Source organism: Serratia sp. CY71090 (assembly GCF_052166845.1).
In the GTDB taxonomy this organism is placed as follows: Bacteria; Pseudomonadota; Gammaproteobacteria; order Enterobacterales; family Enterobacteriaceae; genus Serratia; species Serratia nematodiphila.
The window spans coordinates 172,169-227,790 of the sequence record NZ_JBJNOA010000009.1; the positions used below are offsets into that span (position 1 = coordinate 172,169).

Annotated in this window: 57 protein-coding genes and 1 other RNA gene (1 of these 58 cut by a window edge); 22 read left to right on the plus strand and 36 right to left on the minus strand. The window is 61.5% G+C overall.

Going from position 1 to position 55,622, the window contains the following annotated elements; genetic code table 11:
• Window positions 1-157: 157 nt before the first annotated feature.
• Genes recJ through xerD form a run of 3 tightly spaced genes read right to left on the minus strand, consistent with a single transcriptional unit; the run spans window position 158 to window position 3,540 of the window.
• A complete protein-coding gene (gene recJ / locus ACJ8OK_RS17555) occupies window positions 158-1,891 on the minus strand; it encodes a single-stranded-DNA-specific exonuclease RecJ (protein WP_033632176.1) in 1,734 nt (577 codons plus the stop codon).
• 6 nt (window positions 1,892-1,897) lie between these two features.
• Window positions 1,898-2,614: a bifunctional protein-disulfide isomerase/oxidoreductase DsbC gene (dsbC, locus tag ACJ8OK_RS17560; protein WP_004931688.1), complete on the minus strand. Its 717-nt coding sequence runs from the start codon at window positions 2,612-2,614 to the stop codon at window positions 1,898-1,900.
• Between the two features lie 26 nt (window positions 2,615-2,640).
• Window positions 2,641-3,540 carry a site-specific tyrosine recombinase XerD gene (gene xerD, locus ACJ8OK_RS17565; protein WP_004931685.1) on the minus strand — a complete coding sequence of 300 codons (900 nt, stop codon included), beginning with the start codon at window positions 3,538-3,540 and terminating at the stop codon, window positions 2,641-2,643.
• A 106-nt stretch (window positions 3,541-3,646) separates the two neighbouring features.
• Here xerD and fldB point away from each other — a divergent pair, with 106 nt between their 5' ends.
• Window positions 3,647-4,165, plus strand: a complete 519-nt coding sequence (fldB, locus tag ACJ8OK_RS17570; RefSeq protein WP_004931683.1) for a flavodoxin FldB — start codon at window positions 3,647-3,649, stop codon at window positions 4,163-4,165.
• Window positions 4,166-4,199: 34 nt separating this feature from the next.
• Here fldB and creD read toward each other — a convergent pair whose 3' ends face one another.
• The 5 genes from creD to sdhE all read right to left on the minus strand — a co-directional run bounded on the left by creD (window position 4,200) and on the right by sdhE (window position 8,424).
• The gene (gene creD / locus ACJ8OK_RS17575) at window positions 4,200-5,564 is read right to left on the minus strand and encodes a cell envelope integrity protein CreD (protein WP_213929358.1); all 1,365 of its coding nucleotides are present in this window, start codon (window positions 5,562-5,564) and stop codon (window positions 4,200-4,202) included.
• 80 nt (window positions 5,565-5,644) lie between these two features.
• Window positions 5,645-7,063 (minus strand): two-component system sensor histidine kinase CreC, encoded by a 1,419-nt coding sequence (gene creC, locus ACJ8OK_RS17580; RefSeq protein ID WP_033632173.1) that lies wholly within the window; start codon window positions 7,061-7,063, stop codon window positions 5,645-5,647.
• A complete protein-coding gene (creB, locus tag ACJ8OK_RS17585; RefSeq protein ID WP_033632172.1) occupies window positions 7,060-7,755 on the minus strand; it encodes a two-component system response regulator CreB in 696 nt (231 codons plus the stop codon). The genes creC and creB overlap by 4 nt, the downstream gene beginning before the upstream one ends.
• Window positions 7,755-8,177 carry a protein YgfX gene (locus ACJ8OK_RS17590; protein WP_033632171.1) on the minus strand — a complete coding sequence of 141 codons (423 nt, stop codon included), beginning with the start codon at window positions 8,175-8,177 and terminating at the stop codon, window positions 7,755-7,757. Before ACJ8OK_RS17590 ends, creB begins: the two co-directional genes overlap by 1 nt.
• On the minus strand, window positions 8,158-8,424 hold the full coding sequence (sdhE, locus tag ACJ8OK_RS17595) for an FAD assembly factor SdhE (protein ID WP_004931679.1): 267 nt from the start codon (window positions 8,422-8,424) through the stop codon (window positions 8,158-8,160). The genes ACJ8OK_RS17590 and sdhE overlap by 20 nt, the downstream gene beginning before the upstream one ends.
• Window positions 8,425-8,745: 321 nt before the next feature.
• Between sdhE and ygfZ the strand changes: the two genes are divergently transcribed.
• Window positions 8,746-9,738 (plus strand): tRNA-modifying protein YgfZ, encoded by a 993-nt coding sequence (gene ygfZ / locus ACJ8OK_RS17600; RefSeq protein ID WP_103086252.1) that lies wholly within the window; start codon window positions 8,746-8,748, stop codon window positions 9,736-9,738.
• Window positions 9,739-9,776: 38 nt separating this feature from the next.
• Here ygfZ and ACJ8OK_RS17605 read toward each other — a convergent pair whose 3' ends face one another.
• Both ACJ8OK_RS17605 and trhA read right to left on the minus strand, forming a co-directional pair.
• The gene (locus ACJ8OK_RS17605) at window positions 9,777-10,274 is read right to left on the minus strand and encodes a DUF2165 family protein (RefSeq protein ID WP_004931675.1); all 498 of its coding nucleotides are present in this window, start codon (window positions 10,272-10,274) and stop codon (window positions 9,777-9,779) included.
• Between the two features lie 150 nt (window positions 10,275-10,424).
• Window positions 10,425-11,099, minus strand: a complete 675-nt coding sequence (gene trhA / locus ACJ8OK_RS17610) for a PAQR family membrane homeostasis protein TrhA (protein WP_033632168.1) — start codon at window positions 11,097-11,099, stop codon at window positions 10,425-10,427.
• 183 nt (window positions 11,100-11,282) lie between these two features.
• Between trhA and ACJ8OK_RS17615 the strand changes: the two genes are divergently transcribed.
• Window positions 11,283-11,891, plus strand: coding sequence for an HD domain-containing protein (locus tag ACJ8OK_RS17615; protein ID WP_033632167.1), 609 nt, complete (start codon window positions 11,283-11,285; stop codon window positions 11,889-11,891).
• 40 nt (window positions 11,892-11,931) lie between these two features.
• On the opposite strand, the gene rbsK is transcribed toward ACJ8OK_RS17615, so the two are convergent.
• The 12 genes from rbsK to ACJ8OK_RS17675 all read right to left on the minus strand — a co-directional run bounded on the left by rbsK (window position 11,932) and on the right by ACJ8OK_RS17675 (window position 22,009).
• Window positions 11,932-12,858 carry a ribokinase gene (gene rbsK / locus ACJ8OK_RS17620; protein WP_015378971.1) on the minus strand — a complete coding sequence of 309 codons (927 nt, stop codon included), beginning with the start codon at window positions 12,856-12,858 and terminating at the stop codon, window positions 11,932-11,934.
• Complete coding sequence (alsK, locus tag ACJ8OK_RS17625; RefSeq protein ID WP_033632166.1) at window positions 12,855-13,763, minus strand: allose kinase; 909 nt, start codon at window positions 13,761-13,763, stop codon at window positions 12,855-12,857. The genes rbsK and alsK overlap by 4 nt, the downstream gene beginning before the upstream one ends.
• 10 nt (window positions 13,764-13,773) lie before the next feature.
• Window positions 13,774-14,445 carry a D-allulose 6-phosphate 3-epimerase gene (gene alsE / locus ACJ8OK_RS17630; protein WP_033632165.1) on the minus strand — a complete coding sequence of 224 codons (672 nt, stop codon included), beginning with the start codon at window positions 14,443-14,445 and terminating at the stop codon, window positions 13,774-13,776.
• A gap of 31 nt (window positions 14,446-14,476) precedes the next feature.
• Window positions 14,477-15,511, minus strand: a complete 1,035-nt coding sequence (locus ACJ8OK_RS17635) for an ABC transporter permease (RefSeq protein WP_004931662.1) — start codon at window positions 15,509-15,511, stop codon at window positions 14,477-14,479.
• A 10-nt stretch (window positions 15,512-15,521) separates the two neighbouring features.
• On the minus strand, window positions 15,522-16,508 hold the full coding sequence (locus ACJ8OK_RS17640; protein WP_004931660.1) for an ABC transporter permease: 987 nt from the start codon (window positions 16,506-16,508) through the stop codon (window positions 15,522-15,524).
• Window positions 16,501-18,018, minus strand: coding sequence for a sugar ABC transporter ATP-binding protein (locus tag ACJ8OK_RS17645; RefSeq protein WP_442530761.1), 1,518 nt, complete (start codon window positions 18,016-18,018; stop codon window positions 16,501-16,503). The genes ACJ8OK_RS17640 and ACJ8OK_RS17645 overlap by 8 nt, the downstream gene beginning before the upstream one ends.
• 2 nt (window positions 18,019-18,020) lie before the next feature.
• Window positions 18,021-19,004: a substrate-binding domain-containing protein gene (locus ACJ8OK_RS17650; RefSeq protein ID WP_033632162.1), complete on the minus strand. Its 984-nt coding sequence runs from the start codon at window positions 19,002-19,004 to the stop codon at window positions 18,021-18,023.
• A gap of 47 nt (window positions 19,005-19,051) precedes the next feature.
• Window positions 19,052-19,870, minus strand: a complete 819-nt coding sequence (locus ACJ8OK_RS17655) for a DeoR/GlpR family DNA-binding transcription regulator (RefSeq protein WP_442530763.1) — start codon at window positions 19,868-19,870, stop codon at window positions 19,052-19,054.
• Window positions 19,871-20,251: 381 nt separating this feature from the next.
• The gene (locus ACJ8OK_RS17660; RefSeq protein ID WP_004931651.1) at window positions 20,252-20,569 is read right to left on the minus strand and encodes a BrnA antitoxin family protein; all 318 of its coding nucleotides are present in this window, start codon (window positions 20,567-20,569) and stop codon (window positions 20,252-20,254) included.
• The gene (locus tag ACJ8OK_RS17665; protein ID WP_072062332.1) at window positions 20,532-20,855 is read right to left on the minus strand and encodes a BrnT family toxin; all 324 of its coding nucleotides are present in this window, start codon (window positions 20,853-20,855) and stop codon (window positions 20,532-20,534) included. The genes ACJ8OK_RS17660 and ACJ8OK_RS17665 overlap by 38 nt, the downstream gene beginning before the upstream one ends.
• A gap of 77 nt (window positions 20,856-20,932) precedes the next feature.
• Entirely contained in the window at window positions 20,933-21,679 is a 747-nt protein-coding gene (locus tag ACJ8OK_RS17670) for an SDR family oxidoreductase (protein ID WP_250602255.1), read from the minus strand.
• Between the two features lie 96 nt (window positions 21,680-21,775).
• Window positions 21,776-22,009: a hypothetical protein gene (locus ACJ8OK_RS17675; protein ID WP_033632158.1), complete on the minus strand. Its 234-nt coding sequence runs from the start codon at window positions 22,007-22,009 to the stop codon at window positions 21,776-21,778.
• Between the two features lie 189 nt (window positions 22,010-22,198).
• On the opposite strand from ACJ8OK_RS17675, the gene ACJ8OK_RS17680 reads away from it, so the two are divergent.
• Genes ACJ8OK_RS17680 through ACJ8OK_RS17690 form a run of 3 tightly spaced genes read left to right on the plus strand, consistent with a single transcriptional unit; the run spans window position 22,199 to window position 24,808 of the window.
• Window positions 22,199-22,858, plus strand: a complete 660-nt coding sequence (locus ACJ8OK_RS17680; RefSeq protein ID WP_004931642.1) for a response regulator — start codon at window positions 22,199-22,201, stop codon at window positions 22,856-22,858.
• A gap of 4 nt (window positions 22,859-22,862) precedes the next feature.
• A complete protein-coding gene (locus ACJ8OK_RS17685) occupies window positions 22,863-24,269 on the plus strand; it encodes an ATP-binding protein (protein WP_082997435.1) in 1,407 nt (468 codons plus the stop codon).
• A gap of 11 nt (window positions 24,270-24,280) precedes the next feature.
• The gene (locus tag ACJ8OK_RS17690; RefSeq protein ID WP_049240107.1) at window positions 24,281-24,808 is read left to right on the plus strand and encodes a GNAT family N-acetyltransferase; all 528 of its coding nucleotides are present in this window, start codon (window positions 24,281-24,283) and stop codon (window positions 24,806-24,808) included.
• 10 nt (window positions 24,809-24,818) lie between these two features.
• Here the strand turns inward: ACJ8OK_RS17690 and ACJ8OK_RS17695 are convergent, their stop codons facing one another.
• From ACJ8OK_RS17695 to ACJ8OK_RS17730, 8 genes are all read right to left on the minus strand, one after another.
• Window positions 24,819-25,784 carry a quinone oxidoreductase family protein gene (locus tag ACJ8OK_RS17695; protein WP_021505720.1) on the minus strand — a complete coding sequence of 322 codons (966 nt, stop codon included), beginning with the start codon at window positions 25,782-25,784 and terminating at the stop codon, window positions 24,819-24,821.
• 108 nt (window positions 25,785-25,892) lie between these two features.
• Complete coding sequence (gene gcvP / locus ACJ8OK_RS17700; protein WP_442530765.1) at window positions 25,893-28,772, minus strand: aminomethyl-transferring glycine dehydrogenase; 2,880 nt, start codon at window positions 28,770-28,772, stop codon at window positions 25,893-25,895.
• Between the two features lie 92 nt (window positions 28,773-28,864).
• The gene (gene gcvH, locus ACJ8OK_RS17705; protein WP_033632154.1) at window positions 28,865-29,251 is read right to left on the minus strand and encodes a glycine cleavage system protein GcvH; all 387 of its coding nucleotides are present in this window, start codon (window positions 29,249-29,251) and stop codon (window positions 28,865-28,867) included.
• Between the two features lie 46 nt (window positions 29,252-29,297).
• A complete protein-coding gene (gene gcvT / locus ACJ8OK_RS17710) occupies window positions 29,298-30,395 on the minus strand; it encodes a glycine cleavage system aminomethyltransferase GcvT (RefSeq protein ID WP_442530767.1) in 1,098 nt (365 codons plus the stop codon).
• Between the two features lie 506 nt (window positions 30,396-30,901).
• Window positions 30,902-32,104, minus strand: a complete 1,203-nt coding sequence (ubiI, locus tag ACJ8OK_RS17715; RefSeq protein WP_033632153.1) for an FAD-dependent 2-octaprenylphenol hydroxylase — start codon at window positions 32,102-32,104, stop codon at window positions 30,902-30,904.
• An 81-nt stretch (window positions 32,105-32,185) separates the two neighbouring features.
• The gene (gene ubiH / locus ACJ8OK_RS17720; RefSeq protein WP_442530768.1) at window positions 32,186-33,364 is read right to left on the minus strand and encodes a 2-octaprenyl-6-methoxyphenyl hydroxylase; all 1,179 of its coding nucleotides are present in this window, start codon (window positions 33,362-33,364) and stop codon (window positions 32,186-32,188) included.
• A 1-nt stretch (window position 33,365) separates the two neighbouring features.
• Window positions 33,366-34,682 (minus strand): Xaa-Pro aminopeptidase, encoded by a 1,317-nt coding sequence (pepP, locus tag ACJ8OK_RS17725; protein WP_004931624.1) that lies wholly within the window; start codon window positions 34,680-34,682, stop codon window positions 33,366-33,368.
• Window positions 34,683-34,737: 55 nt separating this feature from the next.
• Entirely contained in the window at window positions 34,738-35,316 is a 579-nt protein-coding gene (locus tag ACJ8OK_RS17730) for a YecA/YgfB family protein (protein ID WP_004931622.1), read from the minus strand.
• 319 nt (window positions 35,317-35,635) lie between these two features.
• Between ACJ8OK_RS17730 and zapA the strand changes: the two genes are divergently transcribed.
• The 3 genes from zapA to ACJ8OK_RS17745 all read left to right on the plus strand — a co-directional run bounded on the left by zapA (window position 35,636) and on the right by ACJ8OK_RS17745 (window position 36,849).
• On the plus strand, window positions 35,636-35,965 hold the full coding sequence (zapA, locus tag ACJ8OK_RS17735) for a cell division protein ZapA (RefSeq protein ID WP_004931621.1): 330 nt from the start codon (window positions 35,636-35,638) through the stop codon (window positions 35,963-35,965).
• Between the two features lie 40 nt (window positions 35,966-36,005).
• Window positions 36,006-36,188, plus strand: a non-coding RNA gene (gene ssrS, locus ACJ8OK_RS17740) — 6S RNA.
• 52 nt (window positions 36,189-36,240) lie between these two features.
• On the plus strand, window positions 36,241-36,849 hold the full coding sequence (locus ACJ8OK_RS17745) for a 5-formyltetrahydrofolate cyclo-ligase (RefSeq protein WP_033632150.1): 609 nt from the start codon (window positions 36,241-36,243) through the stop codon (window positions 36,847-36,849).
• A 48-nt stretch (window positions 36,850-36,897) separates the two neighbouring features.
• Here ACJ8OK_RS17745 and serA read toward each other — a convergent pair whose 3' ends face one another.
• Together serA and rpiA are read right to left on the minus strand one after the other, a co-directional pair.
• The gene (serA, locus tag ACJ8OK_RS17750; RefSeq protein ID WP_004931617.1) at window positions 36,898-38,136 is read right to left on the minus strand and encodes a phosphoglycerate dehydrogenase; all 1,239 of its coding nucleotides are present in this window, start codon (window positions 38,134-38,136) and stop codon (window positions 36,898-36,900) included.
• A 292-nt stretch (window positions 38,137-38,428) separates the two neighbouring features.
• Entirely contained in the window at window positions 38,429-39,085 is a 657-nt protein-coding gene (gene rpiA, locus ACJ8OK_RS17755) for a ribose-5-phosphate isomerase RpiA (RefSeq protein ID WP_033632149.1), read from the minus strand.
• Window positions 39,086-39,289: 204 nt separating this feature from the next.
• Here rpiA and ACJ8OK_RS17760 point away from each other — a divergent pair, with 204 nt between their 5' ends.
• Window positions 39,290-40,183 (plus strand): LysR family transcriptional regulator ArgP, encoded by an 894-nt coding sequence (locus ACJ8OK_RS17760; protein ID WP_004931613.1) that lies wholly within the window; start codon window positions 39,290-39,292, stop codon window positions 40,181-40,183.
• A gap of 48 nt (window positions 40,184-40,231) precedes the next feature.
• Here the strand turns inward: ACJ8OK_RS17760 and ACJ8OK_RS17765 are convergent, their stop codons facing one another.
• The 3 genes from ACJ8OK_RS17765 to ACJ8OK_RS17775 all read right to left on the minus strand — a co-directional run bounded on the left by ACJ8OK_RS17765 (window position 40,232) and on the right by ACJ8OK_RS17775 (window position 42,646).
• Complete coding sequence (locus tag ACJ8OK_RS17765; RefSeq protein ID WP_004931607.1) at window positions 40,232-40,963, minus strand: oxidative stress defense protein; 732 nt, start codon at window positions 40,961-40,963, stop codon at window positions 40,232-40,234.
• Window positions 40,964-41,084: 121 nt separating this feature from the next.
• Window positions 41,085-41,702 (minus strand): arginine exporter ArgO, encoded by a 618-nt coding sequence (gene argO / locus ACJ8OK_RS17770; RefSeq protein ID WP_033632147.1) that lies wholly within the window; start codon window positions 41,700-41,702, stop codon window positions 41,085-41,087.
• Between the two features lie 125 nt (window positions 41,703-41,827).
• Window positions 41,828-42,646: an IclR family transcriptional regulator gene (locus ACJ8OK_RS17775; RefSeq protein WP_033632146.1), complete on the minus strand. Its 819-nt coding sequence runs from the start codon at window positions 42,644-42,646 to the stop codon at window positions 41,828-41,830.
• A 374-nt stretch (window positions 42,647-43,020) separates the two neighbouring features.
• Here ACJ8OK_RS17775 and ACJ8OK_RS17780 point away from each other — a divergent pair, with 374 nt between their 5' ends.
• The 12 genes from ACJ8OK_RS17780 to ACJ8OK_RS17835 all read left to right on the plus strand — a co-directional run bounded on the left by ACJ8OK_RS17780 (window position 43,021) and on the right by ACJ8OK_RS17835 (window position 55,329).
• Window positions 43,021-44,574, plus strand: coding sequence for a sugar ABC transporter ATP-binding protein (locus tag ACJ8OK_RS17780; protein ID WP_099982736.1), 1,554 nt, complete (start codon window positions 43,021-43,023; stop codon window positions 44,572-44,574).
• Window positions 44,567-45,649 carry an ABC transporter permease gene (locus tag ACJ8OK_RS17785; protein WP_016930014.1) on the plus strand — a complete coding sequence of 361 codons (1,083 nt, stop codon included), beginning with the start codon at window positions 44,567-44,569 and terminating at the stop codon, window positions 45,647-45,649. Before ACJ8OK_RS17780 ends, ACJ8OK_RS17785 begins: the two co-directional genes overlap by 8 nt.
• A gap of 14 nt (window positions 45,650-45,663) precedes the next feature.
• Window positions 45,664-46,764: an ABC transporter substrate-binding protein gene (locus ACJ8OK_RS17790; RefSeq protein WP_033632144.1), complete on the plus strand. Its 1,101-nt coding sequence runs from the start codon at window positions 45,664-45,666 to the stop codon at window positions 46,762-46,764.
• Window positions 46,761-47,636 (plus strand): SMP-30/gluconolactonase/LRE family protein, encoded by an 876-nt coding sequence (locus ACJ8OK_RS17795; protein ID WP_235362915.1) that lies wholly within the window; start codon window positions 46,761-46,763, stop codon window positions 47,634-47,636. Before ACJ8OK_RS17790 ends, ACJ8OK_RS17795 begins: the two co-directional genes overlap by 4 nt.
• Window positions 47,637-47,892: 256 nt before the next feature.
• Window positions 47,893-48,891, plus strand: a complete 999-nt coding sequence (yiaK, locus tag ACJ8OK_RS17800) for a 3-dehydro-L-gulonate 2-dehydrogenase (protein WP_033632143.1) — start codon at window positions 47,893-47,895, stop codon at window positions 48,889-48,891.
• A gap of 13 nt (window positions 48,892-48,904) precedes the next feature.
• Window positions 48,905-49,375, plus strand: coding sequence for a YhcH/YjgK/YiaL family protein (locus ACJ8OK_RS17805; protein WP_033632142.1), 471 nt, complete (start codon window positions 48,905-48,907; stop codon window positions 49,373-49,375).
• Between the two features lie 123 nt (window positions 49,376-49,498).
• On the plus strand, window positions 49,499-50,794 hold the full coding sequence (locus tag ACJ8OK_RS17810; protein WP_442530772.1) for an MFS transporter: 1,296 nt from the start codon (window positions 49,499-49,501) through the stop codon (window positions 50,792-50,794).
• Entirely contained in the window at window positions 50,794-52,284 is a 1,491-nt protein-coding gene (locus ACJ8OK_RS17815) for an FGGY-family carbohydrate kinase (protein WP_082997446.1), read from the plus strand. Before ACJ8OK_RS17810 ends, ACJ8OK_RS17815 begins: the two co-directional genes overlap by 1 nt.
• The gene (gene ulaD, locus ACJ8OK_RS17820; protein ID WP_099982740.1) at window positions 52,281-52,937 is read left to right on the plus strand and encodes a 3-keto-L-gulonate-6-phosphate decarboxylase UlaD; all 657 of its coding nucleotides are present in this window, start codon (window positions 52,281-52,283) and stop codon (window positions 52,935-52,937) included. Before ACJ8OK_RS17815 ends, ulaD begins: the two co-directional genes overlap by 4 nt.
• A 1-nt stretch (window position 52,938) precedes the next feature.
• Window positions 52,939-53,799, plus strand: a complete 861-nt coding sequence (locus ACJ8OK_RS17825) for an L-ribulose-5-phosphate 3-epimerase (RefSeq protein WP_033632138.1) — start codon at window positions 52,939-52,941, stop codon at window positions 53,797-53,799.
• Entirely contained in the window at window positions 53,793-54,488 is a 696-nt protein-coding gene (gene araD / locus ACJ8OK_RS17830; protein ID WP_033632137.1) for an L-ribulose-5-phosphate 4-epimerase, read from the plus strand. Before ACJ8OK_RS17825 ends, araD begins: the two co-directional genes overlap by 7 nt.
• Before the next feature lie 142 nt (window positions 54,489-54,630).
• The gene (locus ACJ8OK_RS17835) at window positions 54,631-55,329 is read left to right on the plus strand and encodes an RluA family pseudouridine synthase (protein ID WP_033632136.1); all 699 of its coding nucleotides are present in this window, start codon (window positions 54,631-54,633) and stop codon (window positions 55,327-55,329) included.
• A 7-nt stretch (window positions 55,330-55,336) separates the two neighbouring features.
• Here the strand turns inward: ACJ8OK_RS17835 and ACJ8OK_RS17840 are convergent, their stop codons facing one another.
• Window positions 55,337-55,622, minus strand: the 3' portion of a protein-coding gene (locus tag ACJ8OK_RS17840; protein ID WP_004931599.1) for a DUF2058 domain-containing protein. Its footprint extends 254 nt past the window's final position; the window shows 286 of its 540 coding nt (coding positions 255-540); its start codon lies off the right edge, out of view — the gene reads right to left on this strand; the stop codon is at window positions 55,337-55,339.

The window sequence follows — 55,622 nt, forward strand, 5'->3', positions numbered from 1 at the left end:
CTTTTACGTTGATGTCGTCGATGGCGGAATGCCATTGGAACCGCTAATTCTAACGGATCCGGGCGGCAGTTTATAGCGAGTTGGTCAGTTTTTGTGGCGATCGGGAAGGATGCAGGGGATTGGAGAGTCCAATCCCCGAGTTGTGTTCAATTTCGCCTCAGCGCGGCCAAAGGTGCTGGATCAGCAGTTGCACGTTGCGGTTGCCGCGAAACTCGTTGACGTCGAGTTTGTAGGCCAGTTCCACTTCACGCACGCTGCTGTCCGGCCACAGCGTGGTGTCCACGTTGAACGCGATGCCGTCGAGCAACGGGCCGCCGCCAAGCGGTTCCACCATCAGCTTCAGGTGTTTCTCACCCACCAGCCGCTGCTGCAGGATGCGGAACTTGCCGTCGAAGGTCGGTTCCGGGAACGCCTGGCCCCACGGGCCGCCCTCGCGCAGCAGCTCCGCCGTGGTCAACGACAGCTCCTGCATCGCCAGTTCGCCATCGGACCAGATCACCCCTTCCAACATCGCCGGATCGAGCCATTCGCCCACCAGCTCGCCGAAACGCTGGCGGAACTCGTCGAATTTGGCCTCTTCCAGCGACAGCCCGGCCGCCATCGCGTGGCCGCCGAACTTCATCATCAGCCCGGGGTTCAGCATATCCAGCCGCTCCAGCGCGTCGCGCATGTGCAGGCCGGGCACCGAACGGCCGGAGCCCTTCAGAATGCCTTCGCCCGCCGGCGCGAACGCGATCACCGGGCGGTGGAAACGCTCTTTGATGCGCGAAGCGAGGATGCCCACCACGCCCTGGTGCCATTCCGGGTGATACATCGCCAACCCGTAAGGCAGCTCGGTGCTGGTGCGCTCCAGCTGATCGCACAGCTGCAGGGCTTCAACCTGCATGCCCTGCTCGATCTCGCGTCGCGTCTGGTTCAGCGCATCGAGATCGTTGGCCAGCATGCGCGCCTGCGCGATGTCGTCGCTCAGCAGCAGCGCCACGCCAATCGACATGTCGTCCAGCCGGCCGGCGGCGTTGAGCCGCGGGCCGAGGGCGAAACCGAGATCGTTGGCCGCCAGCTGGCGGGCATCGCGGTTGGCCACTTCAAGCAGCGCGCGGATGCCCGGGCGGCATTTGCCGGCGCGAATACGGTTTAACCCCTGATACACCAGAATGCGGTTGTTGGCGTCCAGCGGCACCACGTCAGCCACGGTGCCGAGCGCCACCAGATCCAGCAGTTCCGCCAGATTCGGCATCGCCAGCGCGCGCTGCTCGAACCAGCCACTGTCCCGCAGGCGGGCGCGCAGCGCCAGCATCAGGTAGAACGCCACGCCTACCCCCGCCAGCGATTTGGACGGGAAGGCGCAGCCGCGCAGGTTGGGATTGACGATCGCTTCGGCCGCCGGCAGGGTCTCACCCGGCAGGTGGTGATCGGTCACCAGCACCTGCATGCCCTTGGCGTGCGCCACATCGACGCCGGCGTGGGAGGAGATGCCGTTATCGACGGTAACAATGAGTTCTGCGCCGCGCGCCGCCGCCTGCTCCACCACTTCGGGGCTCAGGCCGTAGCCGTCTTCGAAGCGGTTTGGCACCAGATAATCGACGGCTGCGCCGCCCATGCTGCGCAGCGCCAACACCGTCAGCGCGGTGCTGGTGGCGCCATCGGCGTCGAAATCGCCCACCACCATGATGCGGCGGCCGTCGGCCAGCGCCTGTTGCAGCAGGCTGACGGCGTCGTCGATACCGTCCAGCTGTTGCCAGGGCAGCATGCCCTTGACGCTGCGTTCCAGCTCTTGCTCAGCCTGCACGCCGCGCAGGGCGTAAAGCCGGCGCAGCAGCGGCGGCAAACTGGCGGGCAGATGCGTGTCGTCCGCCGCCGGGCGGCGGCGTAGTTGCGTTTTGATACTCACCGGCGATTAACCACCGGCTTTGGTGGCGGCCTGGTGCGCATCCAGCATGGCGGCCATCTCTTTCGGCCCCTGATAGCCCGGGATCATCATGCCGTTTTCCAGGATGATGGCCGGCGTGCCCTGAATGCCGAACTGCACGCCCAGCTCGTAATGCTTGCTGATGTCGGTTTTACAGGTCGCCGGAGAAACGGCGTCGCCCTTCATGGCGGCGTCGAACGCCTTGGCCTTGTCGGCGGTGCACCAGATCGACTGCATGTCTTTTTCAGCCTGGGATGCCAGCCCCTGGCGCGGGAATGCCAGGTAACGCACGGTAATGCCCAGATCGTTGTACTCTTTCATCTGCTGATGCAGCTTGTGACAGTAACCGCAGGTGATGTCGGTGAACACGGTGATCACGTGTTTCTCTTTCGGCGCCTTGTACACGATCATCTGATCTTTCAGCGCGTCCATCTTGCTGCTCAGCAGTTGGTTGGTCACGTTGACCGGCTCTTTGCCGCTGACGTCGAACAGCGGGCCCTGCAGGATGTGCTTGCCGTCTTCGGAGGCGTACAGCACGCCGCTGTCGGTCAGCACGGTTTTCAGGCCGTTGACCGGTGAAGGCTGCACGTCCGCCTGCTGGATGCCCAGGCTGGCGAGCGCTTTTTTGATCGCCGCGTCATCGGCATGGGCGGCGCCGGCCACCGAGGCCACCAGCAGTGAAAGCAGCATTAAACCTTTTTTCATTATTCCAATCCTTTCGAACCCGCCGCTCAGGCGCGCGGGTGATGCTGTTGATGTAGCTGTTTCAGTCGTTCGGTCGCTACATGTGTATAAATTTGCGTGGTCGAGAGATCGCTGTGCCCTAACAACATCTGTACGACACGGAGATCGGCCCCATGGTTCAGCAAATGGGTAGCGAACGCGTGCCGCAACACGTGCGGCGACAGACGCTCGCTGTCGATGCCCGCAAGGATGGCATAGTGTTTGATGCGATGCCAGAACGTCTGTCGGGTCATTTGCTGGCAGCGGGTGCTGGGGAACAGCACATCCAGCGTCTGGCCGTTGACCAGCCATGGGCGGCCGTGCTCCAGATAGTTTTCGATCCAGTAGACCGCCTCTTCGCCCAGCGGCACCAGCCGCTCCTTGTTGCCCTTGCCGATCACCCGCACCACGCCCTGACGCAGGCTGACGTCGCTGATGTTCAGCCCCACCAGCTCGGAAACCCGCAGCCCGGTGGCGTACAACACTTCGAGCATCGCCTTGTCACGCAGCTCCAGCGGCTGATCGACGCAGGGCGCCTGCAGCAATGCATCGACCTGCGCCTCGCTCAGATCCTTCGGCAAGCGCTGCGGCAATTTGGGAGACGCCAGCTGCGCGGTGGGATCGTCGGCGCGCAGCTTTTCGCGGTACAGATATTGAAACAGGCGCCTCATGGCGCTCAACAAACGCGCGGAGCTGGTGGCCTTGTAACCGCCATCCACCCGCTCGGCGAGAAACGCCTGCAGATCCAACGCCTGCGCCTGCAGCAAATCGGTCTTCTGCTGGCCAAGCCAGGCGCCCAGGGCCTGCAAATCCAGCCGATAGGAGGCCAGCGTATTTTCCGCCAGATTGCGCTCAAGCCACAGCGCATCCAGGAATTGTTCAATCAGCGCATTGTCTTGCTGTTGCACGCGGTCCTCTCTTTGTTGCATTTCCACCCGCGCCATTATGCCTTAAGCCGGGGCAAATCAGGTATACTCGCTGCAATTCTCTAAACAGCAACGTAACGGTTTACACATGAAGATTGGTCTGTTTTACGGCTCCAGCACCTGCTACACCGAAATGGCGGCAGAAAAAATCCGTGAGATTCTGGGTGAAGACCTGGTCGACCTGCACAACCTGAAAGACGTCTCGCCCAAGCTGATGGAGGACTATTCCATTCTGATCCTCGGCATCCCGACCTGGGATTTCGGCGAACTGCAGGAAGACTGGGAAGCGATCTGGCCGCAGCTGGCGGCGCTGGATCTGAAAGGCAAGATCGTCGCCATGTACGGCATGGGCGATCAACTCGGTTACGGTGAGTGGTTCCTCGACGCGCTGGGCATGCTGCACGATCACATCGCGCCGCTGGGCGTACAGTTCATCGGCTTCTGGCCCACTGAGGGTTTCGAGTTCACCAGCCCCAAACCGCTGAGCGCCGACGGCAAACACTTCGTCGGCCTGGCGCTCGATGAGGTCAACCAATACGATCTGAGCGAAGAGCGCCTGCAGCAATGGTGCGAACAGATCCTGTTGGAGATGGAGCCGCTGCTGTAGCCGCTATCGGGCGCGTAGCGCCCGATTTCCCTCACTATTTCCACAGCCGGAAGCGTGGCTCGTCTTCCCCGGCCGGCGTTTCCTTGGTCAAACGCGCCGGATCGGCCACCTGATACCAGTCCAGCTTGCGCGTCAACAGCATAATGCCCGCCAGAATGGCGAACAGCAGCCCAGCCCCCAGCACCAACGCATTGTCCTCCGACTGCAACAGCAAATAGAGCACGCCGTACAACAGCAATAGGCTCGCGGCGAACAGCGTACCGCGCAGCTTGCCGCGCAGTACGGCGCACAGATAGAAGCCAGTCAGGCCGCTGCAGGCGATGCTGGCCGCCAGGTAAGCGAGAGCGAATCCCAGGTGTTCGGAGAAAGCCAGCAGAATCAGGTAGAACAACACCAGCGCCGCGCCGACCAGCAGGTACTGAATCGGATGCACCCGCAGCCCGGTCAGGGTTTCGAACAGGAAAAACGCCATAAACGTCAGCCCGATAAACAACAGCGCGTATTTGACCGCGCGCTCGGTCAGCTGATAGTGATCGACCGGTTCGACCAGGCTGGCGCTGAAGGCAGGCAGTTTGTCCTCGTCGATAATGCCATCGTCGTAATGAAACGCACTGTTGATGTTGTTGGCGAACCAGGTGCTGCGCCAGCGAGCGCTAAACCCTTGCTCCGTCACCTTACGTTCATCCGGCAGGAAGTTGCCGAGGAAATTCGGGTGTGGCCAGTTGCTTTGCAGTTGCAGCTCGCTGCTGCGCCCCAGCGGCACCAGCGACAGGCTGCTGGTGCCCGCCAGCGTCAGGGTAAAGTCGGCGTTCAGCCCCTCTTTTTGTTGCAGAGCCGCCAGCGTCAGCGGTGCGTGGATCCCCTGACGCAACGACCCCACGCCGGTGCCCGGTTCAAACGCCACCGGCTGCGGTGTTGCCAGCGGGGAAATGCGCTTGATGCCGCGAGAGTCGCTCAGCGCCACCAGCAGGAACGGCTGGCCGACGGTCACGTTGGCGCGTTGCAAATCCGACAGCTCCGGCTGGCCGAAACGCACCTTGAAGTTTAGCGGCCCCTGGTAAACCTGTGTCTGATAAATGCCCAGCTTGCGCACCTCCACATTCGGCGCGCCCTGTACCTGAAGCGACTCCGGCAGCACATAGCGGTAATGCTGCACTCGCTGCACCACCGTTTGCCCTTTCTCGTCTTTCTTCTCTTCTTGTTCGACGTAGGGAATGACAATCAACGGACCGAGTATGCGCTGAGCCCCGCTGGTGCTTTCGCTCACCTGCCCGACCACGCTTTGCCGATAGCCGCTGCGTTCGTCGATCACGCTCATCAGTTGGGTGATGGGGATCAACATCACCACCATCAATCCCAGCAGCGTGGTTATTTTCCAGAAAAGTACCGATTTCATCATGCTCACTCCTCGTAGGTAATGAGGCCACGATAAAACCCGCTGGTGAAATCAGAATGTGGTTATGTGAAGGGAAGGTGAAGTCACAGCGATAAAATGAAAGTCGCTTCCACCCCGTGCGGCCGGCGGTTGCGCAGGTGAATGCCGCCATGATGCAGACGCGCGACCTCCTGCACGAAGTTCAGGCCCAGCCCGCTGCTTTTCGGCCGTTCGGCGCGCGGCAGCGAATAAAAACGCTCAAACACCTTATCGAGCGCATAGTCCGGAATGCCGCTGCCGTCATCGCAAACGCTGATGCAATAACGCTGTTCCCGCCGTTCGCCTCGCACGCTGACGCAACCGCCCGGCGGGGTAAAGTCGATCGCGTTGTCCAGCAGGTTGGTCAGCGCCTGGCTGATCAGCAACGCATCGCCGTTCAGCGTCACCTCCGCCAACGCCTCCAGTTGCAATCTGACGCCGCGCTGCGTCGCCTGCGCCTCTTTGCCCGCCACCGTCTGGCCGATCAGCGCCGCGATCGCGAGGGGCGCGGTCTCCATTTCTGGCCGGCTCTCCAGCCGCGCCTGCACCAGCAGTTTGTCCACCAGTTGCTGGATGCGTGCGCTTTGCTGCTCAATATTGGTGAGAAAGCGCCGGGCTGTCTCCGGCGGTGGCAGCTCCTGCAACAGCTCCGCCGCCCCCCGGATCGCCGCCAGCGGGCTTTTCAGCTCATGCGTCAGGGTATGTGCATACTGTTCGATATAAGCTTTGCCTTCCAGCTTCAGACGCATGCTCTCCAACGCCTGCGCCAGCTGCGTCAATTCCCGGCCGCCCACTTTGGGCAACGGCGCGGTTTCCCCTTGCGCCACCCCGTCGGCATAACGCACCAGCCGGCCTATGGAACGGTTGATCCACCAGACGAACGCCGCCCCGATCAGCAGCGCGATCCCCAGCAGCAATGCGCCGGCCCACAAAATGCGCCGTTCGCTGCGTTTGATCACCGGCGCCATGGTGCTGTTGGGCTTGCCCACGGTAAGCACGCCGATAATATGCCCTTGTTCTATCACCGGCGCGGCCACATACATCACCGAACTGTTTTCATCCTGCGGGTCGCTGCGGGTGCTGCGGGCGCCGTATTGGCCGCGCAGCGTCCGATAAACGTCATTCCAGCGGGAATAATCCTGCCCCTGAGCGCGGCCGGCGGAATCGAAGATGACCTTGCCTCGCGCATCGGTAAGATAGACGTGGTATTCGCTGCGATCCTTGCGGATGCCGGAGATATTGGCGCCGATCGGCCGCTGGTTCAGCTGCGTAAACGCCTGCGCCAGTTGGCCATGCGCCGCATCGCCGCGCTGCATGTCCTGACGGGCGATCTGCGCCAGCAGATTGGCGGTATCCACCAGCGTGCCTTCGGTGGCGCGCCGCACGCCGGGCTTCACTTCCTGGACGAAAATGCTCAGCACGAAGTACCCGGCCACCGCCACAATCAGGAAATATCCCAGCAGCAGGCGCAGGCCAATTTTCATGGCTGGCGGCTCACGCTGTAGCCCAATCCGCGGTGGGTGTGGATCGGCGGCTCACCGGGTTCAACCGCACGCAGCTTGGCGCGCAGGGTTTTTATGTGGGTATCGACGGTGCGCTCCAGGCTTTCTTCCGCCTGCGCCCAAACGCTTTCCATCAGTTGCTGCCGCGAGAACACCCGTCCAGGCGCCAACAACAGTGTCTTCAGCAACAGGTATTCATAACGGGTCAGCGGCAGCGGCCGCTGATGGTAGGAGATGGTGGCCGCATCTTCGTCGAGGACGAAAGCGCCGAAATGGTAGCGCGCGCTCTGTTGCAGGCGCTGCTGCTTATGCAGGCGGCGCAAAATGGTGCGCACCCGTGCGCTGACCTCGCGCGGGGAGAACGGCTTGGCGACATAGTCGTCGGCGCCGATCTCCAGCCCGATCAGGCGATCCACTTCATCACTGCGGGCGGTAAGAAACAGAATCGGCAGGTCGGCCGCCTGAGCCAGCAGGCGGCGACACAATTCAAAGCCGTTGATATCCGGCAAACCAACATCGAGGATAGCGAGCGCGGGCGCCCCCTGCGCCAGTGCCTGCAACGCCGGCTCCGCGCGTTCGAACCAACGTACCTCGAAGCCTTCGCTCTCCAGCGTGTAAACCAGCGTATCGGCAATGCTGGGTTCATCCTCCACCAACCAGAGTACGGGTTTCATCAGGATTCCTCGCCGTCACCCGCCGGCGGATACAGCAACAGCTGCCGCAGGTGGCGCCATTCCTCTTTGCTCATGCAGTCGGAAGCCAGCCACAGCCGGCGGCGCTTTTTGCCTTCCATCGGCTGCAGCGTCAACAGCATGCCGTAACCCGGCATCCACGGTTTTTTCGCCAGTCGCCACTCGCGGCCGTGCCAGCTGAAACGCCGATCCGCCAGCAGCCGCAGCTCGCCCTGCACCGCGGCGATGCGCTTCTGGCTGCGAATGCACTGAAACACCACCAGCGTCAGCAGCACCAGCCAGAGCGGGCCAAAGCCTTCCGGCCAGGGCGAAATCAGGATCAGCAGGATCAGAACGCCGTGGGTTAACAGTGAAAACAGCTGGGTGCGCCAGGAAATGCGGATATCACATCGCCACTGGGCCACGGTCTTTATTTCGCGTTTGGATCAGGGTCACCATTCTCTGCAGCTCGCCGTCCTGCGGCGCGCCATGATTCATCAGCCAGTTGAACAAATCGGGATCGTCGCACTCCAGCAGGCGGATAAACAGCGCCTTGTCCGCGTCATTCAGGCTGTCGTATTCGTATTCGAAGAACGGCATGATGGAAATGTCCAGCTCGCGCATGCCACGGCGGCAAGCCCAGTGAATACGTGCTTTGTTGTTAATATCCATGTTGTTATGACTCACCTCTTTTCAGCGCGGCAGCGCCAGCGCAGGGTTCAAATGACACACTGTATGGCAACGCCGTCGCAATATAATTCCATCAGCCGGGGGGTCTGTGTGCAAGGGTGCCCTGGCCACAAGTCTATAGAGTAACAATTTGACATACACGCCGGGAAGGCGCTTTGTGGCGGAAAACGCAATAAAGCGCAAAATGCCAAAAAAAGCGCCCCCCGGCGCCGCGGCGCGAATAACAGTTTGCAAAGCCCGCCGCCTCTTTTACCATGGATCCAATACCCTTCAGGTAAGCTAAACGTTGAGCAGGAACTTACTATGGCGCATAACATTCCATTCCCACCCCGTCAGCCCTCCGCTTCCACCCATCTGCCCCTGACGCTGATCTCGCTGGAAGATTGGGCGCTGGTGACGCTGAACGGGCCGGACACGGTGAAATATCTCCAGGGCCAGGTGACGGCGGACATCGACGCGCTGGCGGCCGATCAACACGTGCTGTGCGCCCACTGCGACGCCAAGGGCAAAATGTGGAGCAACCTGCGTCTGTTCCGCCGCGGCGAAGGCTTCGCCTATCTGGAACGCCGCAGCGTGCTGGACAGCCAACTGGCGGAAATCAAAAAATATGCGGTGTTCTCCAAAGTCACCATCGCCGCCGATAATGACGCGGTATTGCTGGGCGTCGCCGGTTTCCAGGCGCGCGCCGCGCTGGCGGGCCTGTTCGCCACGCTGCCGAGCGCTGAGCACCCGGTGGTGCAGGACGGCGAGACCACGATTCTGCACTTCAATGCGCCGGCAGAACGTTTTCTGCTGGTGACCCGCCCCGCCGTGGCCGAACAGCTGATCGGCAAACTGCATGACCAGGCGGAACGGAATGACAGCAACCAGTGGCTGGCGCTGGAGATCGAAGCCGGTTATCCGGTTATCGACGCCGCCAACAGCGCGCAGCTGATCCCGCAGGCCACCAACCTCCAGGCGCTGGAAGGCATCAGTTTCAGCAAGGGCTGCTATACCGGTCAGGAGATGGTGGCACGCGCCAAGTTCCGCGGCGCCAACAAACGTGCGCTCTACTGGCTGGAAGGTAAAGCGGCCCGCGCCCCGCAGGCGGCGGAAGATCTGGAGCTGCAGCTGGGGGAAAACTGGCGTCGCACCGGCACCGTACTGGCGTCGAGTCAGTTAGCCGACGGTACGCTGTGGGTGCAGGTGGTGATGAACAACGATCTGGATGCCGACAGCAAGCTGCGGGTGCGCGACGATGCCGCCAGCCAGCTGACGATCAAACCGTTGCCCTACTCGCTGGCCGAAGAGAAATAATCCGTCGGCCGCAGGCCCCCTGCCTGCGGCCATCTTCGTTACTCGTCCAACTCCCCGTCGCGCTGCACCAGATAGATCAGCACCAAGATGATGGTGACGAAGAAGCGAAACGCGCTCGGCACGCCGTTCCATTGCTGCGACATCCACATGCCGAACCACTCCCCCCCAATCGACATAAAACCGACCTGCCAGGTAAGGAAGCCCAGCGTCAGCCCCGCTACCGCCCATTTTTTTCGGCCGTTGAAAGCGTTGGCGGGCAGTTTCAGGCCGCCCAGCAGGCGCAGGCCACCAATCCAGCACAGCAGCGCGGTCAGACTCTCCAACGCAATGATGAAAATATAACCGGCGTGATGCAGCCACGGCGTCTGTATCGAGCGGTAGCCGATGGTGGCGTCGGGGAAAAGGGTATCCATCATAAAGACGTGGCGCACGAAGGCGAAATTGGAGCCGTAGTCGGTGAGGTTACCGAAGGCCACCAGCGAAGCGAACAAGGCGATAGCGCAGACCAGCAGCGCTTTGGATAAGCGAACGATCATCTTGATGAGTCCTGAACAGAAGTGAGAGAAACGGTATGCGGGCTCAGAAATGAAAGACAGGGCTTGCTGGATACCCGAAAGAAGCAAGCGCCTCTTTTTTAAAACAAAAGAGGCGCCTGTTCAATACGCATTCAGATGTAGCGGCAACGCTTAGACGTACAGGTAGATCGCCATGAAGTGGCAGGCGCTGCCGCCGAGCACGAAGCCGTGCCAGATGGCGTGGCCAAAGCGAATGCGCTTGGAGGCATAGAAAATCACGCCCAGGGTATAGACCACCCCGCCGATCGCCAGCAGCGTGACGCCGCCGGCCTCCAGCCGCGTAACCAGCTGATAAATCACGATCAGCGACAGCCAGCCCATCGTCAGGTAGGTCACCAGTGACAGGGCTTCAAAACGGTGGGCGAAGGCCAGCTTGAACAGCACGCCGAGCAGCGCCAACCCCCAGATTACCGCCATCAGGCCCTTCGCCAGCGGCGAATCCAGCCCCACCAGCAAAAACGGCGTGTAAGTGCCGGCAATCAGGAGATAAATGGCGCAGTGATCGAACTTTTTCAGCCAATGCTTGGCCTTCTGATGCGGGATCGCATGGTACAGCGTGGAAGCGAGAAACAGCAGGATCATGCTGCCGCCGTACAGGCTGTAACTGGTGATGGCCGTCGCATCGGCGCCGGTATTCACCGCCTGCACCAACAGCAACACCAGGCCGACGATGCCGAACACCAGCCCGATGCCGTGGCTGATGCTGTTGGCGATCTCTTCCGCCCACGGATAAGCCGCGGCGACAATCTTATTGCTCCCGGCTTTCACTACGTCCGTTTTCCCCATAACGCGCAACCCCTCAAAATGCCCTGCTTTGTTCGAAATTAACGCAAAGCAGCTTAACTGAGAATAATTCCAGTGTACACGTGTACGCTAAAATAAAAATGTGAACGCGTGTAACCATCGAAATCCCCCGCCCGCTGGTCTACAATCGTCAGGCTTCAACCCACCCACCTTGAGGTTTACACCATGTCATCCGCTGTACCCGCGTTAGATTTCGGTTCAATGACCCAGGCCATCCAGTTCCTGATGGAAATCGATAAGTTAAAAGGCGTACAACGCCGCACCAAGGTACTGGGCACCCAGCGCCAGGAAAACTCCGCCGAACACAGCTGGCATTTCGCCATCGCCGCCATGAGCCTGGCGCCCTACGCCGGTGATGACGTAGACATTCAGCGCGTGATCCAGATGGCGCTGCTGCATGACATCGTGGAAATCGACGCCGGCGACGTGCTGGTCTACGATCTGGCGGCCCGCGCGGCGATCCACGATCAGGAAGTGGCGGCGGCGCGCCGTCTGTTCGGCATGTTGCCGGAGGCTCAGCGCGAGTATTTCACCGCTTTATGGCAGGAATATGAAGACGGCGAAAGCGCCGATGCGCGCTTTGCCTTGCTGCTGGATCGCACCATGCCGATGCTGATGAATCTGCACAATGAAGGCCAGAGCTGGGTAGAAAACGGCATCAGCCTGGAGCAGGTACTGGCGCGCAATGCGTCGATCGCCGACGTACACCCCGAGCTGTGGCACCATATGGAGCAACATCTGCGGGACGCGCAGCGCAAAGGCTGGTTGAAGTAAGGGAGCCGGGCTGCCGCCTCTGCGCCGCAGCCCGTCAACGTCAAGCGAACGCCTGCTGGCGTTCCAACGCCTCCTCATAACTCGGCATCGATCCCGCCGCCCCGGCGCGTTCCACGCAGACCGCCGCGTAGGCGGCGGCGAAGCGCGCCGCATCGGCTAACGGCACCTGATTCGCCAGCTGCGCCGCCAGAGCGCCGTTAAACGCATCCCCCGCGCCGGTGGTGTCTTTCGGCTGCGCCGGAAACGCCGGGATCAGCTCGCTGTTTTCCCCGTCCGAGAACAACGCCCCCTGCGTGCCCAAGGTCACGATCAGCAAACGAATGCCCTTGGCGTGCAGCACCTGCGCCGCCTGACGCGCCGAAGCCACATCCCGCACCGGCACGCCGGTCAGCAACGTGCATTCGGTGGCGTTGGGCGTCAGCAGATCGACCTGCGCCAGCAGGCTGTCCGGCACCGGCTGAAACGGCGCCGGGTTGAGAATGATGAACGTCCGCGCCTCGCGGGCGATGGCGATCACTTGTTCGATCGCCGGCAGGTTGTTCTCCAGCTGGGTCAACAGAATATCCGCCGCGGCGATCGCCGGGCGGCACTGGCGCACCTCGTCCTCGCTGACCGTCAGGTTGGCGCCGGGATCGACGGCGATCATGTTCTCCGCATCCTCGCCGGCAACGTAGATAAGCGCATTGCCGGTCGGGCAATCGCCGGTCGAGAACAGCGTCACCGCATCGAAGCCGGCGGCAGCGAGATGACGCCGGGCGAAGGTGCCGAAGTCGTCGCGCCCCACCTTGCCGATATAATGCACCCGCGCCCCGGCGCGCAGCGCGGCGGTGGCCTGGTTGGCGCCCTTGCCGCCCGCCCCCATCATACTGTTACGGGCGATCAGCGACTCGCCGGGCTGCGGAAACCGCGCCATGCCGGCAACGATATCCAGGTTGAACGAACCGAACACGCAGACTTTGCCTTTCATTGCTGGTACTCCCTGCTCAATTGGAGGTGGCGCCGGGCGGCCAGACAGGCGCCTTTGCTGCCGGTTTCATCGGTCAGGCGGCTGATGGAGATCGCCAATCCCTGTGCCGGCTGCGGCCCGCGCAGATGACGGCGGATCTCTTGCTCCAGCCGCGCCAACGGAAAACCGCGCATGGCGATCACGCCGCCGCCCAGGATCAGCCGTTGGGGGTCGATCACATTCATTTCGATGGCGATGGTCTGCGCCAATCGTTCAACGAAACGCTGCAAATCCGGATGATCGCCATGGCGTTCGAACAGCCGGTCGAACGGCGTTTGCGCCGCGTTGGCGCGCGCCCAGCCGGTCAGCCAATGGCCGGAGGTCAAACTCTCGACGCAGCCCCGTTTGCCGCACGGGCACTCGCCCAGATGGCCCGGCCAGGGAATGTGCCCCAACTCGCCGGCGGCGCCATGCGCCCCGTGGTAAAAATCGCCGTTCAGCCACAGGCTGTTGCCCATGCCGGTGCCCAGATACAGCCCTACCGCCACCTGCGGCAGCGCCGGCAGCTGCTGCAAGTCCCACCACAACAGATGGTTGACGTCCTTGTCCATTCGCACCGGCAGCGCCAGCAAGTCGGCCAACAGCGCCGCCACCGGCTGGGCATCCAGCGCCGGAATGAACGGCAGCGACAGCACCCGCGAGCGATCGCGGCTGAGGATCCCCGGCAACCCGAGCATCACCTGCGCCACCTGACGATCCTGGCTATGCCCGGCGATCAGGCGGCCCAACGCCGCCAGCGGATCGGCCTGCCGTGCCCAGTCGGCGGTCGCTATCTTGCGGTAAGCGCTAAACTCGCCGTCATCATCCATCAACAGCAGGCGGGTATTGGTGCCGCCGACGTCAACGCCAAGAAAATGCCGCATCATGTCCCCCGCCTCAGGCCGCCTGCCGCATCTGATCCAGCATTTTTTCCCATGCCGCCTCCAGATCCGGATCGAGATTGAACAACCCGGAGCTGCCGACGATCAACACTTCCGCGCCGGCGCCCATCAGATCGCGATAAGTACGCTGGTTGCAGGATCCGTCGATCTCGATCAGATAGCGCAGATTTTGTTGGCTTTTCAGATCGCGCAACTGGCGGATCTTGTCCAGCATTTCGGGAATGAACGGCTGCCCGGCATAGCCCGGATCGACGGTCATGACGGTGACCTTGTCCAGCAGGTGAAGGTAGTGGCGAATAAACTCCACCGGCGTGGCCGGGTTCAGCACCACCCCCACTTTTTTGCCCAGCGCGCGGATTTGATTGATCACGCGGAACGCGTCGCGGTTGATGGTTTCGGCATGCGGGCAGATAAAGTCCGCCCCGGCGCGGGCGATCGGCTCGATAAAATCGGTCGGGTTCTCCACCATCAAATGCACGTCCAGCAACAACGAGGTATGCGGGCGGATCTGTTCGATAAAGAACGGCGACAGCGTGATGTTTTTAACGTAGTGCCCGTCCATGATGTCGATATGCAGCATATCGGCGCGGCGATTCAGCACCGCCAATTGCTGCCGGATATCCATCAGGTTCATGCACATCAGTGAAGGTGAAATCTGGTATTTCATTAGCGTTATCCTGCGCAAAAGGGAAAAGGGATCAGTGGCCCGCCGCGATTCTGGCCTGGGCCGCGCTGCGGCGCATCGCCCGCCGCTGCCGATAGCGATGGCGGAAAAACTTCAGCGCCAGCACCGCGATCAGCACCGCGCCCCACATCGCCAGACTGAAATGCGGGCTGACGTTCATCAGGTTCAAACCGGTCGCGATCACCTGCAGCACGATCAGCGCCAACACCACGCCGCTGACCCGGCCAAAACCGCCGAACGGATCGGTGCCGCCCAGAATGATCGCCAGCACCGTGAGCAGCAGGTAGGAGTCGCCGTAACCCATGCGCGCCGAGTTGAAGCGCGCCATCATCACCAGCCCGGCAATGACGCACAGCAGGCTGGAGAGGGTGTAAATGGCGATCAACACCCGATGGGTATTCACGCCGCTGAAGTGGGTGGCGTTGATGTTGCTGCCGCTCATGTAGATGCATTTGCCGAGCCGGGTTTTCTGCAAGAACAGCGCCAGCAAGGCGGCGACCACCAGGAAAATCCACAGCGGTACCGGCACGCCCAGCACGCGCTCAGCGCCGATAAACCGCACGATCTCCGGCATGCCGCTCAGGGCCGCGCCGCGCGTCAGGTAGATGCCGATGCCGTTGACCGTGGTCATGGTGGCCAGCGTCACCAGAATCGGATGCGCGCCGACGTAAGCCACCAGCGCGCCGGTCGCCGCGCCGATAAGCCCGGCCAACAGCATCGCCGCCGCCAGCGCCAACGCCAGCCACAGCGCCTGCAAACCCAGCCCGGCATCCGCCGGCAGGTAGCTGATGAACAGCCAGGCCATCAGCAGGCTGGTCAGGTTGGCGCTGGCGATAATGCACAGGTTCAGGCCACCGCTGAGGATCGGGATGAACATCGCCAGCGTCAGCAGGCCCAGCTCCGGCAGCTGGAAGGCCACGCTGGTGAAGGTGGCGCCGCTGAAGAAGCGCCCCGGCATCAGCAGGCTAAAGGCCAGCACCACCGCCAGCAGCAATGCCAGCAGACCGACGGCGACCCCGTCCGGACGAAATTTCAGGTTGTTGCCCATCAGGCGCTCCTCAGGCGAAACCGACGTCGGTTTCTTTACGTTTCTTGTAGTGGGTGACGGTGATCGCCGCGACGATCACCAGACCGATCACCACGTTCATGAAGTAGCTGGACACGCCGATCAGGTTGAGGCCGTTTTTCAGCACGCCGATCAGGAAGACGCCCATCAGCGTGCCGACCACGCTGCCCTTGCCGCCGTTCAGGCTGGCGCCGCCCAGCACCGCCGCCGCCAGCACGTCGAGCTCCCCGCCCACCAGCGCGTTGGGCACCACTTCCCCCATGCGATACACCTGCACCAGGCCGCCGATCGCCGCCATCGCGCCCAGATAGCCATAGGCGAACAAATGCAGCAGGCCAACGCGGATGCCGATGCGCCGCGCCGATTCCGCATCCCCGCCCACGGCAAACAGCTGGCGCCCGAGGTGCGTTTTGTTCAGCAGCAGCCAGGTCAACAGCGCCACCGCCAGCATCACCAGCGTCGGCAAACCGAGCTGATAGCTCTGTTCACCCAGCTGGAACGGCAGCACGCTGCGCGGCAGCGTCCACCAGTCCGGCAATGCGTACAGGCTGCGGCCGTTGGTCAGCCACATCAGCATGCCGAACAACAACGCCTGCATGCTGATGGTGACGATGATCGAGACGATGCGCAGGCAGTAGATCAACAGCGCGTTGACCATGCCCAGCGCGGCGCCGATCGCCAACGCCAGCAAAATGCTGCCCGCCGGGCTGGCCAGGCCGTAGTGGGTCGCCAGCGTGGCGATCAGGTACTGCACCACCGAGGCGACTGCGGCGAAGGAGATATCGATGCCACCGGTCACCAGCACCACAAACAGGCCGAGGGCGAATATGCCGCTCACCGCGTAGCTTTCGCTGAGATCGAGCAGGTTTTGCACCGTTAAAAACCGATCGCTAAGCAGTGAAAAGACCATGACCGTCAGCAGCAACACCCAGGCCAGATAGCCTTCGTTGCCGCGCGGTTTCAAACTGAACCTACGCATTGACCGCCTCCGCCAGCTGCTGCTGGCTCACCTGCCCCGGCAGGTATTCGCCGATCACGCTGCCGCCGCTGAAGTACAGCACCCGATCGCAGTTGTAATACACCTCCGGCACCTCGTCGGAGATCAGCAAAATGGCGATCCCCTCCTGCGCCAGCAGATGGATCAGTTGGTAGATGCTGGCCTTGGCGCCGACGTCGACGCCGACGGTCGGCGAGTCTAGGATCAAGATCCGCGGCTGGGTCAGCACCCACTTGGCCAGCACGATCTTTTGCTGATTGCCGCCGGACAGCGTCGAAACCGCCTGATCCGGATCCGCCACCCGCACGCCGAGCTTGGCGATCCACTCCGCCACGATGCGATTCTTGCGGTAATCGTCGATCAGGCGAAAGCGCCCGCGCAGCTTATCGAGAATGGTCAGCACCGCGTTATCCGCCACCGACTGTTGCTGCACCAGCCCCAGCGTCAGGCGATCCTCCGAGACGTAGCCGATGCCGGCCTTGATCGCGTCCTCATGGCCGCGAAAGCGCACCGGTTTGCTGTCGAGGTAGAGTTTGCCGCTGTCCGGCCGGGTCATGCCGAACAGGCTCAGCGCCAGCTCGGTACGCCCGGAGCCGAGCAGCCCGCACAGACCGAGCACCTCCCCCTGATGCAGGCGGAAGCTCACATCCTGATACTGCCCAGCGCGGCTCAGGCGATCCGCCTCCAGCATCACCCGATCCTTATTCAGGCTGGGCGCTTTCAGGCGATAGTCCAGCTTCAGACCGGTCATCAGCTCGGTCAGACGATCGCCGGTGATCTCCGCCGCCGGCCAGGTACCGACTTTGTTGCCGTCGCGGATCACCGTGACGCGATCCGAGATCTCCAGCACCTCGTCCAGCCGGTGGCTGACGAACACCACGCAGATGCCCTGCGCTTTCAGATAGTCCACCGTGCGCAGCAGTTGGTTGACCTCGGTGCGGGTCAGCGAAGCGGTCGGTTCGTCCATGATCACCAGCCGCGCCTGCGCCACCAGCGCGCGGCAGATCGCCACCTGTTGGCGCTGCGCGATCGGCAGCTCCGCCACCCGTTTGTCGAGATCCAGATTGAAACTCAGCGATTGCAGCTGGCGTTCGGCGGCGCGCCGCAGCCGCGCCGGGCGATGCCAACCCAGCAACCCGCGCAGGTTGTGTTCGAAGGCGATGTTTTCCGCCACCGTCAGGTTGGGAAACAGCGACAGATCCTGATAGATCACCTGAATGCCGAAGGCGCGCGCCTGATCCGGCGACAGCCGGCCGAAGGTTTGTCCATCGAGGGTAATGCGGCTGCCGTCGTCCGGTTGATAGACACCGGCAATCGCCTTGATCAACGTGCTCTTGCCGCAGCCGTTGGTGCCGGCCAGACAGTGCACCTCCCCCGGCATCAGCGCCAATGAAATATCGTTCAGCGCACGCTGCCCGCCAAAGGTCATCGACAGCTGTTGCAGTTCGATAAGCGGCGCGCCCTGCGTTGCCGTATTGCCGGAAATCGCCATGATTACAGCCCCATCTTCACCAGTTTCGGCAGGTTTTGCTTATCCAGGCTTTCGGTGGCGTTGCCGAGAATGGTGTGCTGCTGCGCATCCACCTGCACCTTGCCCATGCCTTCGATGGCCATGCCGTCGGTGATTTTCTCCCCCTTGTGCATCATGTCGGCGATGCGCACGAACACTTCGCCGGCCACCATCGGATTCCAGATGTAACCGCCCTTGATGGCGCCGCGATTGACCAGCGAAGCGCCCTGGCCCGGGCTGAACGGCCCGATGACGCAGATATCGTTGCTTTTGCCGCGGTTGAGCACCGCGCGCCCGGCGCCGATCGGCCCCTGCGAACCGAACGCCAGCACGCCTTTCAGATCGGGATACTTGGCCATCAGATCGTTGGTGGTGCGCACGCTGTCATCCAGCGACTCCCCCACGCCGAACTTGTCGCCCACCAATTGCATGTTCGGGTAGTGCTGCTTCTGGTAGTTGATGGCCGAGTCCGACCAGGTGATGTGCAGCGGCACCGTCAGGCTGCCGACGTATACCGCGTACTTGCCCTGCTCTTTCATGCAGGCGGCCAGTGCTTTCATGTGGTTGACCCCGTGCTGCGAGGCGTCCACCAGCTCAAAATCCCAGTCGGCGTACTTCTGGCCGGGGGATTCGTGCACAATCACCTTGATGCCCGCTTCCTGCGCGCGCTTGAGCACCGGCTCCAGCACCCGGGCGTCGTTCGGCACCACGCCGATGATGTCCACCTTCTGCGCGATCAGATCCTCGATGGCGCGCACCTGCAGCGCCGGATCCGCCGCCGTCGGCCCGACCATCCAGGCGTCGATGCCGCGTTTGGCGCTCTCACTTTTGATGCCGGCCTCCATGGCGTTGAACCAGGGAATGCCGCCGATCTTCACCACCACGCCCATTTTCAGCTTGTCCGCCGCCTGCGCGGAGACCGACAGCAGCAGCGAGGCAAACAGACCGACCAGTACGGATTTTTTCATTGTTCTCTCTCCACAAGTGTTGGCTGTAATAAGGGTTTTCGTTGTTGTTATCGCGCCGCCCTTTTCGCGGCGGGTGAAACTTCAATCACGTCGACGTTGTTCCAGGCCAGTTTCTGACGAAATTCGTCGTCGCTGAGCCTATCGGTGATCAGCGTGTCTATTTCCCGGTAATGACAAATGCGGGCGAACGAGCGGCGGCCGAACTTGTTGCTGTCCACCAGCAGGAACTTGCGTTCCGACGCCAGCAGCATCTGCTGCTTCAGCCGCGCATGGTGCTCATTGCTCTCGCGGATGCCGCCGTCCTGGCAGATGCCGTGGCAGGAGAAAAACAGCTTGTTGATCACGAACTCCTTCAGCATCTGCTCCGCCAGCACGCCGATAAAATCCTCGTACTTGGCGGAATACTCGCCCCCCAGGCCGATGGTGCGCACATTGGCCTTGCAGGCCAGCGTCTGGATGATGTGCAGCGAGTTGGTCAGCACCACCAGCGAGATATCCGGCAGTTGGCGCGCCAAAAACCAACTGGTGGAACTGCTGTCCAGCAGCAGGCAGTCCCCCGGCGCGATAAATTCCAGCGCGCGTTTGGCAATGCGCGTCTTGTGTTCCGGCGCCTCGTTGCTGCGCTGGCGGAAAGATTCCCCCTGGTCTATCTCGGCGGGCACATAGGTTTTCTCCACCGCCGGCGGCTCGACGAACACCGCGCCACCGTGGCTGCGCAGCAGCAGGCCGCGCCGTTCAAGCAAGGCCAGATCACGCCGCGCCGTCTCGATAGAGATGTGGCACAGCTGCGCCACCTCCTGCACCATCACGCGGCCGCGCTGGCTCAAGACTTCGGTGATAAAGCGATGACGTTCTACAGGCAGCATGTTTCTTTTCTCCTCCACAACGTTGATTACGATATCGATTTGCCGCGCCGCGTTTTGCGCGCGGACGCAAAGCGCATCGCCCTGCGATCGGTCAACGATCGCGATGTGATAGTTGTCAAAAAAATCGGGAAGGAAATGAAATGAATAATTACGAAAGTGTGGAGTAACAGGCAGTTATGATGCGCGTACGCCTAAGGTAAACAGGAGAGAAACGGTAAACGGTCACAATTCCACGCTCCGCAGCATGACCGTTAATGACCGTTTGTGTGGTTTTGACCGAGCGCCGCAATTAGACCGCCGGCGTTGATAACGCATTACCTGAAAAAACAGCAAAAAAAATCCGGTGAGAACCTCACCGGATCGTTAGCCGCCTGGCACACATTATTCCCCGTGTTCATGCTCTTTCAACATCGCCTCACGCAACACGGCGTTCAGGCGTTTCTGATAGCCTTTGCCTGGCCGCTGAAGCCAGGCCAACACATCCGCATCGATGCGGATGGTTTTCGATACTTTCATCGGTTTATAAAAACGCCCCTGAACCGCAGCCTGCCACTTTTCCTCATCCAGTGCCGGCGCATCGGCATAATCGATGTCCTCGTCCGGCAACGCACTCAGTGAAGCAATTTGCGCTTTCTGCTCCTCCGTCAACGGCGGGAGTACGCTATGGGCCAGATTTTTGGCGGAATTTTTGCGCTTCATATCTTCCCCTCTCTTTGGCATCGGCCTTGCGTGCTGAAATGATACGCACGATCTCTACTGTATCGCCTTCGACATCCGTTTCGATCGTCGTATGCGCCACCAGCAACAGCAAGCAGGATCCGACCATGCCGATCGTTTGCCAACGTTCTTCTCCACCCTCGATCCTTTCCAACACAGCCAAATGGTTGGGATCCAGAAAAACCCGTTGCGCAATCTCAAAACTGACACGGTGTTTGTGCTGGTTACTGTGATTTTTATCCTGATTCCATTCAAAATAAACATACATTTTTGTAACTACATTTTGATTGTTATTTAATCAAAATACCTCGCATCCGGAGGGATGTCAAAACCCTACGGATGCGTTCAACGCCCGCCTGCGGCCTCGATAAAGGTGCCGGTCACGTAAGATGCGGCGTCAGACAGCAACCAGGCGATCGCCTCCGCCACTTCCTGCGGCTGGCCGCCGCGCTGCATCGGCAAACTGTCCTTCACGCGATCCACCCGCCCAGGCTCGCCGCCGCTGGCGTGCATCTCGGTATAGATGAATCCGGGCCGCACGCCGTTGACGCGAATGCCCTGCGCCGCCACTTCCCGCGATAACCCGATGGTCAGCGTATCGACGGCGCCTTTCGAGGCGGCATAGTCGACGTACTCTCCCGGCGCGCCTAAACGAGAAGCGGCGGAAGACACATTGACGATAGCGCCGCCCTGCCCGCCATGACGCTGCGCCATGCGCTTCACCGCCTCGCGGCAACACAGGAAGTAACCGGTAACGTTGGTGCTGAGCACCTGATTGATGCGCTCGGCGGTCAACTGTTCAATGTTCGCCTGCTGGAACAGAATGCCGGCGTTGTTGACCAGCGCGCTGAGCGTGCCCAGCCCGGCATCCAGTGCGCTGAACATTGCCATCACCTGCGCTTCGTCGGCCACGTCAGCCTGCAATGCCAGCGCCTTACCGCCCTGCGTCTCAATCTCCGCCACCACCTGGCGCGCCGCACTTTCGTCACGCAGGTAATTCACGCCCACCGCATAGCCCTGCCGGGCCAGCAGCAAAGCGGTCGCGCGGCCAATTCCCCGGCTTGCGCCGGTTACCAATGCCACTTTCGTCATCGTATTTTTTCTCTGGTTGGCGATATAAAAATAACGGCCTGCGCACAGGCTCCCCGTTTGCCAGTCAGAGTATAGAGCGGCGCTCTAGAAAACGCTTCAGAGCTGAGCCAGGCGACGCAGCAGCTTTTTAATCCGATATTTCGCGCAGCCGGAGGCGTCCGTTACCGCCACCTGATGGCCCCGCTGCAAACCGGAAGCATGCAGGCCTTTGTGAGCAGGGCTGTGCACATCGCCGCGAAACGACAGCATCAACAGAATGAGCAGCATCGCCACGCCTGAATACATCAGCCGCCGCGAGGCGCCCGCGAGCGGGGAACCGTCAGTCTGCATGTTTCGCTCCCTCAGCCATGATTTCGAATGGCAGCAAAATAACTGAAATCCCCCCTCGTTCCCTTAACGCGAGATTAAAGCCAGATTAAGGTTTGCTTAAGAACGTGCAGGCAGCGCAGGTTTCCCCGTTGTCTTCCCGTCAGCGTTATAGTTAGATAAGCGCGACTCAAGGATCTCAGCGGAAATAACGTGAACATACTGTTGGTGGAAGACGACCTGCAATTAGGCAAGGCGCTGTGCCGAGCATTGGAGCTGGCCGGCTTTAATTTGTGCTGGGTGCGCCTGCTCGTCGACGCGGAAAATAAACTTTCATCCGGCGGGTTCGATTTGATGCTGCTGGATCTCACGCTGCCGGACGGTGACGGTTTGCAGAGGCTGATCGCCTGGCGCGCCGCCGGGCAAAATATCCCGATCATCATCCTGACCGCCCGCGACCGCATTGAAAGCCTGGTGAACAGCCTGGATTCCGGCGCGGACGACTTTCTGGCCAAACCCTTTGCGCTGCCCGAACTCATCTCGCGCGTCAAGGCGGTCAACCGGCGCATGGCGGGCTTCGCGTCACAAACCTGGAGCCTCGGCGCGCTGTATCTCGATCCGGTCAACCATCAGGTCATGCTGGATAACGAACTGCTGATGCTGTCGAAAAAAGAGTATCACCTGCTGCACGAACTGATGCGTTGCGCCGGCACCGTGGTGCGCAAAGCGGTGTTGGAACAGCGGCTGTTCGGCCACGGCGACAGCGTGGAAAGCAACTCGCTGGAAGTGCACATGCATAATTTACGGCGCAAGATCGGTAAAGAAAGAATTATTACCGTACGCGGCATTGGTTATTTGCTGAAGAAAGAGTAGCGGAATGATCGGTTTCAAATCCTTCTTTATGCGCACCATTATTTTCCAGGTGCTGGCCATTTTATTATTGTGGGGGCTCCTCGTCGCCTGGGTGAAATATTGGTATTACCCCGACATGGAGAAATATTTCGATAATCAGCAACGCATCGTCGCTGCAGGCATCGCCAATATTCTCGACGAAACCGGCACTGACCATATCGATTACCGCGGCATCATCAAGACCATTGAAGGCATGTACATTGATTCCATCAATAACGGCATGCAGGACGAAATCGACTATCACCCGCTGTTTGTGGTTTACGATCGAGACAACCGGGTGCTTTACAGTTCGCAAACGCAGGGAGAGCCGCTGCGCCTGCCGCCTTCGGTGCTGTCCGGCTCGGTCAATTACGCCGGCGCCAATTGGCATCTCGCCGGCAGCTGGAGCGAGAATCGCCAGTACCGGGCGATCGTCGGCGAATCGTTCAACGATCGCACCACGCTGTTCGGCAACCCGGCGGAGAGCACCGCCGTACCGCTGCTGGGCATTCTGGCGGCCATCATCATCACCTTGCTGTTTACCGCCTATTTCAGCCTGCGGCCGCTGCGCCAGATCGCCCGCACCATTTCCGATCGTCAGCCCGGCAATCTGTCGCCGATCAACGTCAGCGAACAGTATCAGGAAATCCGGCCGGTGGTGATGGAGGTCAACAAACTGATGGCGCGCATCGACGCCGCCAATCAGCGCGAGAAACGATTTATGGCCGACGCCGCGCATGAGCTGCGCACGCCGATCGCCGCCGTGCTGGCGCAGCTGCATTTGCTGACCCAGGTCAGCGAGCAGCAGGAGCGCCGGGAAATCATCGGCGACATGCAACAAGGGCTGGATCGGGCGGCGTCGCTGTCGCGCCAGCTGATCAACCTGGCCAAGCTGGAGGCGGAAGATTTTCCGCTGAAGATTGAGGCGGTGGATATCTATGCGGAGATCGGCAAATGCATCGCGCAGCACGTCCCCTATGCGCTGGAAAAAGATGTCGAACTGTCGCTCGACGGCAGCGAGGAGGTGGTGGTGAGTACCGACCGCCATGCGCTGATCGCCATCTTCACCAACCTGCTGGACAATGCGCTCAAGTATGCGCCGCCCGGCAGCCGCATAGAAGCCAATATCCGCTCGCTGGCGCCGCTCGGCTGCTATATTACGTTGCGCGACAACGGCCCCGGGGTGAGCGAAGAGCACCTTCCGCGCCTGTTTGAGCGCTTTTACCGCGTGCCCGGCACGCAACAGACCGGCAGCGGGCTGGGATTGGCCATCGCCCGCAACCTGGCCGACAAAATCGGCGCGCAGCTGCGCGTCACCGAAGGCCTCGACGATCGCGGCATCGGCTTTATCATCGATTTGCCGGAAAGTTACCGGCCACAGATTGAGAGTTAACCACGAGCATGATCGCCCCTGTACTGCTGCAACGGCAGCAACTCGACCGGCTGTGGGATATCGACCGCAGCGAAATTATCGACACCCTGTATCGCCTGCAGGATGGCAAGCTGCACCCCTACCCGGACTACTACGATGTGCGCGGCTGGGATCCGCACGATCGGGAAACCTATACGCCGATCCACGAAGCGTGCTTCGATCGCGGCGGCGCGTTCTTCGCGCTGTTCGAAGGCGAGGAGATCGTGGCAGCGGCGGCGCTGGACACCGAACCGCGTGGCCCGCGGCAAGATCTGCGCCAGCTGCTGTTCTTTTACGTCAGCGCGCACCAACGCGGCCAGGGGTTAGGCAAGCAGCTGTTCCAGCTCTGCCTGCGGCAGGCGGCGCAAGAAGGCGCCGCCGGGCTGTACGTCTCCTCCATTCCCAACAAAAGTACCGTAGACTTCTATCTGGCGCAGGGCTGCCGGCTCATCGAACATCCGGATACCGAATTGTTCGCCCGTGAGCCGGAGGACATTCACCTGGTCTGCCTCTGCCGCTAGCGGCCGGGGATTAACGGGCGATGCGTATCACCGAACGCACGTCGCTTTTCTTGTTCAGATCCCACACCTCGGCGATCTCCGCCAACGCGTGCTCCTGCGTCTCGATAGTGAGCGCTCCGGTCGCCGCCAGCGCCAAAATCTCGGTCGCGTAGCGCTGCATCTCCGGGATCGGCGGGAAGTTGCCGGTGCCGCTGCCGAGGATCTGCAGCTGATTGCTGCGCAGCACCGCCGCCGGCAGCCGGATGTCCGGCGCGGCCATCGAGCCGACGTTGACCAAGCGAATGCCGCGCCCCCCGGCGTAAGACGAGAGATCGTGATTATTGAGCGTCGCCAGCAGCGCTTCGGTCGCCGGGCCCCAGATGTAATCGACAATCACCTGATAACCACCCGGCCCCGCCGCCGCCGCGAAGGCCTGCGCCAGCGCCTCGCCCTGCAGGCTCAGATCCACCGTGGCGTCCACACCCAACGCCTCCAGCACGCTCAGGCGCCGACCGGCGGCAACGATGCGCCCGGCCCCCGCCTGACGCGCCGCTGCAACCGCCAGTTTGCCCGAGGTGCCGGTAGCGCCGATGATCAGCACCGTTTCTCCGGGCTGCAGATCCGCTCGCCAGCGCAGCGGCAGCCAGGCGGCGAAGGCCGGATTGATCAGCGCCGCCGCCGTGGCGTCGTCCACCGCCTCCGGCACCGGCACCGTCCAGGACGCGACGCTACGCTCTGCCATCGCGCCGTAAGGGCGACGGAAAGAGGCGAAGTACACCCGTTGCCCGTCCGCCGTGCGGCCCACGCCGTCGGTGCCAGGCACGATCGGCAATTGCTTCGGGCTGGAATAATGAGTGCCGGCGACGGTGGCGCGATCCAGCTGCTTGATGCCGGCCGCCAGAACGTCGATCGGCACTTCATTCGCCTGCGCCTGAGGCTCCTCAAAGGTGCCGAAAACCGGGGGTTGCCCCAGCGCTGTTACGATTGCCGCTTGCATGATGACTCCTCAAATCGTGGGAACGTACCGGAAAGAATAGGCCGCGATAAAATAAAAAGGGACACCGCATCATGCGGTGTCCCCCAAACACAAACTTTGCCGAACGTGTTATTCGTAATCGCTCATCGGCACGCAAGAGCAGAACAGGTTACGGTCGCCATACACGTCGTCCAGACGCTTAACGCTCGGCCAGTACTTGTTCTCGCGTACGCCGGCCACCGGGAACACCGCCAGCTCGCGGCTGTACGGGTGCTGCCAGTCGTTGACCAGCTCCGCCTGCACGTGCGGCGCATTCACCAGCGGGTTGTCTTCCAGCGGCCATTCGCCTTTGGCGACGCGGTCGATCTCGCTGCGGATCGCCAGCATCGCATCAATAAAGCGATCCAGCTCCACTTTGCTTTCCGACTCGGTCGGCTCGACCATCAGCGTGCCCGCTACCGGGAACGACATGGTCGGCGCGTGGAAGCCGAAGTCGATCAGGCGCTTGGCGATGTCCATTTCGCTGATGCCGGTCTCTTCCTTCAGCGGACGAATGTCGAGGATACATTCGTGCGCCACGCGGTGATCGCGGCCGGTATACAGAATCGGGTATGCGTCTTTCAGACGGGTAGCGATGTAGTTGGCGTTCAGGATCGCCATCTGGCTGGCCTGCTTCAGGCCTTCCGCGCCCATCATGCGGATGTACATCCAACTGATAGGCAGGATGGAGGCGCTGCCGAACGGCGCCGCGGAGACCGCGCCCTGCTGGGTGGTTACGCCGTCGATCTGCACCACGCTGTGGCCCGGTACAAACGGCGCCAGGTGCGCTTTCACGCCGATAGGGCCCATGCCCGGGCCGCCGCCGCCGTGCGGGATGCAGAAGGTTTTATGCAGGTTGAGGTGCGAAACGTCTGCGCCGATGTAGCCCGGCGTGGTGATGCCCACCTGGGCATTCATGTTGGCGCCGTCCAGATACACCTGACCGCCGAACTGGTGCACGATCTGGCACACTTCACGGATGGTTTCTTCATACACGCCGTGGGTCGACGGGTAGGTCACCATGATGCAAGAGAGTTCTTCGCCTGCCTGCTCCGCCTTGACGCGCAGATCGTGCAGATCGATGTTGCCGTTCTTGTCGCAGGCCACCACGACCACGCTCATGCCCGCCATCTGGGCGGAGGCCGGGTTGGTGCCATGCGCCGAGCTCGGGATCAGGCAGACGTGACGGCCCGCTTCGTTGCGGCTTTCGTGGTAGCGGCGGATCGCCAGCAGGCCGGCGTATTCGCCCTGCGCGCCGGAGTTCGGCTGCATGCACACCGCGTCATAGCCGGTCAGCTGCACCAGCCACTGAGACAGTTGGCCGATCATCTGCTGGTAACCGGCAGCCTGCTCCGGCGGGCAGAACGGGTGCAGTTCGGAGAATTCAGGCCAGGTGATCGGGATCATTTCCGCCGCGGCGTTCAATTTCATGGTGCAGGAACCCAGCGGGATCATCGCCTGGTTCAGCGCCAGATCCTTACGCTCCAAGCGATGCATGTAACGCATCATCTCGGTTTCGCTGTGATAGCGGTTGAATACCGGGTGGGTCAGGATCGGATCCTGGCGCAGCATGGCGGCCGGGATCGATTGACTGTTTTTGCTCACCGCCGCGTCCAGCGCGTCGATGTCCAGACCGTGATTGTCGCCCGCCAGCAGTGCGAACAGCGTTTGCACGTCTTCACGCGAGGTAGCTTCATCCAACGTGATGCCCACGGCGCCGTGGATGTCGGTACGCAGGTTGATGCCGAAGCTCAGCGCACGTTCCAGCACGGCGGCCTTGTCTTTCACTTCAACGGTCAGGGTGTCGAACCAGGTGTTGTGGCGCAGCGTCAGGCCGGCCTTCTGCAGCCCGGCGGCCAGGATGTCGGTCAGGCGGTGGATGCGCCCGGCGATGCGCTGCAGCCCTTGCGGGCCGTGATACACCGCATACAGACTGGCGATGTTGGCCAGCAGCACCTGCGAAGTACAGATATTCGAGTTGGCCTTCTCGCGGCGGATATGCTGCTCGCGGGTCTGCATCGCCATGCGCAGCGCGGTGTTGCCGGCGGCATCGCGGGAAACGCCGATGATGCGGCCCGGCATCGAGCGCTTGAACTCGTCGCGGCAGACGAAGAAGGCGGCGTGCGGGCCGCCGTAGCCCATCGGCACGCCGAAGCGCTGCGCGGAGCCGAACACCACGTCGGCGCCCTGCTTGCCCGGCGCGGTCAGCAGCACCAGGGCCATGATGTCGGCGGCCACGCTGGTGATGATTTTGCGCGATTTCAGTTCAGCCAGCAGCGCGCTGTAGTCGTGCAGTTCACCGGTGGAGCCCACCTGTTGCAGCAGCACGCCGAACACGCCGTCCAGCTCCAGCACTTTTTCCGCTTTATCGACGATGACGTCGAAGCCGAAGGTTTCGGCGCGGGTGCGCACCACGTCCAGCGTCTGCGGATGCACGTCGTCAGCCACGAAGAAGCGGTTGGCGTCTTTCAGCTTGCTGGCGCGTTTGGCCAACGCCATCGCCTCGGCGGCGGCGGTGGCTTCATCCAGCAGCGATGCGGAGGCCAGATCCAGGCCGGTCAGATCGAGGGTCACGGTCTGGAAGTTCAGCAGCGCTTCCAGACGGCCCTGCGACACTTCCGGCTGATAAGGGGTGTAGGCTGTGTACCAGCCCGGGTTTTCCAGCATATTGCGCAGGATCACCGGCGGCGTCAGCACGGCGCTGTAGCCCATGCCGATATAGGATTTGTAGCGCTGATTCTGCGAGGCGATCGCCTTCAGCTCAGCCAGCGCCTGGTGTTCGGTCGCCGCGTCGCCAACCGGCGGCGGCCCCGGCAGCTGAATGTCCGCCGGCACGATCTGTTGGATCAGCGCGCTGAGCGAGCGAGCGCCCACCGCTGCCAGCAACTCCTGGCGTTGTTCCGCAGAAGAGCCGATGTGGCGTTCGATGAACGCTTCGCTGTGTTCGAGTTGGCTGAGTGTCTGAGTCATTGCTACAAATTCCTGAATGCTTGCGTGATACGGGATATAGCTTGAACGGTAACTAAAACGCCCCGGCCGAAAGGCCTGGGGCGTGGGCACGATTACTCGTCGATCGAGGCCTGATAAGCCGCGGCGTCCAGCAGGTTCGCCAGCTCGCCTTCGTCGGAGGCTTTAATCTGGAACAGGAAGCCGTCACCGTAAGGTTCGCTGTTCACCAGCTCCGGGGAGCTTTCCAGCTCGGCGTTCACCGCCACGATTTCGCCGCTGATTGGCGCGTAAATGTCCGACGCCGCCTTGACGGATTCCGCCACGGCGCAGTCTTCACCGGCGGCGACGCTGCGGCCCACTTCCGGCAGATCGACAAACACCATATCGCCCAGCAGTTCCTGCGCGTGTTCGGTGATGCCTACGGTGTAAACGCCGTTACCTTCTGCGCGAACCCACTCGTGAGAGGATGCGTATTTCAATTCTGTTGGCACATTGCTCATCGCCGGTTACTCCTTAGAAGAAATAAAAGAATCAATCAATAAAAAATCAATTTGTCAGCGGCTTGCCGGCGCGAACGAAACCGGGCTTGGTCACTTTGACCGGCATCTCGCGGTTGCGAATCTGCACGATGGCCTGCTCGCCGATGCCCGCCGGCACGCGCGCCAGCGCGATGCTGAAGCCCAGCGTCGGGGAGAACGAACCGCTGGTGATCACGCCTTCGTGGGTTTGCCCCGCCGCGTCGGTGAAACGCACCGGCAGCTCATTACGTAATACGCCTTTTTCCGTCATGATCAAGCCGACCAGTTGCTCGGTGCCCTGCTCGCGCTGTTGTTCCAGCGCTTCGCGGCCGATGAAACGGCGATCTTCCGGTTGCCAGGCGATGGTCCAGCCCATGTTGGCGGCCAGCGGCGAAGCGCCCTCGTCCATCTCTTGCCCGTAGAGGTTCATGCCCGCTTCCAGGCGCAGGGTGTCGCGCGCGCCCAGACCGGCCGGCTTGACGCCCGCGGCCAGCAATTTTTGCCAGAAATCCGCCGCCTGCTCTTTCGGCAGCGCGATCTCATAGCCGGCCTCGCCGGTGTAACCGGTGGTGGCGATGAACAGCTCGCCGGCCTGCACGCCGAAGAATGGCTTCATGCCTTCGACCGCGCTTTTTTGTTCCGGAGTGAACAGGGTGCCGGCGCGCTCTTTGGCCTGCGGGCCCTGCACCGCGATCAGCGCCAGATCGTCGCGCACCGTCAGCGCGACGCCATACGGCGCGGCGTGCTCTTCAATCCAGGCCAGGTCTTTGTCGCGGGTGGCGGAGTTCACCACCAGGCGGAAATAGTCTTCAGTGAGGAAATAAACGATCAGGTCATCGATCACGCCGCCGGAGGCATTCAGCATGCCGGTGTACAGCGCCTTGCCGGGTTGGGTCAGTTTGGCGACGTCGTTCGCCAGCAGGTAGCGCAGGAACTCGCGGGTGCGAGCGCCGTGCAGATCCACGATGGTCATGTGAGACACGTCGAACATGCCGGCATCCTGACGCACCGCGTGGTGCTCATCGAGCTGCGAGCCGTAGTGCAGCGGCATCATCCAGCCGTGAAAGTCTACCATGCGCGCACCGCACGCCACGTGCTGGTCGTACAGTGGGGTTTGCTTTGCCATCTTTTCCCTCTTTCCACTCGTCGCTAGAAGTTAGGGTGCTGCCACGCAATGCGGCGGAGCCTGGCTCGCGGCCCGATCGCCATGGCGCACTGACTGCTCAACACAAATGCTGCGCCGGGACGGGCGAAAACTGCGTGCAACCGCCGTGACGCAAACGATACCTTTCCCCCGAACTTATCACCGAACGACCACATTAACCATAAGTTAAAATAGGCTCATCGCCGTTCCGGGGCGGTAAAATGCCGGGCTAGTGTGCAGAGTTTTTCACTGGAAAAATGCGCCTTAAGGCACAAAATTAACAATTAAAGCGGCAAAATGCCGAACTTATATAACAAACCTATGGCCGCACATGGGATCCGGACTTTTGATAACCGAACATGGAATTAGAAAAAGTAATGATAAAAAGCGGCTGAAATTAGATTATTTCAAATGAAGGGTTATATAAGGAAACGCGGTGGCATAAGGCGAGAAGCGCGAGCCCGCTGCGGGCTCGCAGAAGGCAGGTGTCAGGCAAGCCACTCGGGCAGATCGTTCAGGCCCATCGCCTGACGCACCAGCTTAGGCTTGACGCCAGGCAGGCTGTCCGCCAGCCGCAGCCCCACGTCGCGCAGCAGCTTTTTGGCCGGGTGGTTGCCGTCGAACAGTTCGCGGAAACCCTGCATGCTGGCCAACATCACCGCCGCGCCATGTTTGCGGCGGCGCTCATAGCGGCGCAGATAGAGGTGCTGGCCAATATCCTTGCCCTGCCGCTGCAGGCGGCGCAGTTCGGAAATCAGCTCGGCGGCGTCCATAAAGCCCAGGTTCACGCCCTGTCCGGCCAGCGGGTGCACGGTATGCGCCGCATCGCCCACCAGCGCCAGGCGGTGCGCCGCGAAGCTGCGCGCATAGCGGCCGGTCAGCGGGAACGCCAGCCGTTCGCTTTCCAGGCTGCAGGCGCCCAGCCGCATATCGAAGGCCATCGCCAGTTCGCGGTTGAATTGTTCCGGCTCCAGCTGCTTGAGACGCTCAGCGTCTTCCGGCGCGACCGACCAGACGATGGAGCTCAAATGCGGATCGCTGAACGGCAGGAACGCCAGAATGCCGTCGCCGTGGAAAATTTGCCGCGCCGTGGCCTGATGCGGCTCTTCGGTGCGGATGGTGGCCACCAACGCGTGGTGGCGATAGTCCCAGAAGGTAAGCGGGATATCGGCATGCTGGCGCAGCCACGACTGGGCGCCGTCGGCGCCAATCACCAACCGGGCGGTCAGCATACGGCCGTCCTCCAGCGTGATGAAGGCGTCATTCTCGCCCCACGCCACCTGCTTGAGCGCGGCCGGGGTAATCAGCGTGATGTCCGACAGGCTTTCGGCGCGCTTCCACAGCGCCTGCTGGATCACCGAATTTTCGATGATGTGGCCGAGATGGCTGAAACCGCACTCGTCGCCGCGGAAGGCGATTTTGCCGAAGCTATCGCGATCCCACACTTCCATCGCGTTGTAGGCGCTGGCGCGCTGCTGGAGGATGTCGTTCCACACGCCGATATGCTGCAGCAAACGCTCGCTGGCGGCATTGATGGCGGAAACGCGCAGCGCGGGCTGCTCCGACGGCGGCGCCATATCCGGCTGGCGCTGCTCCAGCACCGCCACGCGCAGCCCGCTGCCCTGCAGGCCGCAGGCCAACGCCAGCCCCACCATACCGCCACCGGCGATAATCACGTCAAATGATTGCATGCTGCTCGATTTCCTTAAATAACGCGCGACGCCTTGCCACGCCGCGTTTTTGGGTGCGCCACAGGGCGCCCGATTCTGTGTCTAACGTTCCACCCAGCCCAATGTGCGCTTGGCAAAGGTGTCGCGCACCGCCGGCAAACGCGCCATCGCCATCAGCCCCAGATTGCGGCCGACCACCAGCGGGGCATAACGGTTGGCGAACAGGCGAATCAATCCGTCGGTCACGCCGATCGTCGCCTGCTGATCGTTTTGCCGCCGCTGCTGATAGCGGCTCAGCAGCGCATAACCGCCGGCGTCTTCGCCGTTGTTCATCGCTTCCGCCAGCGTTTCCGCCAGCGACATCACATCGCGCAGACCAAGGTTGAACCCCTGCCCGGCGATCGGATGCAGCGTCTGCGCCGCGTTGCCCACCAGCGCCAGCCGGTGGCTGACATGACGATCGGCGGTCAGCAGGCCAAGTGGATAACTGTGCCGCTTACCGGCCTTGAGGATGCGACCCAGCCGCCAGCCGAAGGCCTGTTGCAGCTCGGCGATAAAACGCGCGTCGTCCCAGGCATCCACTTGGGCGCGATCTTCGCGCGCATGGCACCACACCAGTGAACTGCGCCCCTGCGACATCGGCAGCAGCGCCAGCGGCCCATAGCGGGTAAAGCGCTCGAAAGCTCGCCCCTGCGGATCTTCCGCCGTGGTGACGTTGGCGATGGTGGCGAACTGCGGATAGTCCTCCTGCCGCCACTGCACGTTGCAGGCCTGCGCCAGCGCCGAACGCGAGCCGTCGGCCGCCACCAGCAGCTGCCCGCGCAGACGCTGGCCGTTGTCCAGCCGCACTTCCGCCCGCTCCGCGGTGCGGATCACGTCCACCACCCGCGCGGGGCAGTGCAGCGTGACGCCCGGCGCCTTCGCCAGCAGCGCAAACAGCCGCTTCCCGGCGTCGTGCAGTTCGATCACCTGGCCGAGCGCATCGACCTGATAATCCTGCGCCTGCAGATTAACGAAACCGGCGTGACCGCGATCGCTGACGTGCACCTGAGTGATCGGCGTGGCGCAGTCGCGCAGCGCCGGCCAAACGCCGATGCGCGCCAGCTGTTGGCAGGTGCCCTGTGCCAAAGCGATGGCGCGGGCGTCAAAGCCAGGATGGCTGCGGTCGTCCGGCCGGGTCGCCTCGACCAGATCCACCGCCATTCTTCCCTGAGTGAGCGACGAAATGGCCAGCGCCAACGTCGCGCCCGCCATACCGCCACCAACGATAATGACGCTCATGCTATGACCTTGCCGCCGCCATCAACGCTTCGATGGCATCGGCGTCTTTCACCACGGTGGCGGTCAGGTTTTCATTGCCGTCGGCGGTGATCACGATGTCGTCCTCGATGCGGATGCCGATGCCGCGGTATTCCTCCGGCACGTCCGCATCCGGCGCGATATACAGCCCCGGTTCCACGGTCAGCACCATGCCCGGCTCCAGCAGCCGATCGCGGCTCGGCGTGCCATAGTGGCCAACGTCGTGCACGTCGAGACCCAACCAGTGGCTCAACCCATGCATAAAGAACTGACGGTGAGCCTGCTCGGCGATCAATTGATCGACTTCACCTTTCAATACGCCCAGCTCCACCAGCCCGACCACCATGATGCGCACCACTTCGTCGTTGACTTCGCGGATGCTGGTGCCGGGCTTAAACAGCTCCAGCGCACGCTGCAGCGACGCCAGCACGATATCGTACACTGCGCGCTGCGGCCGGCTGAACTTGCCGTTGACCGGGAAGGTGCGGGTGATGTCGCCGGCATACCCCTGGAACTCGCAACCGGCGTCGATCAGCACCAGATCGCCGTCGCGCATCTGGCTCTCGTTCTCGGTGTAGTGCAGGATGCAGCCGTTTTCGCCGCTGCCGACGATGGTGTTGTAAGACGGGTAGCGAGCGCCGAGGCGGGTGAACTCATGATGAATTTCCGCTTCCAGCTGATATTCGAACATGCCCGGGCGGCATTTTTCCATCGCGCGGGTATGCGCCAACGCGCTGATCTCACCGGCGCGGCGCATCACCGCCAGCTCTTCCGGCGATTTGAACAGGCGCATGTCGTGCAGCCACGGCCGCCAGTCGGTCACGGTGGCAGGCGCCTGCAGATTCTGGCGGAACCCCTTGCGCAGCTTGTCCAGCGCGCCGAACAGGATCTGATCGGCATAGGCGTATTCGCCCTGCGCGTGGTAGACCGCATCCAGGCCGTTGAGCAGCAGGTGCAGTTGGTCATTGATTTCATCGAACGGCAGCGCGCGATCCACGCCCAGCTTTGCCGGTGCGGCGTCTTGCCCCAGGCGGCGGCCAAACCAGATTTCCGCCGTCAAATCGCGCACCCGGTTGAACAACACGCTGTGGTTGTGCGTTTCGTCGCTTTTAATCAGCACCAGCACCGCTTCCGGCTCATTGAAGCCGGTCAGGTACCAAAAATCGCTGTTCTGCCGGTAGGGATAGTCTGAATCTGCACTGCGCGTCGTTTCCGGCGCAGAGAAAATAACCGCCGCGCTGGCCGGCGCCATTTTCGCCAACAGCGCCTGGCGGCGGTTGTTGAATTCCTGCTGAGTCATTACCTTCTCCTGAAATCATGCCATCCGCACCGCCGGCGGAGGGGCGATAGAACGTTTAGTGCAGCGTCGGTTTGATATTTTCCGGCGCCGTCGGTTTGTGACGGGTGAATTCGCCGTGGCACATGATGGCGGCGACCCGCACATACTCCGCCACTTCTTCCAACGACTGTTCCAATTCTTCCTGATCTTCGTCTTCGTCGTAGCCCAGTTGCGCGATGTTGCGCAGATCGTCGATCGCTTCACCGACCTCGTCTTTTACCTGGGCCAGCTTCGGCTGCATCATGCCCAGACCGAGCAGGAAGTGGTTGACCCAACCGGCCAGCGCGTCGGCGCGATCGAACACGCTGACGATCTCCCCTTCAGGCAGCATCAGTTGGAACAGGAATTCGTCATCTTCCAGCGTGTCACGCGTCGCTTCATACAGCTGCTGCAACGGTTGGCTGAGCGCCTGTGGGAAGGCCACGCCTTCGTTGGTCAGATCGTGCACCAGCGCCTGCCAGCCGGCGTCACGGCTGCCGCCACACAGCAGGCCGCTGATCAGGCCGTGCATTTCTGCCGCGGTCAACGCCACCGACTGCTGGTTGAGGGCCACGGTTAAAGATTGGTAACTTGGAAATGTATTCTGTATAGACATGCGCATTCGTCATCGTTGGCAGGATAAGTTCGTGTTATGCTACCACCAAGGTCCGTCGCTATACCAGATAAGCGCGACACCTCAGTGGCTAGTTATAATCGCGATGTGGCAGGTTTCACACTGCGCCGGCGGGTGACGAAAGTGCGGTAAATACGCATTTTGAAACCCTTTTTTGACTGGCAATGTGCGCCACAGTAGATTACAACCAGGTACTGAAAAAGGGGTTGTATCTTGGTACCGAGGTATATATAGTGGCGCCCGCTTTGACAGCCCGGCCAGGGCGGACAAGGCTGGCGCGAAATTTAGGCAGGAAGGTGGCATGTCTGCACAACCGGTAGATATTCAAATTTTTGGCCGCTCGTTAAGAGTCAATTGCCCGCCAGAACAACAAGATGCGTTGAATATGGCGGCGGACGATCTTAACCAACGGTTGCAAGATCTTAAAGTTCGCACTAGAGTCTCCAATACTGAGCAACTGGTTTTCATCGCGGCATTGAACGTCTGTCACGAACTTGCTCAAGAACGGTTGAAAACCCGTGACTACGCGTCCAATATGGAACAACGCATACGGATGCTGCAGCAGACCATTGAACAAGCGCTGCTTGAACAAGGTCGCATCTCTGAACGTCAGGATGCACAATTCGAATAACTTAAGTTGTTGAAATTAAAGTTTCGGCAACGAGTACAAAATTTCTCTGAGATGTTCGCCAGCGGGCCAGTCCCCTGAGCCGATATTTAGTACAAACAGAATGTGTTGCTCCGCGATCGGTGAGCACGCTCGGTGCGCCGAGAAGCCTTAAGATTGCGACGGCACGTTCACCTTGAACCATGGGTTCAAGGGTTACAGCCTGCGACGGCATCTCGGAGATTCCCCTTCTCAGCGGTTTATGTGTGCTGAACACCACACAGAGCAAGCCTGATACGATGCCTTTTCAACCCCAATTCGCGCAGCAGCGCCAAACCATTCGTCAACTCATTCGCCAACGTCGGCGCGAGCTTACGCCGGGCCAGCAACGCTTTGCCGCAGAAAAGATAGCCGAACGCCTCGTCACGCATGAACGCATTCAGGCGGCGCACAGCATCGCGGTGTTTTTGTCGTTTGACGGCGAACTCGATACCGGGCCGCTGATCGAGCGGCTGTGGACGCTCGGCAAACGGGTTTACCTACCGGTGCTGCATCCGTTCAGCCCGGGCCACCTGCTGTTCCTGCGCTATGCGCCGGAAACGCCGCTGGTGCGCAATCGCTTCAATATTCTCGAACCGCGCCTCGATGTGCGCAAGGTGTTGCCGCTGGGTGAACTGGAAGTGGTGCTGACACCGCTGGTGGCGTTCGATCATACCGGGCAGCGTCTGGGCATGGGCGGCGGCTTTTACGATCGCACCCTGCAAAACTGGCGCAGCGGCGGCCCCTATCCCATCGGCCTGGCTCATGATTGCCAGCAGGTGGAACATCTGCCGACCGAACACTGGGATATCCCGCTGCCGGAAATCCTCACCCCGCTCTGCAGCTGGGCATGGCATGAGCCAAAATAGCAAAAGGCCGGATCGCTCCGGCCTTTTTCGTTGCGGCATGCCGCCGAATCAGAACAGCAGGCGGGCGCGGATGGTGCCGTCGATGGCTTTCATACGCTGCAGCGCGGCGTCGGCGCGCGCGGTTTCCGCTTCGATGTCGATCACCACATAGCCGATTTCCGGCCCGGTTTGCAAATACTGTGCGGCGATGTTAACCCCCTCTTCGGCAAAGATCTGGTTAATCTGCGTCAGCACGCCCGGACGGTTTTCGTGGATGTGCAGCAGGCGGCTGGCGTTCGGGCCATGCGCCGGCAGCGACACTTCCGGGAAGTTGACGGCGGACAGAGTCGATCCGTTGTCGGAGTATTTCGCCAGCTTGCCGGCCACTTCGTCGCCGATGTTCTCCTGCGCTTCCTGAGTGGAACCGCCGATGTGCGGCGTCAGCAGCACGTTGTCGAACTCACACAGCGGCGAATTGAACGGATCGCTGTTGGTCGCAGGCTCTTCCGGGAAGACGTCGATCGCCGCGCCTGCCAGGTGATTGCTGGCCAGCGCGTCGCACAGCGCGGGAATATCCACCACGGTGCCGCGCGAGGCGTTGATCAGAATGGCGCCCGGTTTCATCAGCGCCAGCTCTTCCGCCCCCATCATATTTTTGGTCGATGGCGTTTCCGGCACGTGCAGCGTCACCACGTCGCTCATATTGAGCAGATCGGACAGATGGCGCACCTGCTGCGCATTGCCCAGCGGCAGCTTGTTCTCGATGTCATAGAAGAACACCTTCATGCCCAACCCTTCGGCCAGAATACCCAGTTGGGTACCGATATGGCCGTAGCCGATGATGCCCAGCTTTTTGCCGCGCGCCTCATAGGAGCCCACGGCCAGTTTGTGCCACACGCCGCGGTGCGCCTTGGCGTTGGCGGCCGGAATGCCGCGCAGCATCAACAGCAGCTCGCCCAGCACCATTTCGGCCACGGATCGGGTATTGGAGAAGGGGGCGTTGAAGACCGGAATACCGCGTTTGGTCGCCGCTTTCAGATCAACCTGGTTGGTGCCGATGCAGAAGCAGCCCACCGCCACCAGTTTTTCTGCGGCGGCGAACACCTCTTCAGTCAGATGCGTACGCGATCGGATGCCGACGAAGTGTGCATCGCGGATGGATGCCTTCAACGATTCGGTGTCTAACGCACCCTTGTGGTATTCGATGTTGGTATAACCGGCGGCACGCAAATTATCGACCGTGCTCTGATGAACCCCTTCCACCAACAGGAATTTAATCCTGTCTTTCTCCAATGATACTTTTGCCATTTACCCGACCCTATGTTCAGACTTCAGAAGCGGCTGTGACGACACAGCTCCCATCCAACATAACAAAAATAACGCGGGCGGCAATACAAACGATTGCCTGCTTGGCAGGACAAGGCGCAGCGTCGATGGCGGTTTACGGCAGAAAATGCCATAGGGAAAGTTTTCGGCAGAAGCTTTGGGGAGTCAGTTTTCACAATGTGACATAAGTCACCAAATTTGCCGTTTTTCAGAAAAGATATTTTAACCGAAGAATTATGCGGCCCGGCACCGCCGGGCCACAAACGGCAGAAGCTTATTTGACCACTTTCACGCCTTCCGGGGTGCCGACCAGCGCCACGTCCGCGCCACGGTTGGCGAACAGCCCCACGGTCACCACGCCGGCGATGCCGTTGATCCTGTTCTCCAGCGCCACGGCGTCGGTAATGCTCAGGTTATGCACATCGAGGATCACGTTGCCGTTGTCGGTCACCACGTTCTGGCGATACTCCGGCAGGCCGCCGAGTTTCACCAGCTCACGCGCCACGTAAGAGCGAGCCATCGGGATCACTTCCACCGGCAGCGGGAATTTGCCCAGCACGTCCACCTGCTTGCTGGCGTCGACGATGCAGATAAATTTCTTGGCGATGGCGGCAATGATCTTCTCGCGCGTCAGCGCCGCGCCGCCGCCCTTGATCATCTGCATATGGCCGTTGATTTCGTCCGCGCCGTCCACGTAGATATCGAGCGAGTCCACTTCGTTGCTGTCGAACACGTGGATGCCGAGGCTTTTCAGCTTGGCGGTGGAGGCATCGGAGCTGGACACCGCGCCTTCGATCTGGTGCTTGATAGAGCCCAGCGCGTCAATAAAGTGGGCGGCGGTAGAGCCGGTGCCGACCCCGACGATGGTGCCCGGCGTCACGTATTCCAGCGCCGCCCAGCCCACCGCTTTTTTCAGTTCATCCTGCGTCATAATATGTCCCTTGCCTCTGTACGAAAACGTGTGCGTATTATAGGGTAAAACGCTGTTTTTCACGCCGGCAGGATCACACTTATTTACCGCAGCCCGCATTTTTACCCGCTTGGCGGCGAGCTGGGGGCGTGATTTTTCCACCTGCGCCATGCGTAAAATGTGGCATAGTGCCGGTATCATTCTAATTTAAGGGATATCTTTCCGATGAAACGCCCAGACTATCGTACGCTGCAAGCGCTGGACGCGGTGATCCGTGAGCGCGGCTTCGAGCGCGCCGCGCAAAAACTCTGTATCACGCAATCGGCGGTATCCCAACGCATCAAACAGCTGGAAAACCTGTTCGGCCAACCGCTGCTGGTTCGTACCGTGCCGCCGCGCCCGACCGAACAGGGGCAAAAGCTGCTGGCGCTGCTGCATCAGGTGGAGCTGCTGGAAGAAGAGTGGCTGGGCAACGACACCGGCGTCGATACGCCGCTGCTGCTGTCGCTGGCGGTCAACGCCGACAGTCTGGCTACCTGGCTGCTGCCGGCGCTGAAGCCGGTGCTGGCGGACTCCCCCATTCGCCTGAATCTGCAGGTGGAAGATGAAACCCGCACCCAGGAGCGGCTGCGCCGCGGTGAAGTGGTGGGCGCGGTGAGTATTCAGCCGCAGCCGCTGCCGAGCTGCCTGGTGGATCGGCTGGGGGCGCTGGACTACCTGTTTGTGGCCTCCAGCGGCTTCGCCGAGCGCTATTTCCCGAACGGCGTCACCCGTTCCGCGCTGTTGAAAGCGCCGGCGGTGGCCTTCGACCATCTCGACGACATGCACCAGGCATTCCTGCAGCAGAACTTCGATCTGTCGCCGGGCAGCGTGCCCTGCCACATCGTGAACTCATCGGAAGCCTTCGTGCAGCTGGCGCGTCAGGGCACCACCTGCTGTATGATCCCGCATCTGCAGATCGAAAAGGAGCTGGCATCCGGCGAACTGATCGATCTGACGCCGGGGCTGTACCAGCGCCGCATGCTGTACTGGCACCGCTTCGCGCCGGAGAGCCGCATGATGCGTAAAGTGACCGACGCGTTGCTGGAGCACGGTCACCAGGTATTGCGCCAGGATTAAAACGAAAAAAGGTTCGCCGCGGCGAACCTTTTCTTCAATGCCACACCCTTACTGCGCGGCGTTACGCTGCAGCTCAAACACCACATCCACCTGATCGTCGAAGTGAATGCTTTGCTGTTCATAGGTTTGCGCCGCGTCGTTTTCCGCCGCCGCGCCGGCCGCCTTATACATCCGCGCCACCGGCATCGGCTGGTAGTTGGCGACCCGGTAGCGAATGCTGTACACCGGCCCCAGCTTGGCGTGGAAGCCCTTGGCCAGGGATTCGGCCTGCTGAGTCGCGTTCTCGATCGCTTTTTGCCGCGCCTGCTCGCGATACACGTCCGGCTTGGCGACGCCCAGCTCCACCGCGCGGATCTCGTTCAGACCGGATTTCAGCGCGCCGTCCAGCAGCTCGTTCAGCTTGTCCAACTGGCGCAGGGTGACCTGCACCTGGCGCACCGCCCGGTAGCCCTTCAGCACCGACTCGCCGGTTTTCAGGTAGTCGTATTCCGGCTGAGTGCGCAGGTTGGCGGCGCTGATGTCTTTCTTCTCGATGTTGTTTTTCTGCAGGAAATCAAAGTACTGCGCCACGCGCTCGTCCACCTGCTTCTTCGCCTGGGCGGCGTCTTTGGAGGAAACGCTCACTTCGATCGCCAGGGTGGCGATATCCGGCGTGGCGTCCACGCTGGCGGTGCCGGAGGTGACGACGTGCGGCCCTTCAGGCACTTCAGCCGCCTGCAGCGCCATCGGTAACGTCCCTAATCCGACCATTGCGGCCATAGCCAATGCTTTTAGCTTCACAGTGTCTCCTTAATGACAGGCTGTCTCTGATCGCCGGCTTTTCCCTGCGAGAACCGCCGGATTCCTGGCATCAAACGTAGCATATCGCACGGCGTTTTGAATTCGGATTAGTGACAAATTCTTATAAATTTGCCCCCTGCCAGGTCAGCTGCAGCGCGATGCCCCACATCACCAGCCCGACCAGCGCATTGATGATGCGCTGCGCCCGCTGCGTATTCAGCCACGGCGCCAGCCAGGAGGCCAGCAGCGCCAGGCCAAAGAACCACACCGCCGACGCGCTGACCGCGCCAAGCGCGAACCAGGAGCGGACATCCGCCGTCAGCTGTCCACCCAGGCTGCCGAGCACCACGAAAGTGTCCAGATAGACGTGCGGATTCAGCCAGGTGACCGCCAGCATGGTGACCACGATGCGCCAGCGGCTCTGCGCCAACTCCTGCGCCGCGGCCTGCGCCGGTTGCGGGCTGAAGGCGGAACGGAACGCGCCCCAGCCGTACCACAGCAGAAACGCCACACCGCCCCAGGTGACCAGCGCTAACAGCAGCGGCGAGCGGGTCAGCAACGCGCTGCCGCCGAAAATACCGGCGCAGATCAGCACGATATCGCTCAGTGCGCACAATGAGGCGATCATCAAATGATACTGACGGCGAATGCCCTGATTCATCACGAATACATTCTGCGGGCCCAGCGGCAGGATCATGGCGGCGCTCAGGGCAAAGCCCTGCAGGAAGACGGCTAACATGGGAGATTCCTCGAATGATAAAAGGCGCCGGACGTGGGCGCGTATCGGTTAACACGCGCATCATACGAGGAAGCGATCATTAGGTGAAATTGATGTTTCTAATCCAGTATCAGAAGCACTAATACTCAAATCGGCGTGACGAACCCCAGCTCCTGCGAGATGCGTTGCGCGGTGGCCAGCACCGGTTTGATCAGGCTTTTGACGCCGATCTGCTGCAGCTTGGCGGTCGGCAGAGAAACTGACACCGCATAAGGCACGCGCTGTTGAATATCGAACACCGGTGCCGCCACGCAGGAGACCCCCAGCTCGTTTTCCTCGCGATCCATCGCCAAGCCGCGCTGGCGAATATCGGCCAGTTCCTCATACATCTTCGGCAGCTCGGTAATGGTATTGCGCGTCAGCGTCTGAATCTCCTGCTGGTGAGTCTGCCAGTAGTGAGCCGGATAATCGTCGTTGCCGTAGGCCATGAAGATTTTACCCATCGCCGAACAGTACAGCGGCATATGCTGGCCGATATAGGCGCGAGTGCGCATCATGCCGGTGGTCGGCTCCAGCTTGTAGATCAGGATGACGTGGTCGTCTTCGCGGCTGGAGAAGTTGACCGTCTCCCCCACTTCCAGGTTCAGCTGCTCCAAATGCGGCGCAGCCACGTGGATGATGTTGAGTGACGACAGCGCCTTCTGGCCGATGGAAATGAACTTGGTGGTCAGACGGTAACTGCCCGGCGACGGCGCCTGGGTCACATAGCCGCTGGTGTGCAACCCCTGCAGCAGACGATGCACCGTGCTCTTGTTCATGCCGGCCAGCTCAGACAGATGCGCCAGTGGGCACCCGTTGGGAAAATTGCTCAGGATCTCAATCAACTGCAAACCGCGGAACAGGCTTTGGCTGCCCAGCGGTTTGTCTTTCTTGTCATCTTTCTCGTCGACGGCTTTCAGGCTCATAGCGAAAATCTCTCCAGTGTCGAACCGCCAACCGGCGCTGCGGCGAAGTCAGCAGGCTCTTTGCCGGGCATGTTACCCCAAGGCCCGCATCAGGTGAAGACGGAACGCCGTTTCATTGTCCGCAGCGGGCCAAAAATCCGCAATATTTCCCCCGCATTGAAGTGAGCCATCGGTCACACTTCCGCAAAGTAAAAAATAACCCATTGTTTAATAACAGTAATTAAAACCTCATCGCCTTTGATTTAGCGCAACGAACGTCATATTATTTTTGAAATTGAATTTCGCATGTTGAAATTTAAAGGCCAGATAACCACCAGCGGTTTAGCTGATTTGCCCGGCATCTTCGCACGGGCGCAACACCAGGGGCGCATCACATGACTATCGATAATGCGGCACAACCCATCCTTACCCTCAGCCACATCGTCAAACGATTTGGCGGCAACGTGGCGGTCAACGACGTCAGCCTGCAGGTGATGCCGGGCGAGGTTCTGGCGCTGCTGGGCGAAAACGGCGCCGGCAAATCGACGCTGATCAAAGTGCTGGCGGGCGTCTACCCGCGTGACGGCGGCGATATTCGCTTTCAGGGCGCAAGCATCGCCTCCGCCGCCGCGATAAAAAGCGCCAGCCGCCAGCCGATCGCCTTTATTCATCAGGATCTCGGCCTGATCGAATGGATGACGGTGGCGGAAAACATGGCGCTGGTGATGGGGTTTCCCCGCCGCTTTGGGTTGATCGACTGGCGCGCCATTCGCCGCCGGGCGGCGCAGGCGCTGCAAGACGTCGGCATCGCGCTCGATCCCGATGCGCGCGTCTTCGAACTGTCTCGCACCGAAAAATCGCTGCTGGCGATCGCCCGCGCGGTGGCGGTCAACGCCGAGCTGCTGGTGCTGGATGAACCGACCGCCTCCCTGCCCGCCAACGACGTGCGTCATCTGTTCGCCGTGATCAACCGGCTGCGCGCCAAAAAGGTCGGCATGATTTATGTCACCCACCGTCTGGACGAAGTGATCGAAATCGCCGATCGGGTCTGCGTGATGCGCGACGGGCGCTATGTCGCCGGCGGCCACACCGCCGACTACTCGCTGCGCGATCTGGTGCAAACCATCGTCGGCGAAGCGATGGCGGACGATCAGCGCAAACCGCTGCCGGAGCATCGTCCGCCGGTGCTGCAGCTCGATAGCGTCACGGTGGGCGACATCGGCCCGGTGAGCTTCGAGTTGCAGCCGGGCGAGATGCTGGCGTTGGCCGGCCTGCGCGGGGCCGGGCAAGAAGAGATTGGCCGGCTGCTGTTCGGGTTGCGTCAGGCCGACGGCGGCGCGATTCAGTTTCGCGATCGGCCCTATCTGGCGAGCTCCCCGCAGCAGGCGATGGCCTGCGGCGTTTCACTGGTGGCGGGCGATCGCACCGGTGAAAGCCTGGTGATGTCGATGAGCGTGCGTGAAAACCTGTTTATCAACCCCTGCGCCAGCGGCCACCGGCTGCTCTCCCGCTACGGGCGGCGAGCGGAGATCGGCGCCAGTTGGTGGAAGGTGCAGCTGTTCGACGTACGCCCCAAGGACGTCAATATCGATATCAGCGCGCTGTCCGGCGGCAACCAGCAAAAGGTGGTGATGGCGCGCTGGATGCACCTGGGGGCGCCGCTGCTGATCCTGGAAGATCCCACCGCCGGCGTGGACGTCGGCGCACGAGCGGAAATCTACCACCTGTTGAATAAATCCCTGGCGGAAGGCGTGGCGGTGCTGGTGATCTCCAACGATTTCGAGGAGATCGCCCATATTTGCAACCGCACGCTGGTATTCAACCGCGGGAAAGTGGTCGGCGAATTGAAAAATCAACAGGTGTCATTCGCCAATTTATTGGAGCTGGCCTCCGCCAGCACCGGGGAAAGCGTCGCAATCACGTCAGAATCCGAGGTAGGCCATGTCTAAAACATCCGTTAAATCAACCGCGCTGGAGCAGCGCGTCAGCCTGGCGCAGGACGGCGCCGGCCCGTGGCTGATGCAGGTTCTCACCCGCTATGGCCTGCTGCTGCTGTGCATCGCGCTGGTCGTGCTGTTCTCACTGCTCACCCCCTCCTTCGCATCGATGCTGACGCTGCAGGCGATCCTGTCGAGCAAGGCCAAAATCGCCCTGTTGGCGCTGGCGGCGACCATCCCGATGATCGTGGGCAAGATCGATCTTAACGTCGGCTTCGGCATTGTGCTGTGGCACATCCTGGCGATCACGCTGCAGGTGGAATACGGCTTCTCCTGGCAGATGGCGGTGCTGACGGTGCTGGCGATTTCGGCGCTGTACGGGTTGCTGAACGGCATTCTGGTGGCACTGGCCGATATCGACAGCTTCGTCGCCACCCTCGGCTCCGGCACCGTACTGTACGCCATTGCCCTGTGGCACTCCGGCGGGCGGCAGATCGTCGGCGACTTGCCGGATGCCTTTATCGCGCTGCACCACACCGAGATCGCCGGCATTCCGATCGTGGCGTTTTACGTGCTGATCGTCGCGGTGGTGCTCTGGCTCATCACCGAACATACCCCGCTCGGCCGCTGCATGTATGCGGTGGGCGGCAACCCGGCGGCGGCGCGTCTGAACGGCATCTCGGTCAATCGCTTTACCATCGGCGCCTTCATCGCCTCCAGCGTGCTCACCGGTTTCAGCGGCGTATTGATCGCCGCCGAACAGGGCGTCGGCCAGGCCAGCGTCGGCATGGACTATCTGCTGCCGGCGCTGGTCGGCGCCTTCCTCGGCAGCACCACCATTCGCCCAGGGCGCGTCAACGTCTGGGGCACCGTGGTCGGCATCGCCATTCTGGCAATCGGCATCGCCGGCATTCAGCAGTTCGGCGGCGAATTCTGGGTCGAGCCGCTGTTCAACGGCGCGACGCTGTTGCTGTCGATCACCCTGGCCGGCTATGCCCAACGCCGTCGGCTGCTCAATCAGAAAGCGGTACAACGCAGCCAGGCGACGCCGGCTGACAACAACAATCAGACAGCGACCCACCCTTAAACCAGGAGCACACCATGAAACGCATTTGGCTGTTACCGGGGTTCACGACCTTGCTGCTCGCCGCATCGCCGGCCTGGGCCGACGCCTATCTCGATCAGGCCACCGCCGCCGTCGCGAAGGCCACCGCCAGCGCCACCCAGTGGGACGGCCCCACCAGCGGCCCGCAGCTGCAGGCCAACAAGAAGATCATTTTTATCGCCTCCGACATGAAGAACGGCGGCGTGCAAGGGGTGCAACAGGGGTTGAGCGAAGCGGCGAAAGCCGCCGGCTGGAGGCTGGAAACGCTCGACGGCGGCGGCTCGGTGAAAGATCAGCTGGCATCGCTCAATCAGGCCATCGCCCAGAAACCGGACGGCATCGTGATCGGCGGCTGGAACCCTAACGTCGCCAAGATCCCGCTGAAAAAGGCCGTACAGCAGGGCATCGTGCTGACCGCCTGGCACGCGGTGCCGGAACCGGGCCCCATCGCCAAATACAACGTGTTCTATAACGTCACGTCGGATTCCAACGAAGTGGCGCGCATCGCCGCGCAATACGCGGTGGTGCAGTCCGGCGGCAAGGCGAGCGTCTTGATCTTCACCGACTCGCTGTACCAAATCGCGTTGGACAAGGCCAACGTCATGAAAGAAGAGATCGCCAAATGCAGCGGCTGCACGCTGCTGGAATTCATCGACACGCCGCTGGCCGATACCGCCAACCGCATGCCGGCGATGACCTTCAGCCTGCTGCAGAAGTACGGCGACAAATTCCAATATGCGCTGGCGATCAACGATCTGTACTTCGACTTTATGGCTCCGGCGCTGAAGACTGCCGGCAAAGGCGGCAAGAACGCGCCTTACAACGTGTCGGCCGGCGACGGTTCGATCTCCGCTTACCAGCGTATCCGGTCAGGCGACAGCCAGTCGGCGACGGTGCCGGAGCCCTTGAAACTGCACGGTTGGCAACTGCTGGACGAATTCAACCGCGCCTTCGCCAAGCAGCCGCCTTCCGGCTACGTCACGCCGGCGCACCTGGTGACACGCGACAATATCGCCGCCGACGGCGGCGCCAATAACCTGTATGACCCGCAAAATGATTATCAGGGCCATTACAAAGCGATCTGGGGCGTGAAGTGAACGGCGGCATTCGGCATTCATTGCGCACGCACGCTCAGCTCGAGCGCTTGTGCTCACCGGCGATTTGGGCCGAAGGGCCGGTCTGGCTGCCGCAGGAGGATACGGTGGTGTTCAGCGACGTGAAAGGCAATCGCATGTTCCGCTGGTCGCGCCGGGGTGAGCTGAGCCTATACCGCTCGCCGTCGCACTACGCCAACGGCAATGCGCGCGACGGCGAGGGGCGCGTGGTCAGCTGCGAACACGGGCGGCGCGGCATCAGCCGCACCGAAAGCGATGGCGAAGTGCGCCTGTTGATCGACCGCGTCGACGGTAAGCGCTTTAACTCGCCGAACGACGTGGCGGTGCGTTCCGACGGCACCCTGTGGTTCACCGATCCGCCCTACGGCATCATCGGCGACGAAGAGGGTTACAAATCGGAAAGCCAGGTGATCGGCTGTTACCTCTACAGCTTCGATCCGCGCGACGGTTCGCTGACCATCGCCGCCTGCGACCTGCAACGCCCGAACGGCCTGGCGTTTTCACCGGATGAAAAATGGCTGTACGTGGCGGACATGTCGATCGTGGATTTCCCGACGCTGGGCCGCCGCGAGCTGCGCGTCTATGCGGTCAACGGCCGCGAGCTGGAAGCCGGCCGCCGTTTCGCGACGGTGGAGCCCGGTTTCCCGGACGGGTTCTGCGTCGACCGGGCCGGCAATCTGTTTTGCAGCTGCGCCGACGGCGTGCTGGTCTTTGATCCAGAGGGGCGACAGATCGACAAAATCAGCGTGCCGGAACGCGTCTCCAATTGTACCTTCGGCGGCCCGAACGGCGATGAGCTCTATATCACCGCCACCACCTCGCTCTACCGCATGGTGCTGAACACTCGCGGTTAGCCGGGGTCTTGCAAGACGCAGGGTGGGTTTCGATCCGCCCTGCTTTGTCACGTCTGAAGCACGCCATCCCCACCAAAACGTGGCGGCGATCACAAAATCACCACTCAATTTTAACGTCATGTTTTTCATGAATAATTTTACTCCCCCTTGCTTTGACTTCCCTGAACCGCCGGGATAGCATTTATTTGAAATGCAATTTCGCATATTGAAATTTAGCGAGCCAAAAATAGACGATTCGCACAGGCGGAGAACCGGCATGAGAGTGAGTTACAGCGAGTTAAAACAGCAATTCAAACGCGTGCTGCTGGCGCGCGGCGTGGCGGAACATCTCGCCGACGACTGCGCCGGCATGTTCGCCGACACCACCGCCAGCGGCGTTTACTCCCACGGCGTTAACCGCTTTCCGCGCTTTATTCAGCAGTTGGACGCCGGCGATATCGTGCCGGACGCCGAACCCAGCAAACTGTTGTCTCTGGGGGCGATCGAGCAATGGGATGCGCACCAGGGCATCGGCAACCTTACCGCCCGCCGCATGATGGATCGCGCCATGCAGTTGGCCGACGATCATGGCATCGGCTTGGTGGCGCTGCGCAACGCCAACCACTGGATGCGCGGCGGCGGTTACGGCTGGCAGGCGGCGGAGAAAGGCTATATCGGCATTTGCTGGACCAACTCGATCGCCGTGATGCCGCCGTGGGGCGCCAAAACGTGCCGTATCGGCACCAACCCTTTGATCGTCGCCGTGCCCGGCAACCCGATCACCATGGTGGACATGTCGATGTCGATGTTTTCCTACGGCGCGCTGGAGCTGAACCGGCTGGCGGGCAAAACCCTGCCGGTGGACGGCGGCTTCGACAACGACGGCCGTCTGACCCGCGATCCGGCCACCATCGAAGAGAATCGGCGCATTTTGCCGATGGGGTACTGGAAAGGATCGGCGCTGTCGATCGTGCTGGACATGATTGCCACCCTGCTGTCAGGCGGCGCCTCGGTGGCAGAAGTGACGGAGGATCACCGCGACGAATACGGCGTCTCGCAGGTGTTCATCGCGATTGAGATAGACCGGTTGATCGACGGCGACAGCCGCGATCAAAAACTGCAGCGCATCATGGATTACGTCACCAGCGCCGAACGGGACACCCCCGACGTCGCCATTCGCCTGCCGGGCCACAAGTTCCCGCGCATTCTGGCAGAAAACCTGCGCGACGGCATTCCGGTCGACGAACGAGTCTGGGCGCGCATTCAGGCGCTGTAACGGGAGGAGCATCATGATATTCGGCCACATCGCCAACACCGCGCCCGAGCAGTACCCGACGCCGGTCGCCAACGCCGTCGCCTATTTGCAGCGCACCGATTTCAGCGTCTTGCCCGCAGGGCGCTATGAAGATCCCGCCACCGGCTACGTGGTGCAAGTGCTGGATCTGCATACCCAACCACCGGATGCGCTGCGCCCGGAAGTCCACCGGCAAAACGTCGACGTGCAGTTTCTGGTCAGCGGCACCGAACTTATCGGCGTAGCGACAGACAATGGCGACAACGTCGTTCATCAGGAGCTGCTGGCGCAGCGCGACATCCTGTTTTATCAGGACGTGGCCGACGAATCCTGGCTCACGATGCGGCCCGGCAACTTCGCGGTATTTTTCCCACAGGACGTGCATCGCCCGGCCTGCATTAACCAACGCCCCAGCGCGATACGCAAGGTGGTGGTGAAAATACCGCTGGCGTCGTTTAGCGCCTGATAGCCGCCACACCGTAACGATAACAACACCGGTCCATGGGCCTGTGCGGGCGCCCCTGCGCCCAAATCAAGCAAAACAATAACGCCCGACCCTACAAAAAAGCGAACATCGAAAGAGGTCCTTATGAATACAGCCTCCGTTTCCGTCAGCCAAAGCCAGGTGATCCCCAAGCTCCGCTGGCTGAGGATCGTGCCGCCGATCCTCATCACCTGCATCATTTCTTACATGGACCGGGTCAACATCGCCTTCGCCATGCCCGGCGGCATGGATGACGAACTCGGCATCACCGCCTCGATGGCCGGGCTGGCCGGCGGCATCTTCTTCATCGGTTACCTGTTTCTGCAGGTGCCCGGCGGCAAGCTGGCGGTATACGGCAACGGCAAGAAATTCATCGGCTGGTCACTGTTGGCCTGGGCGGTGATCTCGGTGCTGACCGGGCTGGTCACCAACCAGTACCAGCTGCTGTTCCTGCGCTTCGCCCTCGGCGTTTCCGAAGGCGGCATGCTGCCGGTGGTGCTGACCATGATCAGTAACTGGTTCCCGGATAAGGAGCGCGGCCGCGCCAACGCCATCGTCATCATGTTCGTGCCGATCGCCGGCATTCTCACCGCCCCGCTGTCGGGTTGGATCATCACCGCCTGGGACTGGCGCATGCTGTTTCTGGTGGAGGGCGCTCTGTCGCTGGTCGTCATGGCGCTGTGGTACTTCACCATCAGCAACCGGCCCCAGGAGGCCAAATGGATCTCGCAGGCGGAGAAAGAGTATCTGGTGAAGACCCTGCACGACGAACAGCTGCTGATCAAAGGAAAAACGGTGCGCAACGCCTCACTGCGCCGGGTGCTGGGCGACCGGATCATGTGGCAGCTGATCCTGGTGAATTTTTTCTACCAGACCGGTATCTACGGCTACACCCTGTGGCTGCCGACCATTTTGAAAGGGCTGACCCACGGCGATATGGAACAAGTGGGCCTGCTGGCTATCTTGCCCTATATCGGCGCCATCTTCGGCATGCTGATCATCTCCACCCTCTCCGATCGCACCGGTAAGCGCAAAGTCTTCGTCGCCCTGCCGCTGGCCTGCTTTGCCGCCTGCATGGCGCTGTCGGTGCTGCTGAAGGATCACATCTGGTGGTCTTACGCTGCGCTGGTCGGCTGCGGCGTATTTATTCAGGCGGCGGCCGGGGTGTTCTGGACCATCCCGCCCAAATTGTTCAACGCCGAAGTGGCCGGCGGCGCGCGCGGCGTGATCAATGCGCTGGGCAACCTCGGCGGCTTTTGCGGCCCGTATATGGTCGGCGTCCTGATCAGCCTGTTCAACAAGGATGTCGGTGTCTACAGCCTGGCTGCCTCGTTGGCGATCGCCTCCGTGCTGGCGTTGATGCTGCCCAATAAATGCGACCACAGTACGAGGAGCGAATGATGGAATATTGGCTGGGGCTCGACTGCGGCGGCACCTTCATCAAGGCGGGTTTATACGACCGCAGGGGCCATGAACACGGCGTTGCGCGGCGTAATCTGGCGATCGTCGCGCCACAGCCTGGCTGGGCCGAGCGCGATATGGCATCGCTGTGGCACACCGCCGCCGAGGTGATCCGTGAAGTGCTGTCCGCCAGCGGCGTCGTCGCCGGCGCCATCCAGGCCATCGGCATCTCGGCGCAGGGCAAGGGCGCGTTTCTGCTGGATAAACAGGGGCAGCCGCTGGGCAACGCCATGCTCTCTTCCGATCAGCGCGCGCTGGCGCTGGTGCAGGAATGGCAACGGCAGGGCGTGCCGCAAGCGCTGTATCCGCAAACGCGCCAAACGCTGTGGACCGGGCACCCGGTCTCGCTGCTGCGCTGGCTGAAGCGGCATCAGCCGGAACGTTACGCCCGCATCGGCAGCGTGCTGATGGCGCACGACTACCTGCGCTATTGCCTGACCGGCGAGCTGGCCTGCGAAGAAACCAATATCTCCGAATCCAACCTGTATCAGATGCGCAGCGGACGCTATGACCCGGCGCTGGCGCAGCTGCTGGGCATCGGCGACATCATGCCCGCCCTTCCGACGATTGTCGGTTCGGCCGATATCGCCGGGCGCGTCGCGGCAAACGCCGCGGCCATTACCGGCCTGCAAATCGGCACCCCGGTAGTCGGCGGGTTGTTCGACGTGGTGTCCACCGCGTTGTGCGCCGGCCTGCAGGACGAAACCCGGCTCAACGCGGTGATGGGGACCTGGTCGGTCACCAGCGGCATCACCGATGCCATCGTCGAGGGTTTCGATCATCCCTTTGTCTATGGCCGCCACGCCGAAAACGGCCAATACATCGTACACGAAGCCAGCCCCACTTCCGCCGCCAACCTGGAATGGTTCTGTCACCAATGGGGACTGCAGGACTACGACCAGCTTAACCGCTGGGTCGCCGCCCTGCCGAAAGCCGCCGGCGATCTGCTGTTCGCCCCTTTCCTGTATGGCTCCAACGCCGGCCTGGGGCTGAGCGCCAGCTTCTACGGCCTGCAGGCCTTCCACCAACGCGAGCACCTGGTGCAGGCGATCTACGAAGGCGTGGTGTTCTGCCACATGACGCACCTTAACCGCATGCGCCGGCGTTTTCCTGAGGCGCAGGCGCTGCGCGTGACCGGCGGCCCCGCCAAATCCCTCCCCTGGATGCAAATGTTCGCCGACGTCAGCGGCCTGCCGGTTGAGCTGCCGCAGGTGGAAGAAACCGGCTGTCTGGGCGCGGCGATGGCGGCCATGGTCGGCAGCGGCGTCTTCAGCGATTTCACCGCCGCCCAGCGCCGGCTGGCGCCGCGTATCGAGCGGCTGCTGCCTGATGCGGCCGCCGCCGAAGCTTACGACCACAAACACCAACGTTATCAGGCGCTGATTGCTGCATTGCAACATCTGCAGCCCGCCAACAAGGAGGCCCCATGAGCACGAAACCGCGCCTGCAGCTGGCGCTCGATCAAACCCGTTTGGATACGGCGCTGCGCACCGCCGAGACCCTCAGTCCCCATGTGGACATCATCGAGGCCGGTACCATTTTGTGCATCAGCGCCGGCATTCAGGCGGTTAGCGCGCTGCGCGAGCGCTGTCCGCAGCACACGCTGGTGGCCGATCTCAAGGTGGCCGACGCCGGTGCGACGCTGGCCGAGCAGGCCTTCGGCCAGGGCGCGGACTGGATGACGGTGATCTGCGCCGCGCCGTTGGCCACCATGGCCAGCGCGCGGGAGGTCGCCGAGCGTCACGGCGGCGAAATCCAGATCGAACTGTTCGGCCGCTGGACATTGGAGGATGCGCGGCAATGGCACGGCCTTGGCATTCGCCAGGCGATCTATCACCGCGGCCGCGACGCGCAGGCCAGCGGGCAAACCTGGGGCCGACAGGATCTGGATCGGATGAAGGCGCTGTCCGATCTGGGCATCGAGCTGTCGGTGACCGGCGGCATCACGCCCGCCGACCTGCCGCTGTTTAAAGAGATCGCCGTCACCGCCTTTATCGCCGGCCGCGCGCTGGCCGAGGCCGGCGATCCGCCGGCGGCCGCCAGGCAGTTCCGCGCCGCCATCGATGACATCTGGAGATCATGATATGCGTCAGCACCCGTTGGGAATCTACGAGAAAGCACTGCCGAAACACCTGAGCTGGCCCGAGCGCCTGGCGCTGGCCAAGGCCTGCGGCTTCGACTTCGTCGAAATGTCGGTGGACGAAAGCGATGAACGCCTGGCGCGCCTGAGCTGGAGCAAGGCGCAGCGCTTGGCGCTGGTGGAAGCCGTGCTGGAAACCGGCATCCGCATCCCGTCGATGTGCCTCTCCGGCCACCGGCGCTTTCCGTTTGGCAGCCACGATCCGGCGCTGCGCCAGCGCGCCTTCGACGTGATGGAACAGGCCATTCAGCTGGCCAAAGACGTTGGTATCCGCACCATCCAGCTGGCCGGCTACGACGTGTATTACGAAGAGCAGGACGAGGGGACGCTGGCGCGCTTTAGCGAAGGCATGCAGTGGGCGGTAGAGCGTGCCGCCGCCGCCCAGGTGATGCTGGCGGTGGAAATCATGGATACCGCCTTTATGAACTCGATCGGTAAATGGAAAGCCTGGGACGCCCTGCTGGCCTCGCCGTGGTTCACGGTATATCCGGACGTCGGCAACCTCAGCGCCTGGGGCAATGACGTGCCGCGCGAGCTGGAGCTGGGCATCGATCGCATCGCCGCCATTCACCTGAAAGACACCTACCCGGTCACCGCCGCTTCGCCGGGACAATTCCGCGACGTGCCGTTTGGCGAAGGCTGCGTCGACTTCGTCGAGGTGTTTCGCACGCTGCAGCGCCTCAATTACCGCGGCGCATTCCTGATTGAGATGTGGACCGAAAAAGCCGAGGAGCCGGTGGCCGAGATCGTTCAGGCCCGCCGCTGGATCGAACAGAAAATGCAACAAGGGGGCATGACATGCTGACTCAGTTAAAACAACAGGTGCTGGAGGCCAATCTCGATCTGCCGCGCCATAAGCTGGTGACCTTTACCTGGGGCAACGTCAGCGCGGTGGATCGCGAACGCGGCCTGGTGGTGATCAAGCCTTCCGGCGTTGAATACGAGCATATGACGGCGGAGGATATGGTGGTGGTCGATCTGGCCAGCGGCCGCACCGTCGAGGGGGCCAAAAAACCGTCGTCGGACACCGCCACCCATCTGGCGCTGTACCGCGAATTCGCCGATATCGGCGGCATCGTCCACACCCATTCGCGCCACGCCACCATCTGGGCGCAGGCCGGGCTGGATATCCCCGCCTGGGGAACCACCCATGCCGACTACTTTTATGGCGCGATCCCCTGCACGCGCCTGATGACCCAGGAAGAAATTGAGCACGATTACGAACGGGAGACCGGCAAGGTGATTATCGAAACCTTCCGCCGGCGCGATATCAATCCCAACGCGATCCCGGCGGTACTGGTCAACGCCCACGGCCCCTTCGCCTGGGGCAAAGACGCCCACAATGCGGTGCATAATGCGGTGGTGCTGGAAGAAATTGCCTACATGGGCATTTTCTCGCGCCAGCTGACGCCGGGCATTCACAGCATGCAGCGCGAACTGTTGGACAAACACTACCTGCGCAAACACGGCCAACACGCCTACTACGGGCAGTAGCGCGCCGGGGCTTTAACCGTGGCACCCGATTCTTTGCCGCATCGGGTGCCAACGGGCATGAGGCGCAGTGTAGCGAAAACCGCATTCGCTCATCGACGCGAAATTCGCTATCATCCGCACCCACCCTCCAGCCGGCCGCCTGATGTCTACGATCACCGATACCTTTATCGCCCCGCCATGCCATGACCAGATAGAGATCCTCTATCAGGACGATCATCTGGCGCTGATCAATAAGCCGGCCGGGCTGCTCAGCCTCTCGGGCAAAAATCCGCAGAATCTCGATTCGGTACACCACCGGCTGGTACAGCTGTTCCCCGGCTGCGCCCTGGCGCACCGCCTGGATTTCGGCACGTCCGGTTTGATGGTGGTGGCCCGCAACAAGGCCGTCAACGCAGCGCTCTGCCGGCAGTTCAGCGAACGCACCGTCGGCAAAGTGTACAGCGCGCTGCTCTGCGGCCATCTGGCGGATAACGAAGGGGTAATAGACGCGGCGATCGCCAAAGATCCGGCGCTGTTCCCGCTGATGTCGATTTGCGCCCTCCACGGCAAGCCCGCCCGCTCCCGCTATCGGGTCGTCGAACGTTTTTATCGTGAAATGGAAGGCGGGATCTCGCTGCCGCTGACGCGGGTGCAGCTCACCCCGGAGACCGGACGCACCCACCAGCTGCGTATTCACAGCCGGCAATTGGGCCATCCTATTTTAGGTTGCGATCTGTATGGCGGGCGCCTGCTGCCGGGTACCGAGCAGACGCCGCGGCTGATGCTGCACGCCAGCAAGCTGAACTTTGTGCACCCCATCAGCGGAGAGCGGATAGCCGCTCGTCACGCCGCGCCGTTCTGAACGCGGCTTACCACATCAAATCGTCGGGCACTTTAAAGTCGGCGTACGGATCGTCTTCATCCTGCTCTTCCTGACTCAGCGCGCTGTGCAGCACTATGCTGGCCGCATCACGCTGCGCGATTTTATCGGCGACGCTCGCGGGGATAATCGCGTATTCACACTCTTCGCGGCTCTCGACAACCAAGCGGGCAATGGCGAGGCGGCCATTGATCAGCTGCGTCTGGGTCGCTTTATCCACCAGGATTTTCTTGATCAGGTTACCGTCGGTGAAGTTGAAACCGATATCGCCTTTC

Coding starts and splice junctions, on each gene's coding strand:
- dsbC (WP_004931688.1), bottom strand. CDS start 2,614: ATGAAAAAAGGTTTAATGCTGCTTTCACTGCTGGTGGCCTCGGTGGCC.
- fldB (WP_004931683.1), top strand. CDS start 3,647: ATGAAGATTGGTCTGTTTTACGGCTCCAGCACCTGCTACACCGAAATG.
- creD (WP_213929358.1), bottom strand. CDS start 5,564: ATGATGAAATCGGTACTTTTCTGGAAAATAACCACGCTGCTGGGATTG.
- creC (WP_033632173.1), bottom strand. CDS start 7,063: ATGAAAATTGGCCTGCGCCTGCTGCTGGGATATTTCCTGATTGTGGCG.
- creB (WP_033632172.1), bottom strand. CDS start 7,755: ATGAAACCCGTACTCTGGTTGGTGGAGGATGAACCCAGCATTGCCGAT.
- sdhE (WP_004931679.1), bottom strand. CDS start 8,424: ATGGATATTAACAACAAAGCACGTATTCACTGGGCTTGCCGCCGTGGC.
- ygfZ (WP_103086252.1), top strand. CDS start 8,746: ATGGCGCATAACATTCCATTCCCACCCCGTCAGCCCTCCGCTTCCACC.
- ACJ8OK_RS17605 (WP_004931675.1), bottom strand. CDS start 10,274: ATGATCGTTCGCTTATCCAAAGCGCTGCTGGTCTGCGCTATCGCCTTG.
- trhA (WP_033632168.1), bottom strand. CDS start 11,099: ATGGGGAAAACGGACGTAGTGAAAGCCGGGAGCAATAAGATTGTCGCC.
- ACJ8OK_RS17615 (WP_033632167.1), top strand. CDS start 11,283: ATGTCATCCGCTGTACCCGCGTTAGATTTCGGTTCAATGACCCAGGCC.
- rbsK (WP_015378971.1), bottom strand. CDS start 12,858: ATGAAAGGCAAAGTCTGCGTGTTCGGTTCGTTCAACCTGGATATCGTT.
- alsK (WP_033632166.1), bottom strand. CDS start 13,763: ATGATGCGGCATTTTCTTGGCGTTGACGTCGGCGGCACCAATACCCGC.
- alsE (WP_033632165.1), bottom strand. CDS start 14,445: ATGAAATACCAGATTTCACCTTCACTGATGTGCATGAACCTGATGGAT.
- ACJ8OK_RS17635 (WP_004931662.1), bottom strand. CDS start 15,511: ATGGGCAACAACCTGAAATTTCGTCCGGACGGGGTCGCCGTCGGTCTG.
- ACJ8OK_RS17640 (WP_004931660.1), bottom strand. CDS start 16,508: ATGCGTAGGTTCAGTTTGAAACCGCGCGGCAACGAAGGCTATCTGGCC.
- ACJ8OK_RS17645 (WP_442530761.1), bottom strand. CDS start 18,018: ATGGCGATTTCCGGCAATACGGCAACGCAGGGCGCGCCGCTTATCGAA.
- ACJ8OK_RS17650 (WP_033632162.1), bottom strand. CDS start 19,004: ATGAAAAAATCCGTACTGGTCGGTCTGTTTGCCTCGCTGCTGCTGTCG.
- ACJ8OK_RS17655 (WP_442530763.1), bottom strand. CDS start 19,870: ATGCTGCCTGTAGAACGTCATCGCTTTATCACCGAAGTCTTGAGCCAG.
- ACJ8OK_RS17660 (WP_004931651.1), bottom strand. CDS start 20,569: ATGAAGCGCAAAAATTCCGCCAAAAATCTGGCCCATAGCGTACTCCCG.
- ACJ8OK_RS17665 (WP_072062332.1), bottom strand. CDS start 20,855: ATGTATGTTTATTTTGAATGGAATCAGGATAAAAATCACAGTAACCAG.
- ACJ8OK_RS17670 (WP_250602255.1), bottom strand. CDS start 21,679: ATGACGAAAGTGGCATTGGTAACCGGCGCAAGCCGGGGAATTGGCCGC.
- ACJ8OK_RS17675 (WP_033632158.1), bottom strand. CDS start 22,009: ATGCAGACTGACGGTTCCCCGCTCGCGGGCGCCTCGCGGCGGCTGATG.
- ACJ8OK_RS17685 (WP_082997435.1), top strand. CDS start 22,863: ATGATCGGTTTCAAATCCTTCTTTATGCGCACCATTATTTTCCAGGTG.
- ACJ8OK_RS17695 (WP_021505720.1), bottom strand. CDS start 25,784: ATGCAAGCGGCAATCGTAACAGCGCTGGGGCAACCCCCGGTTTTCGGC.
- gcvP (WP_442530765.1), bottom strand. CDS start 28,772: ATGACTCAGACACTCAGCCAACTCGAACACAGCGAAGCGTTCATCGAA.
- gcvH (WP_033632154.1), bottom strand. CDS start 29,251: ATGAGCAATGTGCCAACAGAATTGAAATACGCATCCTCTCACGAGTGG.
- gcvT (WP_442530767.1), bottom strand. CDS start 30,395: ATGGCAAAGCAAACCCCACTGTACGACCAGCACGTGGCGTGCGGTGCG.
- ubiI (WP_033632153.1), bottom strand. CDS start 32,104: ATGCAATCATTTGACGTGATTATCGCCGGTGGCGGTATGGTGGGGCTG.
- ubiH (WP_442530768.1), bottom strand. CDS start 33,364: ATGAGCGTCATTATCGTTGGTGGCGGTATGGCGGGCGCGACGTTGGCG.
- pepP (WP_004931624.1), bottom strand. CDS start 34,682: ATGACTCAGCAGGAATTCAACAACCGCCGCCAGGCGCTGTTGGCGAAA.
- ACJ8OK_RS17730 (WP_004931622.1), bottom strand. CDS start 35,316: ATGTCTATACAGAATACATTTCCAAGTTACCAATCTTTAACCGTGGCC.
- zapA (WP_004931621.1), top strand. CDS start 35,636: ATGTCTGCACAACCGGTAGATATTCAAATTTTTGGCCGCTCGTTAAGA.
- ACJ8OK_RS17745 (WP_033632150.1), top strand. CDS start 36,241: ATGCCTTTTCAACCCCAATTCGCGCAGCAGCGCCAAACCATTCGTCAA.
- serA (WP_004931617.1), bottom strand. CDS start 38,136: ATGGCAAAAGTATCATTGGAGAAAGACAGGATTAAATTCCTGTTGGTG.
- rpiA (WP_033632149.1), bottom strand. CDS start 39,085: ATGACGCAGGATGAACTGAAAAAAGCGGTGGGCTGGGCGGCGCTGGAA.
- ACJ8OK_RS17760 (WP_004931613.1), top strand. CDS start 39,290: ATGAAACGCCCAGACTATCGTACGCTGCAAGCGCTGGACGCGGTGATC.
- argO (WP_033632147.1), bottom strand. CDS start 41,702: ATGTTAGCCGTCTTCCTGCAGGGCTTTGCCCTGAGCGCCGCCATGATC.
- ACJ8OK_RS17775 (WP_033632146.1), bottom strand. CDS start 42,646: ATGAGCCTGAAAGCCGTCGACGAGAAAGATGACAAGAAAGACAAACCG.
- ACJ8OK_RS17780 (WP_099982736.1), top strand. CDS start 43,021: ATGACTATCGATAATGCGGCACAACCCATCCTTACCCTCAGCCACATC.
- ACJ8OK_RS17785 (WP_016930014.1), top strand. CDS start 44,567: ATGTCTAAAACATCCGTTAAATCAACCGCGCTGGAGCAGCGCGTCAGC.
- ACJ8OK_RS17790 (WP_033632144.1), top strand. CDS start 45,664: ATGAAACGCATTTGGCTGTTACCGGGGTTCACGACCTTGCTGCTCGCC.
- yiaK (WP_033632143.1), top strand. CDS start 47,893: ATGAGAGTGAGTTACAGCGAGTTAAAACAGCAATTCAAACGCGTGCTG.
- ACJ8OK_RS17805 (WP_033632142.1), top strand. CDS start 48,905: ATGATATTCGGCCACATCGCCAACACCGCGCCCGAGCAGTACCCGACG.
- ACJ8OK_RS17810 (WP_442530772.1), top strand. CDS start 49,499: ATGAATACAGCCTCCGTTTCCGTCAGCCAAAGCCAGGTGATCCCCAAG.
- ACJ8OK_RS17815 (WP_082997446.1), top strand. CDS start 50,794: ATGGAATATTGGCTGGGGCTCGACTGCGGCGGCACCTTCATCAAGGCG.
- ulaD (WP_099982740.1), top strand. CDS start 52,281: ATGAGCACGAAACCGCGCCTGCAGCTGGCGCTCGATCAAACCCGTTTG.
- ACJ8OK_RS17825 (WP_033632138.1), top strand. CDS start 52,939: ATGCGTCAGCACCCGTTGGGAATCTACGAGAAAGCACTGCCGAAACAC.
- araD (WP_033632137.1), top strand. CDS start 53,793: ATGCTGACTCAGTTAAAACAACAGGTGCTGGAGGCCAATCTCGATCTG.
- ACJ8OK_RS17835 (WP_033632136.1), top strand. CDS start 54,631: ATGTCTACGATCACCGATACCTTTATCGCCCCGCCATGCCATGACCAG.